At 47.7% G+C, this 57,671-nt stretch carries 53 protein-coding genes and 1 pseudogene (1 of these 54 running past the window's edge); 24 read left to right on the top strand and 30 right to left on the bottom strand.

Annotation, left to right across the window (positions count from 1 at the left end; genetic code table 11):
- From ACO0KV_RS10185 to ACO0KV_RS10210, 6 genes and pseudogenes are all read left to right on the top strand, one after another.
- A pseudogene (locus ACO0KV_RS10185) lies at positions 1 to 108 on the top strand (IS5/IS1182 family transposase); the annotation flags it as partial.
- 566 nt (positions 109 to 674) lie between these two features.
- A complete protein-coding gene (locus ACO0KV_RS10190; RefSeq protein WP_423042419.1) occupies positions 675 to 1,913 on the top strand; it encodes a hypothetical protein in 1,239 nt (412 codons plus the stop codon).
- Positions 1,914 to 2,031: 118 nt separating this feature from the next.
- Positions 2,032 to 2,568 (top strand): ATP-dependent protease subunit HslV, encoded by a 537-nt coding sequence (gene hslV, locus ACO0KV_RS10195; protein ID WP_423042420.1) that lies wholly within the window; start codon positions 2,032 to 2,034, stop codon positions 2,566 to 2,568.
- Positions 2,569 to 2,704: 136 nt separating this feature from the next.
- Positions 2,705 to 4,042 (top strand): ATP-dependent protease ATPase subunit HslU, encoded by a 1,338-nt coding sequence (gene hslU / locus ACO0KV_RS10200; protein ID WP_423042421.1) that lies wholly within the window; start codon positions 2,705 to 2,707, stop codon positions 4,040 to 4,042.
- Positions 4,043 to 4,104: 62 nt separating this feature from the next.
- A complete protein-coding gene (locus ACO0KV_RS10205) occupies positions 4,105 to 4,614 on the top strand; it encodes a GAF domain-containing protein (protein ID WP_423042422.1) in 510 nt (169 codons plus the stop codon).
- Between the two features lie 62 nt (positions 4,615 to 4,676).
- Positions 4,677 to 4,988, top strand: a complete 312-nt coding sequence (locus tag ACO0KV_RS10210; protein ID WP_423042423.1) for a hypothetical protein — start codon at positions 4,677 to 4,679, stop codon at positions 4,986 to 4,988.
- Between the two features lie 34 nt (positions 4,989 to 5,022).
- Here the strand turns inward: ACO0KV_RS10210 and ACO0KV_RS10215 are convergent, their stop codons facing one another.
- From ACO0KV_RS10215 to ACO0KV_RS10235, 5 genes are all read right to left on the bottom strand, one after another.
- On the bottom strand, positions 5,023 to 6,021 hold the full coding sequence (locus tag ACO0KV_RS10215; RefSeq protein ID WP_423042424.1) for an NAD(P)H-dependent glycerol-3-phosphate dehydrogenase: 999 nt from the start codon (positions 6,019 to 6,021) through the stop codon (positions 5,023 to 5,025).
- A 103-nt stretch (positions 6,022 to 6,124) separates the two neighbouring features.
- Positions 6,125 to 6,574, bottom strand: coding sequence for an SH3 domain-containing protein (locus ACO0KV_RS10220; RefSeq protein ID WP_423042425.1), 450 nt, complete (start codon positions 6,572 to 6,574; stop codon positions 6,125 to 6,127).
- Positions 6,575 to 6,640: 66 nt separating this feature from the next.
- Complete coding sequence (gene secB, locus ACO0KV_RS10225) at positions 6,641 to 7,129, bottom strand: protein-export chaperone SecB (protein ID WP_423042426.1); 489 nt, start codon at positions 7,127 to 7,129, stop codon at positions 6,641 to 6,643.
- Positions 7,130 to 7,537: 408 nt separating this feature from the next.
- Complete coding sequence (gene grxC / locus ACO0KV_RS10230; RefSeq protein ID WP_423042427.1) at positions 7,538 to 7,804, bottom strand: glutaredoxin 3; 267 nt, start codon at positions 7,802 to 7,804, stop codon at positions 7,538 to 7,540.
- Positions 7,805 to 7,818: 14 nt separating this feature from the next.
- On the bottom strand, positions 7,819 to 8,220 hold the full coding sequence (locus ACO0KV_RS10235) for a rhodanese-like domain-containing protein (RefSeq protein ID WP_423042428.1): 402 nt from the start codon (positions 8,218 to 8,220) through the stop codon (positions 7,819 to 7,821).
- 148 nt (positions 8,221 to 8,368) lie between these two features.
- Between ACO0KV_RS10235 and gpmA the strand changes: the two genes are divergently transcribed.
- The 6 genes from gpmA to ACO0KV_RS10265 all read left to right on the top strand — a co-directional run bounded on the left by gpmA (position 8,369) and on the right by ACO0KV_RS10265 (position 14,448).
- Entirely contained in the window at positions 8,369 to 9,115 is a 747-nt protein-coding gene (gene gpmA, locus ACO0KV_RS10240) for a 2,3-diphosphoglycerate-dependent phosphoglycerate mutase (protein WP_423042429.1), read from the top strand.
- 6 nt (positions 9,116 to 9,121) lie between these two features.
- Entirely contained in the window at positions 9,122 to 10,558 is a 1,437-nt protein-coding gene (locus ACO0KV_RS10245; RefSeq protein WP_423042430.1) for a peptidoglycan DD-metalloendopeptidase family protein, read from the top strand.
- Between the two features lie 14 nt (positions 10,559 to 10,572).
- Complete coding sequence (locus tag ACO0KV_RS10250) at positions 10,573 to 12,081, top strand: S41 family peptidase (RefSeq protein ID WP_423042431.1); 1,509 nt, start codon at positions 10,573 to 10,575, stop codon at positions 12,079 to 12,081.
- 157 nt (positions 12,082 to 12,238) lie between these two features.
- Positions 12,239 to 13,003, top strand: coding sequence for a HesA/MoeB/ThiF family protein (locus ACO0KV_RS10255; protein WP_423042432.1), 765 nt, complete (start codon positions 12,239 to 12,241; stop codon positions 13,001 to 13,003).
- A 12-nt stretch (positions 13,004 to 13,015) separates the two neighbouring features.
- A complete protein-coding gene (locus ACO0KV_RS10260; protein ID WP_423042433.1) occupies positions 13,016 to 13,663 on the top strand; it encodes a glutathione S-transferase family protein in 648 nt (215 codons plus the stop codon).
- A gap of 14 nt (positions 13,664 to 13,677) precedes the next feature.
- Positions 13,678 to 14,448: a spermidine synthase gene (locus ACO0KV_RS10265; RefSeq protein ID WP_423042493.1), complete on the top strand. Its 771-nt coding sequence runs from the start codon at positions 13,678 to 13,680 to the stop codon at positions 14,446 to 14,448.
- A gap of 91 nt (positions 14,449 to 14,539) precedes the next feature.
- On the opposite strand, the gene ACO0KV_RS10270 is transcribed toward ACO0KV_RS10265, so the two are convergent.
- From ACO0KV_RS10270 to ACO0KV_RS10280, 3 genes are all read right to left on the bottom strand, one after another.
- On the bottom strand, positions 14,540 to 15,088 hold the full coding sequence (locus tag ACO0KV_RS10270) for a DUF2726 domain-containing protein (protein WP_423042434.1): 549 nt from the start codon (positions 15,086 to 15,088) through the stop codon (positions 14,540 to 14,542).
- Between the two features lie 476 nt (positions 15,089 to 15,564).
- The gene (locus ACO0KV_RS10275; RefSeq protein ID WP_423042435.1) at positions 15,565 to 16,269 is read right to left on the bottom strand and encodes an alpha/beta fold hydrolase; all 705 of its coding nucleotides are present in this window, start codon (positions 16,267 to 16,269) and stop codon (positions 15,565 to 15,567) included.
- A 59-nt stretch (positions 16,270 to 16,328) separates the two neighbouring features.
- Positions 16,329 to 17,018: a DUF1045 domain-containing protein gene (locus ACO0KV_RS10280; RefSeq protein WP_423042436.1), complete on the bottom strand. Its 690-nt coding sequence runs from the start codon at positions 17,016 to 17,018 to the stop codon at positions 16,329 to 16,331.
- Positions 17,019 to 17,367: 349 nt separating this feature from the next.
- Between ACO0KV_RS10280 and ACO0KV_RS10285 the strand changes: the two genes are divergently transcribed.
- Positions 17,368 to 18,522, top strand: coding sequence for an alpha-D-ribose 1-methylphosphonate 5-triphosphate diphosphatase (locus ACO0KV_RS10285; RefSeq protein WP_423042437.1), 1,155 nt, complete (start codon positions 17,368 to 17,370; stop codon positions 18,520 to 18,522).
- Positions 18,523 to 18,594: 72 nt separating this feature from the next.
- Here ACO0KV_RS10285 and ACO0KV_RS10290 read toward each other — a convergent pair whose 3' ends face one another.
- Positions 18,595 to 19,431, bottom strand: a complete 837-nt coding sequence (locus ACO0KV_RS10290; RefSeq protein ID WP_423042438.1) for an SIR2 family NAD-dependent protein deacylase — start codon at positions 19,429 to 19,431, stop codon at positions 18,595 to 18,597.
- A 404-nt stretch (positions 19,432 to 19,835) separates the two neighbouring features.
- Here ACO0KV_RS10290 and ACO0KV_RS10295 point away from each other — a divergent pair, with 404 nt between their 5' ends.
- Positions 19,836 to 21,050, top strand: coding sequence for an ABC transporter substrate-binding protein (locus ACO0KV_RS10295; RefSeq protein WP_423042439.1), 1,215 nt, complete (start codon positions 19,836 to 19,838; stop codon positions 21,048 to 21,050).
- Between the two features lie 17 nt (positions 21,051 to 21,067).
- On the opposite strand, the gene ACO0KV_RS10300 is transcribed toward ACO0KV_RS10295, so the two are convergent.
- The 3 genes from ACO0KV_RS10300 to queC all read right to left on the bottom strand — a co-directional run bounded on the left by ACO0KV_RS10300 (position 21,068) and on the right by queC (position 24,170).
- Complete coding sequence (locus ACO0KV_RS10300) at positions 21,068 to 22,495, bottom strand: protein kinase domain-containing protein (RefSeq protein ID WP_423042440.1); 1,428 nt, start codon at positions 22,493 to 22,495, stop codon at positions 21,068 to 21,070.
- A gap of 1 nt (position 22,496) precedes the next feature.
- Positions 22,497 to 23,240 (bottom strand): metallophosphoesterase family protein, encoded by a 744-nt coding sequence (locus tag ACO0KV_RS10305; RefSeq protein WP_423042441.1) that lies wholly within the window; start codon positions 23,238 to 23,240, stop codon positions 22,497 to 22,499.
- A 216-nt stretch (positions 23,241 to 23,456) separates the two neighbouring features.
- On the bottom strand, positions 23,457 to 24,170 hold the full coding sequence (gene queC, locus ACO0KV_RS10310) for a 7-cyano-7-deazaguanine synthase QueC (protein ID WP_423042442.1): 714 nt from the start codon (positions 24,168 to 24,170) through the stop codon (positions 23,457 to 23,459).
- Between the two features lie 109 nt (positions 24,171 to 24,279).
- Between queC and ACO0KV_RS10315 the strand changes: the two genes are divergently transcribed.
- Positions 24,280 to 25,587 (top strand): lipopolysaccharide biosynthesis protein, encoded by a 1,308-nt coding sequence (locus ACO0KV_RS10315; RefSeq protein WP_423042443.1) that lies wholly within the window; start codon positions 24,280 to 24,282, stop codon positions 25,585 to 25,587.
- On the opposite strand, the gene ACO0KV_RS10320 is transcribed toward ACO0KV_RS10315, so the two are convergent.
- The 9 genes from ACO0KV_RS10320 to ACO0KV_RS10360 all read right to left on the bottom strand — a co-directional run bounded on the left by ACO0KV_RS10320 (position 25,535) and on the right by ACO0KV_RS10360 (position 36,127).
- Positions 25,535 to 27,367 carry a serine aminopeptidase domain-containing protein gene (locus ACO0KV_RS10320; RefSeq protein ID WP_423042444.1) on the bottom strand — a complete coding sequence of 611 codons (1,833 nt, stop codon included), beginning with the start codon at positions 27,365 to 27,367 and terminating at the stop codon, positions 25,535 to 25,537. The genes ACO0KV_RS10315 and ACO0KV_RS10320 overlap by 53 nt on opposite strands.
- A 13-nt stretch (positions 27,368 to 27,380) precedes the next feature.
- Positions 27,381 to 29,924 carry a glycosyl hydrolase 2 galactose-binding domain-containing protein gene (locus ACO0KV_RS10325; protein WP_423042445.1) on the bottom strand — a complete coding sequence of 848 codons (2,544 nt, stop codon included), beginning with the start codon at positions 29,922 to 29,924 and terminating at the stop codon, positions 27,381 to 27,383.
- A 3-nt stretch (positions 29,925 to 29,927) separates the two neighbouring features.
- On the bottom strand, positions 29,928 to 30,917 hold the full coding sequence (locus ACO0KV_RS10330) for a DUF1839 family protein (RefSeq protein ID WP_423042446.1): 990 nt from the start codon (positions 30,915 to 30,917) through the stop codon (positions 29,928 to 29,930).
- Positions 30,914 to 31,825, bottom strand: a complete 912-nt coding sequence (locus ACO0KV_RS10335) for an amino acid--[acyl-carrier-protein] ligase (protein WP_423042447.1) — start codon at positions 31,823 to 31,825, stop codon at positions 30,914 to 30,916. The genes ACO0KV_RS10330 and ACO0KV_RS10335 overlap by 4 nt, the downstream gene beginning before the upstream one ends.
- 20 nt (positions 31,826 to 31,845) lie before the next feature.
- Positions 31,846 to 33,030 carry an acyl-CoA dehydrogenase family protein gene (locus tag ACO0KV_RS10340; protein WP_423042448.1) on the bottom strand — a complete coding sequence of 395 codons (1,185 nt, stop codon included), beginning with the start codon at positions 33,028 to 33,030 and terminating at the stop codon, positions 31,846 to 31,848.
- Position 33,031: 1 nt separating this feature from the next.
- On the bottom strand, positions 33,032 to 33,271 hold the full coding sequence (locus ACO0KV_RS10345) for an acyl carrier protein (protein ID WP_423042449.1): 240 nt from the start codon (positions 33,269 to 33,271) through the stop codon (positions 33,032 to 33,034).
- A 54-nt stretch (positions 33,272 to 33,325) separates the two neighbouring features.
- Positions 33,326 to 33,856, bottom strand: a complete 531-nt coding sequence (gene acpS, locus ACO0KV_RS10350; RefSeq protein WP_423042450.1) for a holo-ACP synthase — start codon at positions 33,854 to 33,856, stop codon at positions 33,326 to 33,328.
- 395 nt (positions 33,857 to 34,251) lie between these two features.
- Positions 34,252 to 35,010, bottom strand: coding sequence for a DUF3108 domain-containing protein (locus ACO0KV_RS10355; RefSeq protein WP_423042451.1), 759 nt, complete (start codon positions 35,008 to 35,010; stop codon positions 34,252 to 34,254).
- Position 35,011: 1 nt separating this feature from the next.
- Positions 35,012 to 36,127, bottom strand: coding sequence for a DUF3108 domain-containing protein (locus ACO0KV_RS10360; RefSeq protein WP_423042452.1), 1,116 nt, complete (start codon positions 36,125 to 36,127; stop codon positions 35,012 to 35,014).
- Positions 36,128 to 36,430: 303 nt separating this feature from the next.
- On the opposite strand from ACO0KV_RS10360, the gene ACO0KV_RS10365 reads away from it, so the two are divergent.
- Entirely contained in the window at positions 36,431 to 37,660 is a 1,230-nt protein-coding gene (locus tag ACO0KV_RS10365) for a branched-chain amino acid ABC transporter substrate-binding protein (RefSeq protein WP_423042494.1), read from the top strand.
- A 91-nt stretch (positions 37,661 to 37,751) separates the two neighbouring features.
- On the top strand, positions 37,752 to 38,612 hold the full coding sequence (locus tag ACO0KV_RS10370; RefSeq protein ID WP_423042453.1) for a PhaM family polyhydroxyalkanoate granule multifunctional regulatory protein: 861 nt from the start codon (positions 37,752 to 37,754) through the stop codon (positions 38,610 to 38,612).
- 65 nt (positions 38,613 to 38,677) lie between these two features.
- Here the strand turns inward: ACO0KV_RS10370 and ACO0KV_RS10375 are convergent, their stop codons facing one another.
- Positions 38,678 to 39,583, bottom strand: coding sequence for a LysR family transcriptional regulator (locus ACO0KV_RS10375; protein WP_423042454.1), 906 nt, complete (start codon positions 39,581 to 39,583; stop codon positions 38,678 to 38,680).
- Positions 39,584 to 39,740: 157 nt separating this feature from the next.
- Between ACO0KV_RS10375 and ACO0KV_RS10380 the strand changes: the two genes are divergently transcribed.
- Both ACO0KV_RS10380 and ACO0KV_RS10385 read left to right on the top strand, forming a co-directional pair.
- Complete coding sequence (locus ACO0KV_RS10380) at positions 39,741 to 40,793, top strand: YeiH family protein (protein ID WP_423042455.1); 1,053 nt, start codon at positions 39,741 to 39,743, stop codon at positions 40,791 to 40,793.
- 52 nt (positions 40,794 to 40,845) lie between these two features.
- Complete coding sequence (locus ACO0KV_RS10385) at positions 40,846 to 41,094, top strand: DUF3297 family protein (protein ID WP_423042456.1); 249 nt, start codon at positions 40,846 to 40,848, stop codon at positions 41,092 to 41,094.
- 73 nt (positions 41,095 to 41,167) lie between these two features.
- Here ACO0KV_RS10385 and ACO0KV_RS10390 read toward each other — a convergent pair whose 3' ends face one another.
- Complete coding sequence (locus tag ACO0KV_RS10390; protein WP_423042457.1) at positions 41,168 to 41,734, bottom strand: PadR family transcriptional regulator; 567 nt, start codon at positions 41,732 to 41,734, stop codon at positions 41,168 to 41,170.
- Between the two features lie 177 nt (positions 41,735 to 41,911).
- On the opposite strand from ACO0KV_RS10390, the gene ACO0KV_RS10395 reads away from it, so the two are divergent.
- On the top strand, positions 41,912 to 43,927 hold the full coding sequence (locus ACO0KV_RS10395; RefSeq protein WP_423042458.1) for an FAD-dependent oxidoreductase: 2,016 nt from the start codon (positions 41,912 to 41,914) through the stop codon (positions 43,925 to 43,927).
- A 30-nt stretch (positions 43,928 to 43,957) separates the two neighbouring features.
- On the opposite strand, the gene ACO0KV_RS10400 is transcribed toward ACO0KV_RS10395, so the two are convergent.
- The 7 genes from ACO0KV_RS10400 to ACO0KV_RS10430 form a co-directional block, all read right to left on the bottom strand.
- On the bottom strand, positions 43,958 to 44,653 hold the full coding sequence (locus ACO0KV_RS10400; protein WP_423042459.1) for a response regulator: 696 nt from the start codon (positions 44,651 to 44,653) through the stop codon (positions 43,958 to 43,960).
- Positions 44,654 to 44,660: 7 nt separating this feature from the next.
- Entirely contained in the window at positions 44,661 to 46,112 is a 1,452-nt protein-coding gene (locus tag ACO0KV_RS10405; RefSeq protein WP_423042460.1) for an ATP-binding protein, read from the bottom strand.
- A gap of 207 nt (positions 46,113 to 46,319) precedes the next feature.
- On the bottom strand, positions 46,320 to 49,502 hold the full coding sequence (locus ACO0KV_RS10410; protein ID WP_423042461.1) for an efflux RND transporter permease subunit: 3,183 nt from the start codon (positions 49,500 to 49,502) through the stop codon (positions 46,320 to 46,322).
- Positions 49,499 to 50,782 (bottom strand): efflux RND transporter periplasmic adaptor subunit, encoded by a 1,284-nt coding sequence (locus ACO0KV_RS10415; protein WP_423042462.1) that lies wholly within the window; start codon positions 50,780 to 50,782, stop codon positions 49,499 to 49,501. Before ACO0KV_RS10415 ends, ACO0KV_RS10410 begins: the two co-directional genes overlap by 4 nt.
- Positions 50,779 to 52,083 (bottom strand): TolC family protein, encoded by a 1,305-nt coding sequence (locus ACO0KV_RS10420; RefSeq protein ID WP_423042463.1) that lies wholly within the window; start codon positions 52,081 to 52,083, stop codon positions 50,779 to 50,781. The genes ACO0KV_RS10415 and ACO0KV_RS10420 overlap by 4 nt, the downstream gene beginning before the upstream one ends.
- Positions 52,084 to 52,158: 75 nt before the next feature.
- A complete protein-coding gene (locus ACO0KV_RS10425; protein ID WP_423042464.1) occupies positions 52,159 to 52,542 on the bottom strand; it encodes a hypothetical protein in 384 nt (127 codons plus the stop codon).
- Between the two features lie 241 nt (positions 52,543 to 52,783).
- On the bottom strand, positions 52,784 to 53,338 hold the full coding sequence (locus tag ACO0KV_RS10430) for a thymidine kinase (RefSeq protein ID WP_423042465.1): 555 nt from the start codon (positions 53,336 to 53,338) through the stop codon (positions 52,784 to 52,786).
- A 541-nt stretch (positions 53,339 to 53,879) separates the two neighbouring features.
- Here ACO0KV_RS10430 and ACO0KV_RS10435 point away from each other — a divergent pair.
- From ACO0KV_RS10435 to ACO0KV_RS10450, 4 genes are all read left to right on the top strand, one after another.
- Complete coding sequence (locus ACO0KV_RS10435; protein ID WP_423042466.1) at positions 53,880 to 54,332, top strand: Hsp20 family protein; 453 nt, start codon at positions 53,880 to 53,882, stop codon at positions 54,330 to 54,332.
- Positions 54,333 to 54,936: 604 nt separating this feature from the next.
- Positions 54,937 to 55,305, top strand: coding sequence for a response regulator (locus ACO0KV_RS10440; RefSeq protein ID WP_423042467.1), 369 nt, complete (start codon positions 54,937 to 54,939; stop codon positions 55,303 to 55,305).
- A 13-nt stretch (positions 55,306 to 55,318) separates the two neighbouring features.
- Entirely contained in the window at positions 55,319 to 55,600 is a 282-nt protein-coding gene (locus ACO0KV_RS10445; protein WP_423042468.1) for an STAS domain-containing protein, read from the top strand.
- A 127-nt stretch (positions 55,601 to 55,727) separates the two neighbouring features.
- Positions 55,728 to 57,671: the 5' portion of a chemotaxis protein CheW gene (locus tag ACO0KV_RS10450; RefSeq protein WP_423042469.1), read on the top strand. Its footprint extends 300 nt past the window's final position; the window shows 1,944 of its 2,244 coding nt (coding positions 1-1,944); the start codon lies at positions 55,728 to 55,730; its stop codon lies off the right edge, out of view.

Consider the following 57,671-nt stretch of genomic DNA (forward strand, 5'->3'; position numbering starts at 1 on the left):
TTTGCTCACATCAAACAATTTAGGCGGGTTGCAACGCGATACGACAAACTCGCTGAACGATTTGCTTCATTTGTGGCAATTGCAGCTTCGATGCTTTGGTTAAAATAAATGTCAACACGCCCTAGTAGGAGAGTAGAAAATTGTTGGAAAAAGGTACGAAAACTGGCAAGAAATTGCATCTATCTTTGACAGTGTGTTACCAATTGTAAAATGCAACTTATTCAAAAGTTGCAATGAGTAGTCTTAAAAAAGGCATTCTTCGGTTTTTTTTCCGAAATCAATATAAAGCAATGTGAATTCTCCAAAAAACAATATTTTTTAGTGCTACGCAGTAATTTTTTGCGTGGAAACTAAAAAAAAAAGTTAAAGCTTGTTTCGGTGTCTTACAAATGCTGGTTGATTCAGAATATACTTAATGCATATCACTTTATTGCTGTTATAGCAGCGTCAATTACTTCGGGATTACAGTGGGGATTTTTTCTCTTTTTGGAAAAAAAAGCGGCAGAAAAGAAGATCACTCCGCTGAGAAGTCTTCTGACAAGAAAACTCGCTCAAAATCTACCAATACAGTTATCACTGGCTTCCACGAAAGCGAAATTTTTACTAATTCCATCATTGCGCAACGCCACATTGCACGTGCCACTGAGCGGAAAATTGATGCTATAGAATTTGAAATGTCTCGCGACATTGTCAAGACTCGACCTCCTGTCTTGTCGAAAATGGATGCGCCCAAGCGAGCAGACGTTTCTCGTGGTCAGACCAAATACGACCTTGCACAGCATACACAACCACTCGATCGTCGATCCGCAGTTGGCGTTGATTTTCAAACAACGCTACCAATGAGTATGCCGACCGATTATCTGCTGGGTCATTATTCTGAGATGTCGGGATCGGCGGTTGCGTACAGTGAATCTGTCCCTGTACTAGAAGAAGCGGCTATTCTGTTCGCCAGCGGTCAGACCGAAGTGGCAGAACAAATGCTCAGCGGTGCAATCCACCACCAAAAATTAAGCACTGCCGAGGAAATTGCTTGGCAAATGTTGTTTGATCTTTACCGGATCACGCAGAATCAGCACATGTTTGAGAGTCTCTCTCTGGACTACGCGAATAAATTTGAAACCTCGCCGCCACTGTGGCCTGAGACCACTATTTTTGCAAATACCGATACCCGATCCGACACCGACAGCGGGACACCAAGCATCGTATTTCCTGCGAAGCTCGACGCTGGTATCGTGAAAGCATTAGAAAAAATGCACTTATTGAGTGCTAAAAGTCAGTCTCTAAAGCTGGACTTTAGCCGGATTGAGGTTGTCAATCCGATTGGTTGTGGCTTATTGCTGCGCTCACTGAAGAATCTGAAAAAGACAGGCCATGATCTATTGCTTGTAGGTGCGCAAGAACTGGCTGAAAAAATTCGTAGCATTCTTCAGGTAGGCCGCCGTGATGAAACCGAGGCGCCTTGGCTACTGTTACTAGAAGTGCTGCAACTACTTCATTCTGAACGTGCCTTTGAAGAGGCAAGTATGGACTACTGCATTACTTTTGAAGTCTCACCGCCTTCTTTTGAAGCACCTAAAGTCAACGTAACGAGCTCATTTCCTGAGATACACATACCAGAAGATGACGAGTTTCAGGATCGTTTTATGATGCCTGCGTTTATTGAAGGTAAGGTTGAACCACTGATTAAGCAGATTGTTGCCAAAGCAGAAGTATTAAATCCTCTGGTACTCGATTGTTCTAAGTTAGAGCGGGTGGAGTTCAGTGCCTCAGCAGAACTTCTGAATGGTCTCGCACCTATCGCGGGCAAACGTGGTATGACGATAGAATTTCGTGACGTCAACTACTTGGTCATGATGCTATTCAATGCCATGGGCTTAAAAAATATCGCCAGCATTACACTGCGCAAACACTAATCTTGTAATTTTTCAGAAACGCCCCATTTTCTTTGAAGTCCGCTTGCGTTGACAGCACAAGCCCCTTGCATTTGTTTCCATAAAACAAGTGCAGGTTTCAAACATGCATGAGGTAACTATGGAACAATTTCACGGCACGACAATTCTGACTGTACGGCGCGGCAATGTTGTCGCTCTCGGTGGCGACGGTCAGGTCACTCTTGGCAATATCGTCATGAAAGGTACGGCGCGTAAAGTACGCAAGTTGTATCACAACAAAGTCTTAGCCGGTTTTGCTGGTGGTACGGCAGATGCCTTCACCCTTATCGAACGCTTTGAGTCCAAATTAGAAAAACACCAGGGACATCTCATGCGGGCCTCCGTTGAGTTAGCCAAAGACTGGCGCACGGATCGTATGCTGCGTCGACTTGAGGCGATGTTGCTAGTGGCTGATAAGGACACGACCTTAGTCATTACTGGTAACGGCGATGTCCTCGAACCAAACCAAGGTATTGGTGCGATCGGTTCTGGTGGTACTTTTGCACAATCTGCAGCGATTGCTCTCTTTGAAAATACCGAGTTGTCACCCGTTGAAATTGTTAAAAAATCACTGACTATCGCTGGTGAGTTGTGTATTTACACCAACTTATCTCATACGATTGAGACGCTGGAATAAGTTCACACCACGTATCGTGATTTCATGCGATGCAGACTAGGCATCTATCATCATTTGGATGCCAAAATTGATAATGAGAACTCTCTGTTCACCACGAAAGACCGGTGCATCGAACAGGGAAAAGATAGGAATAAGTATGAATATGACTCCACAAGAGATCGTTTCTGAACTCGACAAACACGTTGTCGGTCAGGCTAAAGCTAAACGCGCAGTGGCCATTGCATTGCGTAATCGTTGGCGTCGTCAGCAGGTGCAGGAGCCGTTGCGCCATGAAATCACCCCAAAAAATATCCTCATGATTGGCCCGACTGGTGTTGGTAAAACAGAAATCGCCCGTCGCCTCGCAAAGTTAGCCGACGCGCCATTTATTAAGATCGAAGCAACGAAGTTTACCGAAGTAGGCTATGTTGGTCGCGACGTCGATACCATCATTCGCGATTTGGTCGATATCGGCATCAAACAAACCCGTGAAGCGGCCACCCGTAAAGTTCGTGCCCGCGCCGAAGATGCCGCAGAAGATCGTATCCTCGATATTTTGTTGCCACCACCACGTGATTTCGGCATTCACCCAGAGAACACCGAAACGACGCCGCCCGATAACACCACTCGCCAGACTTTCCGCAAACGCCTGCGTGAAGGCGCCATGGATGACAAAGAAATCGACATTGAAGTTGCTGAGCCAGTGACGCAAATGGAAATCATGGCACCTCCGGGCATGGAGGAAATGACGGAACAAATAAAAACCATGTTCTCTGGTATGGGCAATGGTAAGAAAAAGGCGCGTAAGCTCAAGATCAAAGAGGCCTTGAAATTATTGACCGAAGAAGAAGCCGGTAAACTGGTCAACGAAGAAGATCTGAAGCAAGAAGCGATTCGTAATGTTGAGCAAAACGGTATCGTGTTCCTGGATGAAATCGACAAGATCGCGTCCCGTTCTGAAGCCGGTGGAGCTGAAGTTTCACGTGCTGGTGTGCAGCGTGACTTGTTGCCATTGGTTGAAGGTACGACCGTCAACACCAAATATGGCATGATTAAAACGGATCATATTTTGTTTATCGCGTCCGGTGCGTTTCATTTTGCAAAACCATCAGATCTAATTCCTGAATTGCAAGGCCGTTTCCCGATCCGTGTGGAGCTCGAATCTTTATCTGTTGCCGACTTTGAACGTATTCTGACTGGAACCGATGCATGTCTGACACGCCAATATCAGGCGTTACTGGCAACCGAAGGCGTAACAATTGACTTTACTCCAGAAGGCGTCGAGCGACTCGCTGGCATTGCGTATTCCGTCAACGAGACCACTGAAAATATCGGTGCGCGTCGTTTGTATACCGTGATGGAGAAATTGCTCGAGGAGATTTCTTTCGATGCCCATCAAAATAGCGGAAAAACGCTGATGATTGACGCCGCCTATGTAGATCAGCGCTTGCAGGCGTTGTCTGTGAATGAAGATCTGTCACGTTACGTGCTGTAAAATTGGGCTGTACGGCACGAATGATGCCGTACATATTGATAGTCACAACGACAGGAAAGACCATGTTTGAAACCGCCGCAGCAAGCGATAAGCCTGATTACGTACTTTTGGCACGTCAGGTAACGAGCATTTTAGAAGGTGAACGTAATCTGAGCGCGAATGCTGCTCAGTTCTCGGCCTTGGTATATCACAGCATCAGTGACTTAAATTGGGCAGGTTTTTATTTGTGTACACCTGCGAAAAATCCGACACCAGCGTTCCCGCACGATCTGCTGGTCGGACCATTCCAAGGCAAAGTTGCCTGTGCACGGATTCCATTTAATCGTGGTGTTTGTGGCGCCTCAGCTGCACAACAAAAAACGATTCTTGTGGAAGACGTCCATGCGTTTCCTGGCCATATCGCCTGTGATTCAGCCTCGAACTCTGAAATCGTTATCCCGGTGATGAAAGACGGCGTCTTGTTTGGGGTGTTTGATATTGACAGTCCACGCCTGAATCGCTTCACCGCAGAGGATCAACAAGGCTTGGAAAACATGCTTTCCGCCTTTGTAGATGCCACTGATTTTACTTAAGCGATTGCTTGACTGCATAAGATCGCTCATACATGGGCTTGTGCAGAGGATGCATCATCCAAATGCCAGCGCAGATGCTGGCATTTTTTCTCGTCGCCAGACTAGCGCATTGCGAGTTCGTCATCTACACTGGTGAGCATATATCCTTGAAGGAGATTGCTATGTCTGGTTGTCGTCGCCGTAAAGCACAACGCAAACACATTCAGCCTTTGCGACGGCGTGATCTTGTTACGCGTTTTCTGGTCGACATCGGCATCAACTATGAATCCGTGCTCGGACAAGCAGGCGCGATGAATTTTCTCCGACAACAGCAAGTTTCTGAAAGCGTTATTCAGCGCGTCTTCGTGACGCCGCAATACCGCCGCTACGGCTAAAGCAGGCTCTCAAGATAAACAACGGCTGACTACGTCAAAGTACTTCTTGCTTTGCATCCCGCGAGAGCAGACGCTCGATCATATCTGTTGCTGATATGCCATCAAATAGAACACCCGCAACGGCGTTCGTAATCGGCATATCGATCCCTAAGGTTGCCGCCAGTGTTCTTACTGCTTGCGCACAACGCACCCCTTCGGCGACGTGCCCCAGTTCTTGTACGATGATTTCCAGTGTTTTGCCTTGGGCTAATGCGAGACCGACTTTGCGATTGCGTGATAAGTCGCCGGTGCAAGTCAAAATCAAATCTCCTACCCCAGTGAGTCCCATAAGCGTTTCTGCTTTGCCGTCGAGAGCGACGCCAAGTCGGCTGATTTCAGCGAGACCGCGCGTCATCAGGGCAGCTCGCGCATTGAAGCCCAGTCCCAAACCATCGGCAACGCCTGTCGCAATGGCGAGAATATTTTTTACTGCACCACCTACTTCGACGCCCACTAGATCATCGCTGGAATACACGCGCATTGCATTGACATGTAATGCCTGCACGACTAATTGGCATAAGTCGTGTGAATGAGAAGCGATTGTCAGCGCGCAGGGGAGGCCTTTTGCGACTTCTTGCGCAAACGAGGGACCCAGTAATGCGCCTGTATTGACATTATCGCCAAGAATTTCTCTGGCGATCTGGTGTGGTAATAACTGCGTTTTCTCTTCAAAACCTTTACACAGCCAGATCACATTTCTCGGATGGAAGGCCTGGCACGCTAACAGCGTTGGACGTAAGCCGGAGACCGAGGTGGCAATGACTAATAAATCTGTTTCACCAGATGCATGACGTATTGCTCGCTCAAAATCGGCGCTAATGTGTAAATTCTCCGGTAGAGGATGACCGGGTAGATAGGCCGTATTTTCACGCGCGGACTGCATGTGCTGCATGGCTGCGGCATTGCGCCCCCATAACAGGACATTATTTTTTGCCGTTAAAGCAATGGCAACTGCTGTACCCCAGGCGCCGGCGCCCAATACGCTGATGTTCATGGTCCTATCCGATATTCAAATTGAACGGTATTTGGTGTCAAATAAAAAGGACAGCATGCTGTCCTTTTTATTGTTCTGTGAGCAACCAAGGGGACACGAGGAATCATAGCCCCCATACCTCATTGATCTTCACAAATCCTACTTGTCCATCACGATGTTTGACTTTTACCCAGCCGTTCGCGGCCGGTTCTGCCATTTCTAGCAAGACGCTTTTATCCGCGGTAAAGAGCAGCGCTGAGGAGTCATCGGCGTTTTCACGGATGCGGGCGTTAGCAACCCGTACCATCAAGTTACGGCGGGTAATCAAATCTTTCGACTCCACCCAGCTTAACTCACCGGACATATCTCTGACTTTGCTCCACGCACCGGAAGTAAACACGACTTCCAGCGGCATGCCGCGCGGTGCGACGTAGAGTTTGCCACCTTTTTGTGATGGGGCATCGTACATCACCACAGGAGATGCACCGACTGAGCGAAATTCGATTGCCTGCGCCGCAACACTGACCATTAAAGTCAGTAAACAGACACTGCAAGTTGTCATCAAACGAAGCATGGACTGCTTTCACAACCAAACTGGCCTACACTCATCATCAAGTCAGACCAGATTGGTATAGAGAAATTATTGGATAGTTGTCGGCGCTTCTGTATTGCCGCCTTCTGCCAATTTTGTTTGTTCAGCAGCCATTTGCAAACGCTGCGCATAGAACGCTTCAAAATTGATTTCAGACAAGTGAATTGGTGGGAAGCCTGCACGTGTGATCGCATCCGCAACGTTGGAACGCAGATATGGGTACACAATGTTAGGGCAACCGATACCCAGCAATGGGTCGAGCTGATCTGCAGGGATATTGCGTGCTTCGAAAATACCCGCTTGTTTGCCTTCAACCAGAAACGCTACTTTGTCACCGATTTTTGCCGTAACAGTCACAGTCACTGTGGATTCGAAAATGCCATCAGCCAGCTTTTCAGAGCCGACATCAACGGATACTTCGATGGCAGGCGCCTGTTGTTCCAGAAAAATAGCTGGAGAATTTGGCTGTTCAAGCGACAAATCTTTCAGATAAACGCGTTGAATTTGGAATACGGGCTGCAGATTTTCGTCAGACATGTGAGACTTTCTAAAATGCTAAAAGATTAAATAATGAGGACTTACACAAGACCGCCCCAGCAGCGATATGGCTTCTCGTCGTATTCTTGTAACGCCTTCGTTGCTATCATATCGCTTTGCCGGGACAATGTTAAACAAGCCCTGACATTGAACAGCGAGACTGACAGATAAGGCCATTTATGACCATTTCAAGATCGCGCCAGTATATTGTAGCAAGTAGACCCTAGAAACAGCAATTTACCGAACAAGTCCGAATAAAATCCGGAAAAAAATCCAATAAAAACGAAAAAAGGTGAAAAAAGGCGAAAAAAGGCGAAAAAAAACGCCAGCCCTGAGAACGCGACCACCTGTCGATGAATTGTTAAGGTGGTCAGTATCGAGTGCTGACGTTTTTTATCTCGCCTGGCTTCAAGCCTCGGGATGCAATAATACGTCGAGTTTGCCGGCACGGTCGAGTGCGGACAAGTCATCAAAACCACCGACGTGGGTGTCACCGATATAAATCTGCGGCACGGTACGACGTCCAGTTTTTGTCATCATTGCTTCGCGAACGGCTGGATCGAGGTCAACTCTGACTTTTTCGATTTCTTCCACGCCTTTGGATTTCAGCAAACGTTCTGCCATCACGCAATATGGGCAAACCGCGGTGCTGTACATCAGGACTTGAGCAGTCATGTTCTTACTCCTACTTATTTAATAATGGGCATGCCTTGGGATTTCCAGGCATCAGTACCACCTTCCAGGCTAAATACCTGGGCAAAACCGGCTTTACTCAACAATGCTGTCGCATTGCCTGAGCGCACACCTTTCGCACAAACGGTAATAACTACCGCATTTTTGGATTTTTCAATTTCTTTTAGACGATTATTTAATTCTGCCAACGGAATATTTTTTGCATTTGGCAAATGACCCTCGGCAAATTCTCCGACATCGCGTACGTCCAGTACCAGGGTTTTTCCTTGGTTCATATACTGGGTTGCCTGGAATTGCGACACTTTGGCACCACGACGTTGCAGCATCGGGAACAGCAAAGCACCACCAGAAATCAGGGCAATACCGATCAGAAAAATATTATCAAGAATGAATTTCACAGTTTTCCAGTAGTAAAAATGGTTATCAGAAGCTCGTCATTATAAAATAGATGCTGATGACGCATATTATTTAACGCATGAATGCAAAATTGTTAGTATGCACGCCCTATTTATTTAAGACTACCAACCACTACCTTACTATTCCATCATGTATAAAATTGTTTTAATGCGCCACGGCGAATCCACCTGGAATCTTGATAACCGTTTCACTGGATGGACTGATGTCGATCTGACCGCCAAGGGCGTTGCTGAAGCTGCACAAGCGGGCAAACTACTCAAAGAAGCAGGTTTTAGCTTTGATGTTGCCTATACATCCGTTCTCAAGCGCGCGATTCGTACGCTGTGGGGTACGCTCGATGCGATGGATATGATGTGGTTGCCAGTGGTCCATGACTGGCGTCTGAACGAACGCCACTACGGTGCGTTACAAGGTCTCAATAAGGCAGAAACTGCCGCTAAATATGGGGACGAGCAAGTGCTAGTGTGGCGTCGCAGCTATGATACGCCACCGAATCCGCTGGCTGAAGATGACGACCGTACCTCGTTTAATGATCCACGTTACGCTGGTCTGGACCGTGCACAGATTCCTTTGACAGAATGCCTCAAAGATACCGTCGCTCGCGTGATGCCAGCATGGGATGACAGCATCGCGCCAGCTATTCGTGCCGGTAAACGTATTCTGATTTCTGCACATGGCAATAGTTTGCGTGCGCTCATTAAAATGCTCGATGGCATCAGCGATGACGATATCGTGAACCTTAATATCCCGAATGGTCAGCCACTGGTCTATGAACTTGACGCTGATCTCAAGCCAATCAAGCATTATTATTTGGGTGATCAGGCAGCGATTGATGCAGCACTCAAAGCCGTTGCCAGCCAAGGTAAGTCTAAATAAGCCTGAATGCTAAAACCGACCCGTTTATTGATTTCTGCCACGCTGTGCCTGTCTTTTGGCGGCACAGCCTGTCTCAGCTTGGGCGCGAGTAATGCCCGGACGCAACAAAAAGCCCAAGCAGAGACCGCGCGTGCAGATTTACAACAAAAATTAAAAGCACTGAAGACCGATATCAATAAAACCGAAAGTGCCAAAGATCATGCCAGTGATGTACTCGCAGAATCTGAACAAGCTATTTCGGAAGCCGATCGTTCTTTACGTGACCTGCAGCAGGAACAGATCCAGACAGAAGAAAAGCTGCAACAACTGCTGAAACAGCAACTTGACCTCAAAGCGCAGGTTGAAAAGCAAAAGACCCAGTTATCCCGTTTTTTACGCAGTCAATACATGCGTGGTGATAGCGATCGTATCAAATTGTTGCTATCTGGTGATGATCCCAACCGTATTAATCGCGATTTGCAATACATGGGTTATGTGTCACAAACACAGGCAAAAATGATCGATAGCCTGCGCAGCACATTACAAGCGGTAGAAAAAAATACCCGCGATGCACAAGATGCGAAAGAGGATCTGGATGACATTGCGGAAGAACAAAAGCAACGTAAAGAAACATTAGAAAAAGAAAAGAAAAAGCATGCAGCGATAGTCAGCCAATTATCTGACAAACTCTATGCACAAAAAAAACAGGCAGATAATCTGCAAAAAGATGAACAAAGGCTGAGTAATCTGGTCTTACGTCTGAACCAGTTGATTGAAGAGCAGGTAAAAGCGGATAAAGAACGTGCTGAGCGCGAAGAAAAACAGCGTCAGGAACGGATCGCGGCAGCACAAAAAGAAAAAGCAAGACAGGCAGCACAAACAGCATTAGACAAAAAGGCAGGCAAAAAACCAGCACCGGCGCCGCTAGTGACGGGTAAAAATGCAAATAACGCCGGCAACACTAGCAACACGAGCATTACAAGCAACGCCAGTAACACAAGTAACCCAAATGCCATTGATGCAGACGAACCTCCCAAGAAGACCAGGGTGGAGGCGATGCCGTCAGGTGAATTTGAGCGCATGAAGGGGCAGATGCATTTGCCTGTCAAAGGTGACATTCTCGCGCGTTTTGGCAATAAACGTGGAGATGGTCCAAGCTGGAAGGGGCTGTTTATTAAAGCATCTGAAGGAACTGAGATCAAAGCCATTGCGCCGGGTAAAGTCGTCTTTGCTGACTGGTATAAAGGTTACGGTAATATGATTATTGTTGACCACGGTGACCAGTATTGGAGCTTGTACAGTAATAATCAGGCCGTATTGCGGCATGTGGGTGACACGGTCAAGATGGGCGATGTGATTGCCAGCGTGGGAAACAGCGGCGGCAATGAGCAATCAGGTTTATACTTTGAAATCCGCCATCAAGGACGGGTATTTGATCCGCTTAACTGGATCGTCGTTAAATAGGCTTTAGGTGAAACATGGGCAGCAAATTTAAGAATTTCAGTTTAATCGGCCTGGGCATGGTCGCTGGCGTGGCAGCATCCATGCAATTTTCAGCAATGGCACAAAAGAGCGCTGGCAGCCCGCTTCCGGTTGAAGAGCTGCGACAGTTGGCTGATGTCTTTGGTCTGATTAAATCCGACTATGTAGAGCCTGTTGACGACAATAAGTTGTTATCAGAAGCCATCGCTGGCATGGTCAGTTCACTCGATCCGCATTCTGCCTATCTCGATAAAAAAGCCTTTAAAGAACTTAAAGAAGGTACACAGGGTAAGTTTGTTGGACTGGGGATCGAAGTGGGAATGGAAGATGGTTATGTGAAGATCATCTCCCCGATCGAAGATTCTCCTGCTTACCGCGCTGGTCTTAAACCTGGTGATTTAATTACGCGTCTGGATTCAGCACCAGTCAAGGGCTTGACCCTCGATGAAGCGGTGAAAAAAATGCGTGGTGAGCCCAACACCAAGATCACGTTGACAATCGCCCGTAAGAACGAAGATAAACCGATCGTTGTCACCATTACACGTGAGTTAATTAAACAACAAAGCGTGAAAGCAAAAATGGTTGAGCCTGGTTATGCGTGGTTGCGCATTTCTCAATTCCAGGAACCAACCGTTGAAGACATGGCGAAGAAAATCCAGATGCTGTATGCCCAAGACCCATCCATTAAAGGTCTGGTGCTGGATTTACGTAATGATCCAGGTGGCGTATTGCCAGGTGCCGTTGGCGTTGCTGCTGCATTTTTACCAAAAGATGTGCCAGTGGTCTCAACCAATGGTCAGATTCCTGACTCAAAAGCGACTTTTTACGCGAAACGCGAATTCTACACAGCGCGCACTTCTGGAGATCCTTTAGCTAAATTACCTGAGGCGATCAAAAATGTGCCAATGGTCGTGCTGGTGAATACAGGTTCGGCTTCTGCTTCAGAAATCGTGGCAGGTGCGTTGCAAGACTACAAGCGTGCAACGATTATCGGTACACAAAGTTTTGGTAAGGGTTCCGTGCAGACGATTCGTCAAATTTCTGCCGATACCGCCGTTAAATTGACAACGGCACGCTATTACACGCCAAATGGTCGTTCTATTCAGGCTAAAGGCATTGTGCCGGACTTTAATGTCGAAGAAACTGCAGAAGGCGACGGCTTTAATAGTTTGCGTACCCGTGAAGCCGATTTGCAAAAGCATCTGAGTAACGACAAAGAGGCTGAGGCAACACGTCCGAAAGTCGATGAGCTAGAAGAAGAGCAACGTCTGATTGCGTTGGCGAAGAAGAGTAAGCCATTGGAATACGGTAGCAAAGATGATTACCAGTTAGCACAAGCGCTGAATCACCTCAAAGGCTTGCCAGTCAAAGTCACTGAGCCAAAAGACGTCAAAGAGAACAAAGACGGTAAGGACAGTGAAAAATCAGATAAGCCAACGAAAGCAGACAAAGCAGATAAGCCAGATGCCGCTGATAAAGACAGTAAGTCTGATAAGAAAAAATAAGTCGTTTCAATCAGTCAAAGGCCGCCCTACAGCGGCCTTTTTACTATCTACTATTATCGAGTGTGTTTAGTTGTTGTTCGTATTTTGGTCCGTATTTTGGTCTATACAATGACATTTCGTTTTCACTATATTACTTCTTAGAGCATTTCTCAGTCAGATGAACGACAATCAACTTTTGCGTTATTCACGCCATATCCTGCTGGAACAGATCGGTATTGAAGGGCAAGAAAAAATTAATGCCGCCCGCGTGCTGATTATCGGTGCTGGTGGTCTGGGGTCGCCAGCAGCGCTCTATCTTGCCAGCGCTGGGGTCGGACAGATCACCTTGGTCGATAATGATACGGTCGACTTAACCAATTTACAGCGACAAATTTTGCATACGACAGAACGTGTCGGTATGCCGAAAGTGGAGTCAGGCAAGCTCAGTCTGCAACACATCAACCCAGAGATTCAGGTCACCGCGCTACAAGAGCGTACCGAAGGCGCAAGACTGGAAGAGCTGGTGCAAGGGGCGGACGTTGTTCTTGATTGTTGTGATAATTTCGTCACGCGCCATGCGGTCAATGCAGCCTGCGTTAAGTATGCGGTACCGCTGGTTTCTGGTGCTGCGATTGGTTTTGACGGACAAATCAGCGTCTTCGACCGGCGACATCCAGACGCGCCTTGCTATGCCTGTGTGTTTCCTCCACAGCAGCAATTTGAAGAAGTTCTCTGTTCAAGCATGGGCGTATTTGCACCGCTGGTGGGTATCATTGGCACCATGCAGGCAGCAGAAGCGCTCAAGGTCGTGATGCAAATTGGTCGTGTACTCGCAGGACGACTGCTGATGCTCGATGCCATGAATATGGAGTGGACGCGAATTGGCATTAATAAAAATCCGGCGTGTCCGGTTTGTGGTCATCATTCTCATTTAACACTGTAAGGAAGAATCGCTATGTACACACTGTATTACTGTCCCAGCACTGCCAGCATGGTGGTGCATCAGGCGTTGTTAGAGATTGGTGCCGAACATGAATTAAAGTTGGTCGATTTTGAATCTAAGCAGCAGAAGGACCCAGCATATCTGGCATTGAATCCAAAAGGTGTCGTGCCGACGTTGATTGTCGATGGGCAGCCGTACGTCGAGTCCGCTGCGCTGCTGATGTTATTGGCAGAGCGTCATCCAGAGGCAGGATTGACGCCGCCATTGGGCAGTGTGGAACATGATCGCTGGCGTCAGTGGATTGTCTATCTGAGCAATGATCTGCAATCGACGTATCGTTTCTGGTTTTATCCTCAGGATCTAGGCTCGGAGGAGCATCCTGAGCCAGTACGTCGCGCTTTACAGCATAAAATTGAACACATCTTCGCCCAGATCGATGCACATTTGAGTCAGAACGGCCCCTATCTACTGGGTGAACAATTTTCAGCTGCTGATTTATTGTTATGTATGTTGATGCGCTGGTCGCGCAATATGCCGAAGCCGGCGACCGAATGGCCTGCGTTGAACCACTTGGTAAAATTGATCACATCGCGTCCTAGCTGGAAAAAAATGCACGCTATCGAAGAACTGAGCACCTGGCCAGAAGTGAAAATGGCGTGAAGCAAGCCATTGATATGTACCGCGCCCAACAGCGGGCGCAGACGCATCCTGAGGTGAGTATTTCAGAGTTTATTGGGGTGCGTAACCTGCACTTGTCATCGGATGCTATTCAGGGATCGATGAGACTGGCGATGCCGGACCAGATCGAGCTCGAATACGTGCAGCAAATGATGATGTGGTTATTGTTTAAAAAAGACCCTCGCCACATTGCGCAGTTAGGGCTAGGCGCGGCGGCACTAACAAAATTTTGTTACCGCCAGTTTCCGACAGCCAACATCACTGCAATTGAACTCAATCCTCACGTGATCAATGCCTGTCATCAGCATTTCAAATTACCTGATAACGATGAACGTTTGCAAGTAATCGAGATGGATGCGATGGATTTTGTCACGGATCATCGTCATCACCGCAGCCTTGATGTCTTGCAGGTCGATTTGTATGACGCTGCTGCCGAAGCGCCTGCGCTTGGTAGTCCGGCGTTTTATCAGGCATGTGCAGACTGCTTGACCGACGACGGCATGCTGACGGTCAATCTGTTTGGCAACCCTGATAATTACGAAGCCAACTGCACCGCTAACCTAGAAGCGCTCGAAGCCGCCTTTGATGCCGTGGTGTGGTTGCCGATGGTCCATGATGCAAATACGGTCGCCATTGCTTTTAAACAGTCTCCATCGGTGGATTTTGATGCACTCTACGAACGTGCAACAGAAATCCGCGTGACAACTAAACTACCTGCCGCAAAGTGGGTGAATGGATTGAAGGCATGGATGCAGGGAGCAGACTAGGAGGCGGTTGGCGATGAACCGTATTTACAAATTGTTGATGATGTCGCCTAACAGATGACTTCTTACCACTTAGTTGCAAGTCGGTGACTACTTAGCTTTCGCGGGACAGCAATTGATCAACATGCTGATCATGGACATGTTTTGGCGGCAGATTGTTAGTAATCCTCGGTTCACTGAAGGCTGCCTGAATGGCGAACTCGTCAGGCAATAATTTGACGTGCCAGCGTATTAAGCGTAATTCGGCATCGTTGCATATTTTATTTTTTGTGACGGCGGCTTGTTGTTGATGGGGGTGCGCAGGGCTAGAGTCGTCGAGCTCAATAGCCGCGATCACGCTGAAGTTTTTATCGCATACGACGAAGTCATAGCTGAGATTGTGAAGACGTTTATGCCAGTGTTGAAAATGATAGTTAGGCATCACGCTGAGGATGCGTGATGCACTCACTTGTGCCAGGACGATATGCCCTGGAAGTGCCTTGATTAATCGAAAATAAAGCACTTGCTCAGCTGCGCCCATCGGACGTTTAACGTAAAACGGCCATTTTTGTTCACTAACGACCATGCGCTGAGTTTTTTTTAACAGATAACTGATCACGAGTGTTAGCACAAATGCGAGCAGTATCAACGCCAGAATTTTCAAGGTAAGTCTCGCAAAAGTTAAACTATTAACAATAGAATATATAGTGCGATATAAATACAAAAAAGGCAATTAAAATTTAATGTGGTATTGCTTTCAATCATGATAGTGATGAGAGGCAATCTATTTCTTATTGATAAGAAGAGGAATAATTGTCGTTAATTAAGACTTTCTTTTAATTATTATTTTTTGCAACTTTATTTAAAAGTATCTAAATATAGGTGAAAATTTAATAAATTTAATAAATTTACTTAATTTTTATTTCAGATTATTTCAAATAAAAAAAGGTTTAAAGAGTTCCGAGTGTTTAAATTTTTCATTAGAGAAATTTATGACGCCATCCTAATAGATTAAGTGGTCTTATTATTAAATTGATACTGTTGTTTTTATTTGTATTTTTTCTGAAGAAAAAATCAGACGGTTTGATGTGCTTGCTTCTGTGTAATGAATTCCAGATGGCGAGGAAGTTGGCGCGATGATTAGGCGCGTATAAATTTTTGCAAAATCGCTATTACATCATCCGGCTTTTCCAGTGGTGACATATGTCCGCAGTCTTCGAGGATGTGGTAGGTGGGGTCAAGTAATTCGGTGACAATATTGTCGGATTCAGCCAGAGCTCGCATCTGATCCTGGCGACTCGCCACAACCAGCGTCGGACAAAGGATGTGCTTGAAATCGGCGTAACCGTCCTCTCGGATAATGCTTAGTTGCCGCACGAAGACGTCTTTCCCTAGAGTGAGTGACATATTTTGTAAAAATGTCAGTAGTGCCATGTTGTTACTCTGGTCAGGATGCAGGGCGCGCTTGAGTGCAGTGAAGGTTTGACCTTTATACGGAAACGTCTGCAGCATTTTAATCTGTTGCTGGTTGCGGATAATTTCCTCTGGCGTGGTTGCCCGTGCTGATGTATTGAGCAGAATCAGCTTGCTGATTCGGTTTGCTGCCAGCACAGCAATGCGACGGGCGACGTAACCACCTAAAGAAAAACCAATCAGCACACATAACTCTGGCAAATGATTGATGATTCGTAATGCCATTGCATCAATATTCTCTCCTTCGTTTAAGTCTGCAAGATGCACTTGCCCTAGTTCTTGTAAGTCAGGCATGATCGTTTGCCATAGCGTTGCATCACACATAAATCCAGGGATCAGCACGATGTGCAACGGCCTCGGGGATGGAGTCATTTCCTTACTCTTTCAATCAAATCAGACATTGAAAACAGGTAAAGACGCGGATCCTAACGTCAGTCAGCGTTGAACGCGTAGTGACGTAGCAGTTGAAAATCGTCGCCAGAAGCTGCTTCATAAAACAAAGCGATGCTGTGTATGATCAGCGGTTCGCCAATATCGAAGTGTTGCCGCGCACCCCTTTCAATGGCTTCTGCTGCGTCGGTGTTATTGAGCGCGTCCGTCAACGTCATGTGAAACCGGTATTCTTCAGCAGTATAAGGGTAGCCCCAGTGTTGCAATAAGCGGAGTTGACGAGCGCTCAGTTGTTGTTGCTGGCGGCGCGCCAATTCCTCAGGTCTGAGTGGCGCGCGCAGATAGTCAAAATGGCTCACACATTGCATGGCGAGTTGATGAATAGCGCTGTTCTTGTCGCCCGGTCTGAGTGCCAGAAAGTTGCCGATCCATTCAACTTGCGGTGATGGGATCTCGATGGGCTTTTGTCGTCGACAAAAAGCCGCCAGCGATTGTTCTAATTCACCCAAGCCATGCCTCTCTGCCAAGCGAAACGGTGCTTTTAAGGTCGCATGGAAGCCATAGCGCCGCGCATCGGTTGTCAGTCGTTGTAAAACCTTGGGTATCACATTAGGTAGTCGGATTTGTTCGAGAGAACGCTGGGATGTCGGATCGCGTCCCAACCATTGGCATCCAGCCTGCCACCATTTACTTTGTTGTTTTGGTGCGAAATAAAGTGCGTAACGGCTCATATTTCTGGAAAAAAGTTACCGACGTGAAAGGTCGGAGAGGGTAAGGGGCTGCCTAATAAAACTTCTCTTGGTTCAGGCGTAGAAAATCCCAAGCTGAAAGCTATATAAATAATTGTTTTACTTCATTTAATTTAACAGCCAATACGCAGTACAAAAGAGTGAATTCATCGCGCTTTCTTAAATAAGATTTTGTTGAGACGGATAGACATTTAAAAATATTAATGAATGACATAAAGACGATAGTTATTTATTTTGCAAATATTTGTAACTTTCGATTAAGGTATTCGGAGTTTTTACACGAAGCATGGTAATCTGATGCTTGATTCAGTTTCCACAGGGCAATTTTTTCATGAGTTTTGATCAACGTACCGAATTTTCTATCCGTAATGCACGTGTAGTCACCGCTGATCAGGTCTTTACTGGTGGAATCTGCGTGCATCAGGGAGAGTTCAAGGACGTGACTTCAGCCGGCCATGGGTTGTCTGGTGACGACTGGGGTGGGGATTATCTCTTACCCGGGTTGGTCGAAGTACATACAGACAACGTCGAGAAACACCTCCTGCCACGCCCTAAGGTGTGCTGGCCTGTACCCTCGGCGATTTTGGCGCATGACGCACAGGTCGTGAGTTCGGGGATTACGACGGTATTGGATGCGATTGCTGTTGGTGACTTAGAACCGGATAGCCTACGAACGCAGACGCTCCATGCGTGCGTCAAGGGGTTTGACGATGCGAGAGAGGCTGGACTATTACGTGCAGACCATTATTTGCATTTACGGTTAGAGTTGGCAGAAGAAAAACTATTGCCTCTTTTTACGCCGTTAGCACGCCATCCGCGCTTAAAGTTGTTATCACTCATGGATCACACGCCTGGCCAGCGGCAATGGATGGACTTAGCTGCTTACCGTTCACACGTTTCCGGTAGACATAGTTGGTCTGAGCAGAAAATTGATCAGATGCTTGCGATTTTCGGCGATCGACAACAACGTTACGTGAACCAGAATCGAGAAAAAGTATTGTCATTATGTCGTGAGCAGATGCCCTATATTCCACTTGCGACCCATGACGATACCCTCCCAGAACACGTGGCTGAAGGTGTACGCGACGGCATGAGTATGTCCGAATTTCCGACCACATTGGTGGCCGCTCAGGCGGCGCATGACCATGGCCTCGCGATTGTGATGGGGGCGCCGAATTCTGTACGTGGTAAATCCCACTCTGGTAATGTCGCTGCGGCAGAGTTAGCGCAGCACGGTTTGCTTGATATTTTATCTTCGGATTACGTTCCTGCAAGTCTGTTGCATGGCGCTTTCTTATTACAGGAAAATAACTACACACTACCCCAAGCGATCGCAACGGTAAGTCGTAATCCTGCCCACCGCATTGGCATGACAGACAGGGGGGAAATTGCCGTCGGGCTGCGTGCTGATTTCCTACGGATCCGTTTGTTTCAGGGGATTCCGGTGGTGCTGGGTGTATGGAAGCAAGGTCGTCAGATTGCCTGAATAAACTGCGACTCTGTGATAGCGATACCGAGACCCGTTATCAACAAAAACAACTATCGGCGCAACGAATACTCAACCCCCTTTTAGCATCACGTCCATCGCTGTCAGCGCCTCCACGGCGCCGGCTGCCAGTCCAACGTCAAGCACGTTAGCGACTCCGGATTCGCGTAAGTTAATCCTGATGAGCCTGCCGCCATGCCGCTGCAGCACTCTCTGACTGAAATGGCGCACTGTTGGAATTGCGGTTCCAGCGCCGATTTCTATCACCAGTGGACGACGGACGGTATCTAACCAACGTTGCTGACGCTCCATTTGCCGTTGCTGGTGATGTTCCAGCCAGCTCCAATCGTCAAACATGAGAATATGGGGGCGTGCCAAGCCGCCGCAGTGGGGACAAATCGGTAATGCATTCTCTAGGTGGCAATTGATCGTATCGACCTGTGGATGAAACGCCTGCGCAGGCCAGATCGTTTCGCTACACGGCAACATACATTGCATCTGATGAATTGAACCATGGCATTCATTGATCTGTTGCGCTGAAAACCCTGCGCGTTGAAATTGACCATCGACGTTACTCGTGAAAATACTATAACCACCAGCCGTCGATGTCGCCCATTTCAACAGGATCTGAAAACCTGCATGCGGAATGGTATGTCGGTATAAATTCAGACGATGACCATAAAAGCCCCACGCCTCCGTCGGGTGCCGCCGGAATGCTGAAGGACTAGCTATTTCATGAAACGCGATTTTTTGTGCGCCAAGTGAAGGATAGGCTTTCCAAAAACCGTCCGTGCCCCGAAAATCTGGCAGGCCAGAATCTACCCCCATACCAGCACCGGCCGCAATAATCAGTCCATCGCATTGTTCTAGTAAATGAATGGCAGACTGGAGTTGTTTTTTAGAAAACATAATGTGTCTGTTTGTGTCTATTTACAACACTTTGCCATTAATATTGAGACGATACAACAGCGAGAGGATGCGGAGTTCTCTCACCGATCGAAAATCAGCGTATTACCGAGGACAGGCGCTGATCTACACCATTTTTGTTGCTATAAAAAAACAGCTAATTTTGCAACGAATTCAATCAAGTTGGTGTGGGTCGCTGAGGATTACAGGTTGAAAACATTTTGTTCCTCGGTTACGGTCTGTCTCGTGTAAAAATGGTGAGAATAATACGATGCCCGCTAGCGGTATTGATTATTTCTTTCCTGCGGGTTGTCGTTTTTCGTTGCTTTGCTTTGCCTAGACTACTCACGGTAGTCCGATAGATACTCATTGTTTTGAAATTTTTGCTCGAAAGTTCAGGAGAAGAGATGCGCATTCAATCTAAAGTTATTGCGATAGTCACTAGTACTTTATTTTGCATGATGACTGCAAGCCACTGTTTGGCACAGGATGCACCAATCCGAATTGGCATTATTGGCCCATTTAGTTCGAAGTCTTCTTCGGATATGGGCGAAAGTATTCGTGGTGGCGCGCGCGTGTTTGAGAACGATCTGAACCAGATTGGTGGGGTATTAGGACGAAAGATAGAGCTGGTGGAGCGTGATGACCAGGCAAAACCTGAAGTAGGTGTTGCCATGGCAAAAGAATTGATCGAAAAAGAAAAGGTCGTTGCCGTTATCGGTTTCGCTAATACCGGTGTGGTGCTGCAGGCAGCCAATGTCTTTCAGAATGCCAAAATCCCTCTGATCGTTACTGCAGCGACAGGCGCTAAAATAACGAAGCAGTTTATGCCGCCAGCCGTGCCGAACAGTTATGTCTTCCGCGTTGCTGCCAGTGATAATCTGCAGCCAGTTTCTATGCTCAATGAAGTTATCGATAAACGCAAAATCACGCAGATTGCGATTTTGCATGATGACACGCCCTATGGTGAATTTGGCAGTGAAAGTCTGATCGCAGAAATGAAACGCCGTAGTCTGACACCGGTCGCGGTAGAGAGCTTTAAAATTGGTGATCTGGATATGACACGCCAGATAGCACACGCCAAACAGATGGGCGCACAAATTATTGTGTCGTATTGCCTCGCACATGAGGGCGCTGCCCTTGCCAATAGTATGGGCAAAATCAGAGCGGGTATTCCCTTGGTTGGCTCATGGACCTTATCGCATTATGGCTTTCTAGACCAAGCTGGAACAAACGCTGAAGGTGTGCGGATGCCCGTGACGTTTATCGAGAATGAATCGACTCGCAGTGATAGTTTTGTGCTGTCTTATCTACGCCTCAATAACGTTAAACGTATCCCTTCTGCTGTCGCTGCCGCACAAACGTATGACGCGTTGCGCATACTTAGCCTAGCCATCATGCAGGCCAATAGCACAACATCGGAGCAGATCAAAAATGCTCTAGAAGATATGAAATATGAAGCGACTTCCACGGTCGTGACACGGTACAAAAAACCGTTTTCCAAAACAGATCATGAAGCCATTACCCAGAATATGTTATTCATGGGAGAAGTTCGGCACGGTAGGGTCACTTACGCCTACAAAGAAGACGCCAGCAGTGGATTGATTGTCAGAACCAAATAAGTGGCAGTTGAAGTTGCTTATTTTTCATTATGTTTGACGACGGTTACTGTGCAAGCAGCTTCTGCTACGACTTGCGCTGAGACGCTACCGAGATAGCGTCTCAAGGCAGAGGTGCCCCGAGAACCAATAATGATGTGATCGACATCGTTGTTGTGCGCATAATCAATAATCGCCATCGCTGGGTCCGGCGACTCTAGCACATGGAAGGTGATTTTATCCGTACTCAGATTGAGCGGGCGCGCCCAGTGCTTGAGTTCGACTAATTGCTTAACGTGAATATTCTCACCCTGCTGAATCAGACTCTCATCCATTCCCAGACGGCTAGTTTTGCGGATAGTCAGACAAGCGAGACGGGCGCCGGGTTCTGTCTGTAACATACGGCGGGTGATTTGTCGCAAGCTTTCAGCCAGCGCGACAGAACTGTGCGTCAGATCCAGTGCGACAACAATAATCGGTGCTTTTGAGAGCTGCTCAGAAACACTATGCTGCAATAGTAGATCTGCCCCCACGGCTTTAAAGCGGCGTTTGACGACCGCCAGATACCCATCCTGATGATCTTTGCTGGCGCGGTTAGTGAGTGTGAGCTGATTTGGATGCTGCAATAAAAATGCTAATTGTGCGGCCGTATCAAACCGCGCTTTCGGATCGACTTCAAGACAACGCAGAATAATTTCCTGCAGCCATTCAGGGACGTCTGGCCGATGATTGCGTGGTGGAATCGGATCGCGGTAAAGGCGTTTCTTTAATCCTGACACCGAGGTGGGATGACCAAACGGTCGTTCGCCTGTGACAAGGTGGTACAGCAGTACGCCCAACGAGAACAAATCACTGCGTGGCTCGTTGCGCACGCCCATGACTTGTTCAGGTGAGATATACGGCCCCGTGCCCATCGGCAGGCGGAACTCTTCGTCTAACAGATCAGGTAGCCGGTCATGCCGAGATAAGCCAAAATCAATTAATACCGCTAAACCATTGCGGAACATGATATTGCTAGGTTTGATATCGAGATGAATGACATGCTGGCGGTGCAGATCTTGCAAGGCATTGGCAATTTTGATGCCGACGCTGACGACTTCATCTAAAGGTAGCGGCGCTTGCTCAAATCGGCTCCGCAGGGACTCGCCAGCAATCTGCTCCATAACAATATAGGGCTGCGCATCAAAATCACCTGCCCCAAAATAGCGCGGAACATGCTCACCTTTGAGTTTAGGCATGATCATTTGTTCGACTTCGAAAGCCACAATAGCGGTTGGATCATCGCTACTAAAAAGCAGTGGCACCTTCATGATCAGTGGTGGTACGCCTTGTTCCAATCCTGGCTTATTGACATGACGTTGGCGTAAATCGGTGACCCGCCATAGCGCCGCCATGCCGCCCGTATGTAATTTTTCCTCCAGACGGTAGCCATCAAATTCCATCCCAATTTGTAGGCTACGCGTACTCATGTCATTCTCCAGTTAAGAGACGATTCGCTAATGCCGCTGGGAGACCCGCAGCGAGAATTTTTTTTGCCGCACTCTCATGGTCGTAAGGAACCCGGAAATATGTCAGTTCTTGGGTTTCTGTATCGAAAGTTGCATAGCAGGCAGCGGGGTTGCCGTCGCGTGGTTGGCCAAGTGAGCCAGGAATCACCAGCCAGCGGCGCTGTTTGCTCAGAGGAATACTATTTTCGGGGGTCGGTAAAAATTCACCGGTCTTTCCGGTCAGGGTCATGTGGTACAAGGTTGGCATATGCACATGGCCGCAGAACGTAATGGCGGCTTTGCACGCGTGCATGCTACGCATGGCTTCCATCACACCGTCGATATATTCCCATTTATCTGGCGCCCAAGCGTTGGCGTGCACTAGCAACATATCCTGCAACTCGATGCGATAAGGCAGAGCGGCGACAAAAGCGATTTGTTCTGGACTTAGTTGGGCACGTGTCCATTCGACGACCTGCTTGGCCACTGGATTCATACCACTTCGGTTCTCCTGCAAAATGGCAACATCATGATTGCCCATCAAGGCCCAGTTACCTTTGGCGACATAGTCCATCACTGTTTGCAATACCCAACCCGGATCAGCACCGTAACCGACGATGTCCCCCAGAAAAGCATAGTGCGTTACTTTTTGTTCTTCGGCATGGGCCAAACATGTGGAAAGCGCTTCGCGGTTCGCATGAAGGTCGGTCATCAAAGCTATCAGCATAATATCGTTACAGTCACATCATTAAAATCAAGTGAGGCAAGCCGAGGAGGTACGACAGACCGTGCCTGGCATGGCCCATATACAGCGCATCAGCGCCTATATACTAGAAATGCAATGCACAGACCTCGCGCACCACCCCCTTGGTGGATGGTAAGAGCTTATTCTAACGCTATCCTTACAAGTTGATCTCGTCGGAGGAAATCGGCTTGTAATGCCTTAGCCGCGACTTTTGTATTGCTGATAACCACGGGCGCGTAATTCACAAGCGGGGCAGGTGCCGCAACCATGTCCCCAATCATTCAATGCACCCCGCTCACCGAGATAGCAAGTATGGGTGTCGGTGCGAATCAGATCGACCATCGCAGTGCCGCCAAGTTGCTCTGCTAATTCCCAGGTTTGCGCTTTATCGATCCACATGAGGGGTGTTTCTAGCTTCAGGCGTGTTGCCATGCCCAAATTGAGCGTGACTTGTAACGCTTTCATGGTGTCATCGCGGCAATCAGGATAGCCAGAAAAATCTGTCTCGCACATGCCCCCCACTAACACATTAAGTCCGCGACGATAGGCGAGCGTGGCAGCGACCATCATGAACATCAGGTTGCGTCCAGGTACAAACGTATTCGGCAGGCCATTTTCTTGCATCTCAATGGCAATGTCTTGTGTCATCGCGGTTTTTGATAATTGTGAAATGAGTGACAAATCGATCATATGATCTTCGCCTAGCCGCGCTTCCCATTCTGGTGAAAACGCGCGCATATTTTTTAGCAGATCTGGTCTGACAGTGAGTTCAATTGCGTGACGTTGGCCATAGTCAAAACCAATTGTTTCAACATGGGAATAGTTGGATAACGCCCATGCCAGACAGGTCGTTGAGTCTTGTCCGCCACTAAACAGAACAAGGGCACGGTCATTATTTAAAGTTGGTGTCATATATAACGCAAAGTAAATGTGGAGCCAAAATTGTAAAATACGGAAACTCTTTTTACATCTGGCTACAGTGATGGTAAGGTTCGCCTGATACGAATGTTAACGCAACCCCATGAATTTTTCTAAAAAATTTCTTTCCACTTCTTTTATTTCAGTGATTGATCAAGGCATGCTGAGCGCATTGAACTTGCTCATCGGCATGCTGCTTTGGCGTTTAATCGAAAAAAGTGAATACGGGCTGTACAGTCTTTTGTATGCCGTTGGACTGTTGGTTGGATTGGTCATTGATTCGTGGATCGCGGGTCCGCTCTCAACGGTCGCCAATGTCGTCCACGAAAGTGCGCAAAAAATTCTGTTGCGGCGATATTGGTATCGGCAAGTCTTTTGTACGTTGTGGATGGGTGCCGGTACTTTTCTGGCAGTGGAGTTTATTCCGGTCTTTAGCTCCCATATCAACATTACTGGATTTACTGGGGTGGTTTTTGCTTGTTATGTTATCGGCAATGGGTTACGCGAGTATGGCCGGACAGTCGGTTTTATCCAGTCCGATCTACGTACCGTCTTCCGGCAGGACATCGTCTATGTATTGGCCGTTATCGCTGGGTTGGGGATTTTAATTACCGATCAGCACGTCGATGTGATTTTTGTCTTTGCAATACTGGCTGGCGCCTCATTTTTGTCCGCTTTATTTAGTATTGAACGATTGCGTGAGCGTACGGCGACGACAGAAGCAGAGATTGATAACGAAGATATGGCACTGATCGCGCAGCATCAGTCCACCATTGCCGGACACGGCCGCTGGGCAGTTGTGGGAGTGATTGTAGGATGGCTGACAAACTACAGTTATTTGTATCTGGCCGAGCTGTGGATGAATAGTGAAGCTGTCGCTGATCTCAATGCATCCCGCACCTTGTTGATGCCGATTCCGTTGATTGTCGCGGCATGGTCAAGAGTTGCCAAACCCGAGGCGGGGCGCCTGATTGCCTCTCAGCAATGGGATCGTCTCAAAAAATTCACCTTTCTCTCTATTGCGGGCATCGAATTCATTGTTATCGCCTATGTCGGGCTTTTGTTGGTGACTTTTCCTTATATCGAGATTCATTGGATCGGCAGTCAGACCAAGTACCATGGTCTGAACCCCCTTATGATGATGTGGGGCGCTTATTTTGCCGTGAATGCAGTCCGTTGGATTGGTACGACATGGCTGATGAGCGGCGGCGCGTTTCGATCCATGTTTTATCTGGGATCAGTCACTTTTTTGCTGGTGATCGGAATCACGTCTTACACGATTCCGCATTGGGGCACATCCGGCGCCATTTTTGCCCTTATTTTTGTTGAGCTATTTGAAACGATTGTGGTCTGGAAATTTATTTTTCCACGGTTGCAGAACCCACTTCAAACCGTTCAGAAAAGTGTGTAGTAATGAGCTTAATCACGTGTTGTTGCGCCCATCGTGGGGTGAACGTGTGATCGGAGCCCTTAAAGATCTCTAAGCAGATTCTTGGGCTCTTACCCAAAAGTACACCATGTCTGCCAAAATTTTCAGTCATCAGATCAACGCTGCTATCACCGGCATCCATTATCATTAAAATCTCGGTACCTCTGGCTTCCATCTGCCTGAACTGTCGTGCTATTTTCCCGAGAAAATGATGACTTTCTACAAATTTTGTCACGAATGCCTGCGACATTATATGTAGTCGTTTTTGTACCCGTTTCGACAGCTTGACAAAAATCTTTCTAAACTCAATCTGTCCGCGCAAGAGCCGTTTCCATGTGTGGAGACTGCGGATCGCTTTGACATAAAAATGCGTTGATTTAATCGATTGTTTTTTACGTATATCGAGACTATCACCTTCGTTCCAGTGATAGACCAATTGATTCATTAAAATTAAGCCTTTGATGTCGGGTTCAGCCAGTGCCGTCAGATAGCAGAAATAGGCGCCGGAACATAAGCCACCTGCAATGAAATTCTCTGTATCGTAGTGATTCCTTAAAAACTGCATCGCCGATTGCATGTCAGGTAGGCCACTCGTTCCATACACATCGTTTTCTTTGCCGTCTGCATTGGCTTTGCTGTAGCCGATGCCCGACTTATCGAATCTGAGCACAATGAATCCGGATGCTGCCATCGAGCGTGCCAGATTGACGTACAACTGATGCGTTCCTACGCGGTGGTTTGCGCCGATATTGGTCAGCAAAACTGCCGTGCGTTGGGCAGGATTGTGTTGTTCTGGACGACTGACAACGCCAACGAGCCCCTCAAATGTCACCAATTCTTCGATCACAGTGTGTTCGTTGAACTGCATACGGGTGCTGGTTCTGACGGTGTTTGCAATGCTGGGCTGTGTAGGATGAATGTCGAACTGCGAGGTGAGCCAAGCGACGACATCGAGCAATAACTCATTGGGTACTTTTGTTGCATAGGCGTCAGCAGGCATCATGGTGGCGTAGCCAGGGCTGGTGCTCAGGTGCACGTGTGCATTGGTTTGTCCCCAGTGGGCAACAAGTTTTTCTTCTTGTCCGATCACGTCGTCGCGGGCGATGATTAACACGGGAATTTCCGGTACCGGCATCTTTAACATGTCTAATTTTGCGATACTGCTGCGTGTTACTGCGCTAAATTCGTAGCCAGTTAATTCATCCTCTGTGACTTGCGATGTCAGTTCTTGATTGAGCGCTGGTGTATCCGCTTGCAGCGCGCTCATGTTCCGCAGTAGTTGCAATTCTCGGCAATACGCCCGTCCTGATACCGCTGGCGCAAACATGATTAAGGCCGCGGCCTCAACTTCATTGACAACACTGGCTGCGAGCAATGCACCTAAGCGTAAACCAAACAAACTAATGTGTTGTACTCCAGCGATATCTCGTAGTTGACGAGAGGCAGCCAAGATATTGGCTTGCCAGAGTGCCACCCGGTCGCCCTCGGCATTGGCTGAATCACCACTATTGTTGTAATCAAAAAAAAGTACATCAAAGCCCGCCCTTGCGAGCGCTATGGCCAGATGCTTATAGGACAGATAAGACACCATGTATTCATGTCCAAACGGCGGACAAAGAACGACGCCGCACTGCCTGCTACCACCAAGATCGCACTGGCGTGCCGGGTGGTACCAGCCAAGTAGCGGTGCCAGCTCATCCCCAAACCATAAAGCCTGAGGGGTCAATAAGATATCTTTACTAGGATGAAATTGAGCGACCACGTTAACCTGTCGATTATTCTAATAGTGAGGGATTAATATTCAACGGGCACTTAATACTGCTTTGCATATTCAATGCCATGACACTGACCTTCGGTACGGTGTCGGTCGTAACGGCATGGAGACGCACGTGCTTTAGTACTCCGGGACTGAGATGGAAGTAATTGTCGTCCGGTGAAAAACCCGGGGCTGAAATACAGATCGCCTGTGCCAGACGTACAGTCTGCAGAGACAAGATCAGTTCACCCTTCTCATCCTGTATTATCGTTCCACTGATGCCCAGATCACGTTCAACGGGCAGGTCGTGACCGCTTGTGAAATGGTAATCACTGTCAAGCGGTGTATCGACGCCCCGTTGATAAAGATGTACTGCGGCTTGATGATGGCCTGCTGGTCCAAAGCGGTATGCATAGCTGGTGTCGAGAAAGTAAGGCAACACTGCATCGGCACGTATCATGTGGCTGCTATGGGCAGAAACCGTGACTTCTTGACGGGCGCGGGCAATACAAACTTCTCCATGCTTGTAGAGACGCAACTCAATTTCACCACTGAAGTCGTGAGCAGTATCGTTGATGATATGTAGTGCTAAGCCGTTTAATCCTTCGTCCGTAAAGAACACCGACAGCGGTGCCATCGCCCGTTTTAAAAAATAATAAGCCGCCTTGGGTTGACCAAGTGCATCGATCACACCCCATCCTGCGCCTGCCCACAAATCGCGCCAGAACCAAATTAATGCGCCGTGACAGCTTGATCCATGTCGGCGCCATTCATGGATTGTGTGCGCCATCACTTCACCGGTTGTTGTCCGTGCGAGCGCCTGATAGCGTTCGCGTTCGGCATAACGTAAGCGCATCGGGTCAACACGATATAGGCTTGCCATATAGTGATCACGGATATCTTCAAAATCCCAGCCGGTGCCGTGGTCACGCGGCACACGACGTTTCCAGTCAGGATGCGGACCAGGTACAACGCCATTGGCTAATAGACCGTCAATCAAATTTTCTTCGGGCATATTGGAGAAGCCCAGGCATTCCGAGGTAAACCGGACACCACTGCGACGGGCATCGTCTAAAGGACGTAAATACGCCCCAACCCCAAAATAATGGGCGACGCCTGCATCAACCTGGAACGGCATCACGCCACCGGAGGGGCTCGAGGGCCAGTAAAGTGCATCGGATCGCAGTTCATGACAAAGCTGCGGCAGCGTTTCTGCAAAAAAGGTATTGCACCAGCGCTCTTGCGGTTGTCCTAACATCGCCGCCTGTTGCTCGATTTCACTGTTACCACACAGGACAGCGATACACGGCGACATCTGTGTTCGCTGTAAAAACTGTTCTGCTTCGTTTTGTATATTGAGTGCAAACTGCAGATCACTGACCGGATAATCCATATTAGCAAACATAAAATCTTGCCACACCAGAATACCGAGTTGATCACATAAACGATAAAACGCCGCGTTTTCGTAGACCATCGTTCCGACGACACGTAGCATATTCATCCCCGCATCGCGTGCTAATGTGAGCATTGCTTTTTGTGTCGCTTCGTCTGCATTCAACGATAAGAAGTCGGCAGGTGTCCAGCATGCACCGCGACAAAAGACCGATACGCCGTTGACATGCAAATGGAAGTCATCGTTGGACTGCACCACATGAATCTGCCGGAAACCGAGTTCCCCTAAAGAAAAAAACTGTGATGGCTGCTCACTCGGATGATGACTGATCACTTCGACAAAGGTCGTGTATAAATGGGGTTTGCCATGGGTGTGCGGCCACCACCACTGGGCATCCGTCAAGACCAGTTCGCCGCTGGCCACCAGCTTGCCCTCGGTATTTTTTTCTATCCATAGTTCCTGCGTTCGATCACCGACATGCAGCCTGATTTGCTGGATGTGGGGATGAGCATCAAAGACGAAGGTCGCCTTTACAATGCCATCTGTACCCATCAATTTACTTTGTAAATGATGGTGATGCAGGCGGAGCTTGCGCCGTTGTTCAATCGTGATGTCACGGTAAGGACCGACCGCAGGTACTGGTGGCGACCAGCCTGGCATACGACCAATCAGACTGGTTCGTAGCCAGCGTAATTGCTGCTGTTCGACTAATTTTGTTTTCCAGCGTGGTCGTGGGCGACGTTCTGCTAGTAAGGTATTGAGCGCAACGAAGCGCAAACTGAGCACACCCTTGCCACGTAACTGGTGCCTCTGTACGTCCAGACTGTGCCGCACAAACATATTGTCGTAGCGTACCAACAAGGTGTCGTTCCAGAACACATCGACGATACCAGCTAGGCCGTCGAAATGGATGAAGGCGCAATCCTCGCTGATGTCTGTCTCACAACTGAACCAGATATCGCGTGCGTCAAACTGGCATTCATCGTAGTGAAATTGCCCGACGTCGCGTAGCGCAGATGCGGCCGTGCAAGGCACCTGTGCTGGCCATTCTGGTGTCTGCTGTTGTTTTAGCTCAGATGGAACCGAACATGATGATGGCGACGTGATGTACATGCGCCAGTCGGCAATGAGTATGTGCGTTTCGTGACTGTCAGGAGTACGACTCAACATAGGTCAGGTCACCTTATGCAGGCAACGATCAAGTGCGACCATCCCCTGATCCCAATGGTTTGCCAACTGCGTCGTTAATGGTGCCAGATCGACGGTTCTTTTTCCCATTACTGCACGTGCTGTTTTCAGCAATAAGGTTTTGGTGGTTTCTGAAATGAGATCAAATTCTTGTGCTGCACTACTGAAGTCGCCCTGACCTTGTTGTTCCAGCCAGCGCAGGTATTGTGCACCCAGACTAAACCCAGCACCAAGCTGGCGCAAGGTGGCAAACGCATATGCATGATAAGCAGCCAGACCTTCCTCTTTCAGCGCTTCAACGTCGCGTAAAAATACCGGTTCAAAGGCACGTATCGGATTGTTCTCAGGGTGACGCGCCAGGTGTTTATGCAACAGTCCCAGTGAGATGGTAGCTAACGCGGTTTCGTCTCGATGTTGCACGCGGTCAAGCCGGACAAATTCAGCAAACAAGGGCATGAAAGTCGGGTCATACGGTTTGCCAACCCGGAAGGTTTCAATAAAATCTTCGCCCTGCAACGAGTGGTAACTGCTGTTATGAAAATACCCCATGCGTTGTGCGTCCAGATCGATTTCCTGGATCGCAATTGTCGTTTTGACATGGTTGGTGCGGTAATCTGTGCCGGATGTATCAGGCAAGTAGAACGCGTCACTTTCGGTCAGTACCAGACGGCCACGCTTTAATTGTTCGCAGGCATTCGGCAATAATCCGCGCCAAACATTTAGTTCTTGCACATCGATGCCATACAACGCAAACAGATCTTCATGCGGTGGCTTGTAAAACGTCCACTGATCGCCATCAAAGTCATTGGCGAATACCATCGCTAGGCAAGCCAATGGGTTGAGTCCTTGCGCATGCAAGACTTCCACCCAGACGTCGATATAGCAATTGGTCTCAGCCCACGCCCGCTCCGCGCCGTGGAGCGCGTGAGGTTGATAGGCCGTGTAATCAATTTTTGGTAAAGCGCACAGAGTCATAAACCAAGAATGTCACGGGTTGTGGTTGGCCACGTGGCAATATCCATGCCGTGGGTTTTAAATAAGGCCATTACGATACGTTCCAGACCAAAACCGAGACATGCCGTGTGTGCCACGTCACCTTCGGCCGTTTTAATGTCGAACAGCTTACCAAAATGGTCCTGATGATAATTAAAGGAACAAACGGCAGTAGGCTTTTCTTGTGAGATCACTGGCACCACGACTTCGAATTTCAGTTGTTGTTCGCGCTGATTCGCCGCTAACATACGTCCGCCACGACCAAAGAAGGGGTCGGATGCGACTTCAGAATGCGCTGGCAGTTCCAGTGAGCGCAGAATGTTGATACCACGTTGTAGCCATGTATCACGCCAAGCGACGACCATATCAGGCGTACCGACACGGACGAATTCACGGACGCGGAAAGACTGCATGCGTGTAGGTTCTGGTGATGGTTCGTTGCGGAACACCCAGTTTTGCATGTCGACTAGCTTGCCTTCGGCTGGCAAGGTGCCATTGAAACTTGGATAGACCGGATAGCACGCGGCCGGTGTCAGGCATACGCCTGTCATCGTTTGTAGATGCGTCCATGGACGACCTTCGTGTACATTGTCGATCAGTTCTTTATGCTGCGCTTCGTTGCCGGTAAAACTAAAAATAGTCCCCGCTAATTGCGGGAAAGAATCGAGATACTCACTGCGCTCTAACACCTTACGATCAAGGCAAGGTGGGAATGACATCTTGGTGGCGTTATCCTCAGCTGCGACGCGTGATACATAGTCATCAAACTGACGTAGTACTTTTTCAAATACCGGACCACGACCAAAAATACCCTGCACGCCGACTGGAATTATATGACCAGCTTCGACCAGATCATTGGTCAGAATTTCAGGAGAAAAATCGATAGACATGGGCTTCCTTGTTGTTATGTTTAGTCGTCTTTGAGAACAAGTAATAGATTGGCGTTGGTCGCCAGAATACGGTCATTACCTACCATCAGCATGGAAGACAACGCGTCACGCAAATGTCTGCTCATGCTAAATTTAGTATCGTTTTTGTAGGCCAGGATGCCGCAGATCGATAAGGCTTTGATAACGATCTGTGGTAAGGCTTGTGTTGCATCTACTTTCAAGTTGTTCATTTTGAGTGAGTAAGCGATCGATGACAAGACGCCATTGGCGGCATTATCTTCAGCAGACAGTTGTTCGTACTCAGTCAGACATGCTTGTACTGACGTCCGTAAGCTTTGCAACATACTGACTAACTCGGCGAGGCGTAGTGCCGTCGGTGGTACCGTGCCAGGATGAGCGCGTGCTTGACCACGCACAAAAGCGCGTGCTTTATTGACCGCTGCTGATGCACAACCCGTCCAGCAGCCACCCCATAAAAGATGCGATACGGGTACCACGGTTTGTGCTGACATAGCACCAAATGGCACTTCCATAATCTGCGCGACGTCGCCGCTGGCAGTCATGAGGAACGGTGGACTGCACGTACCACGCATGCCCATCGTGTTCCATTGACCTTTTTGTTCCAGCGTGTAATCTGCCTTGCGTACCAGAATCAATGATTGGTCGCTATTTGCCGCATCCGGATGACGGCGTGCTGTCACTAACAAATCATCTGCCTGTGCACCATAAGAAATTGTGGTCGCATCTTTCATTAATGAAAAAAGTGAACCGTTGATGTCGACTGCACACTGACTACGTCGCATTTCACCACCCACACCAACCTCAGATGTGACGGAGGCAATCAGATACTGATGTTCAACCAGATCCTTCAGATATTGACGGTACCAAGGGTGGTCTAAGGCGTGTTCGACGATGGTAATGACCTGAATCTGGTGCATGGCATAGACCATGGCTGTGGATGCGCACTGGCGTGCCAGTACATCACAGATGTCGACTAACTCACTCAGGCTGGCTCCGGCGCCACCAAGTTCAGCCGGGACATACGCACTTAATAATTTTGCTTGTTTCAGGGCGTTGACTGCCTCGATCGGAAAACGTGATTCTTGGTCAACCGCATCGGCATGCGGCGCCGCAAAGTCGCGTGCGACTGAGCGCGCAGAAGTAAGTAGAGTAGAGGCGGTTGAACTGGCGGTTTCGGTTTTCATGTTAGGAAGTCAATTCTTCGATGGCAGCGTTGATGGCGTTAATACTTTCAAACACGCTGCGTTTAAGCATCCGGTCAGGAAATTCGAGATCAAAAGTATCTTCCAGTGCCAGCATGACGTTGACACTGGCGTGCGAGGTCATACCCGCTTCGTATAAATCGGCATCATCTGCGATCGTATCGATATCAGCGGAAAATTTACCGTGTTCTTTTAATACCTGACGGATTTGTTCTTTGCTCATAAAAGTCTCTCGATTACTTAATTAAAATGGAATGAGTTTTGCAAAAATCATGGATCATCGTTGATCAACATGGATGATAGTTACTTCATTGCTTGATGAACGTGTGTTCCTGTGTGTCTTATCCATGACCCTTACATTGACGTTGGCGATCACAGTTGCTATCGCATATTCATGTTCGTGACTGAGACTCAGGATGCATTCTCCTAGCCTTGCCGTACGGGCTAAGGCCTGCGCTTCGCGATGCAATCGTAAGCCCGGGAGGCCATTTGCGTTACGGGTTACTTCAATCGAATTCCAGGGAAGTGCGGTATCTTTATTTAAACCTAATATTTTCATCGTGGCTTCTTTTGCCGCCACTCTGGCTGCCAGCTTTTGATAATTCAGTTGCTGTCCTTGGCGACAATCCTGTAATTCTTGCAGAGAAAACATGCGTTGTAGATAACGATCGCCAAATTGCACCACTGATTGTTCAATTTCGGGTATCCAAACTAAGTCAGTGCCCAAGCGCGTTATTTTTTCTTGGTAAGTTGCCTTGAGGTAACGATGACGCACTCGAAAATGAGGAAACGCTTGGACGTAAGCCATGTTTAATAAAATTTAGCGACACTTAAGCGTACTAGAATAGCCTATAGCCAACTTTTTTAAGTAAAAAATGGTAAATTTTTCTGCTATTTTGCCAATATTTTTCGAAAGTAATGTACGGAAACGAAAAATTTTGCCTCGAAGAAATTTTATTTTGCAACTTTGATGAAAATCATAGCGCGTTCTCCGCACAGCTTATTGATCTGCTCCAATGTTGCACAAAAAAATTGTGACTTGGAAGGGCGTGCCATGTCAAAGAAGTATTCGCACTCAATGAGAAAGTTGGGCGGTGTTGAGCCCCGTATCAAGGACATGGAAAAGGGATCAGGCCTGCGCATCAAATCAATATTGCGCATGCCTTTATTTGAGTAACACAGTCAGAAAGGATGACTGTGTATTTACAGCTTTTTCACACTGTCGAGCATTTGATCAATAAATTCGCCGTTAGCGTCGCTGAACTTTAATCTGACCGGGTACCATTCAAGATCCGGCGCGAGCCAGATATCAAGTGCTTGGCCTTTCGAGTCTGGTGGGGGGGCTTTGCTGATATGAACGGCATTTTGTTCGCCCATTGCTGTGGTGATTTTTTCGTTAGCGATGACTTTGAAACTCCATGGCTCCGCATCACGGCGACCCGCGACAAACATCTTCCACTCGGAACCTGGCCTAAATTTATCGCCGGCAGCACGCGCTTGTGCAACGAGTTGCCAGGTGGCGCTGGTGCGATCTTGTTCGCCACCTTTGATGACGTAAGACTCCTGCGATTCGGTAAAACGGATGGTTTTGCTGTCACGATCAAATGTCGTCGTGGTCGCTTGCTTACCGAGGCGTTTTTCGATCGATTTTTCAGGCGCGAGACCAAATTCATCGATACCACCAATGCTGCTGGCATCGAGAATTTTGCCAAATAAATTGGCATGTGTTTCGGTCAGAATCTGATAGGTGTGGTTCGCTGGCAACCATTTGACGTTCGCTGATCCGCCTAGCGAAATACCGCTTTGTTTAGCTTTAATGCTGTATTGCAATTCAGCTGCAGGAGGAAGCTGAAAGGCGACTTTATTGATGTTGTCAGCACTCAATGCAGATGTTGTCTTTAGCGCGCCAAGCAAAAAGAGCGTGCTACAAAGCGTGATTGAAGGGAGGGAGCGAAAGCGCATGTTAGTGTTCCAGAGAGGGAGTGAACTGAATCTGTGTCACTGTTTGAGTGGTGACTGCGCCATTTGGTTCCGTATTGCGGATTTGCAATGGATACCAATGATACGCGGGTGCAAACCAGAGTTCTAATGTCGAATTGTAAAAGCCCGGACGAGGAGGTCGTGTTACGTGCCAGGTCTGCACTTTTCCTAATGGCGTGGTGATTTCTTCCTGTCCCTGAACCACAAATTGAAATTTTTCTGCCTCGCGATTTTCTGCAACTTGTATTGTCATCTTTTTGCCTGAGACAAATTGTTCGGGAGCAGCGACGCCGATACCTGCGAGTTGCATAAAGATACTTGCTTTGTCTTGCGTGCCGGCACTCATTTCTACCTGATTTGCGTTTGCCGAAAAACTGATCATCTTCGTATCATAATGAAAATGTGTCGCTGTCTCGCTGCGGCCGCGACGGCTTTCAGTCATGCGTAGCGGTGCAATGCCATGTTGTCCTAGGTTGCCTTCACTTTGCAATTGATACAGGCGCAATGTCGTGAGTAATAGATCAAGTGACGCGTCAATATGCATTTCATAGCTGCTGTCTTTTATCGTCCATTGGATTCTACCCATGCCGTAGACAGGATTTAGATTTTTCGCAACGTAGACCAGTTTCATCTCCATTGTGCCAGAGGGTGGTGGCACAATGTGCAGATTGGATAGGTCGATGACCTCTTCTTGTTTTGTCTGATTTTCAGCTACTTGTGTGGTCTTAACAGCAGATGTCGTCGATGTTACAACAAATTCTTCGGATACCTTTGTTGATATCGCTGCGGGCTGTGAGGTATCAGAGGGGGATACAAGTGTTGCTGTAGAAACTGCGCTGTCACTTGGGGCATGCTGTTGTTCCACAATCTGTTCATTTTTCGGAGCGTGCGCTTTGGCATGCTTAACGGTGTCAGCGGGTTCGTTGGTCGTTAGGACTGGCGTGAGTTTTTGCAACGTAGCGGTATTGGCTACATTCAACAATTGCACCGTGACTTCTTTTTGTTCTGAACTATGCGGTGGAGGTAATGTCGTTATCTCCGAAAGTCCGTCCCAAAGTAACCAATGACAGAGCAGGGCAAGACCTGCAAATGTCATCATTCTGAGTGGAATTCGTGACTGCAACTGAGAAGTGGAAAACAATGTCATACAGCCTGGGTTGATGTTCTTGATCTGTGTCCTGCGTCGCGCTCTGGCTTGTTAATGATACGGGTAAAATAGATGACCGTTGCAGACGGTTGCGATGCGCCTTGATATTGATGTGGGTCAGGGGTTCGATTCATCTTTCATGTCATTCTGATTTCCTCTTTGAAAAATAATACCATGCGTTTTTCTTTCTCTTCATTTTCGATAAAACGCGTCTGTTGTATCGTCATTTGTGTTGTTCCATTGTTGACCGTGCCAATGCAAGACGCCTTCGCCAAGGAAGCAGCGGAAGTCTCCGCATTTTTGCCACCGGTTCGTATCGCCATGATCGACGGATTAAGCGGCACATTTACCAATGCCGGTCAGGCTGTGCAACGGAATATTCAGTTCGCAATCGACAACATCAACGCCCAAGGTGGCGTATTGTTGCCCGATGGACCGCATCGTCTTTCTCTCATCATGTTTGATAATAAGCAAGGCGTTGAAGAGTCCTTAAATGCCTTAAAGCAGGCGACTGATCAGCACATTCCGTTTATTGTGCAAGGGAATAGTTCTGCTGTGGCATTGGCATTGGTTGATGCCATCAATAAACACAATCAACGTTCGCCGGACCATCGCGTGTTATTTCTGAATTATTCGGCGGTTGATCCTGCGCTCACCAATGAAAAATGTAGTTTTTGGCATTTCAGATTTGATGCCAATGCGGATATGCGTATGCAGGTTCTGACTGACGTCATCAAAAATGATTCGCGTGCGAAAAATGTCTATTTGATTGGACAAGATTATAGTTTTGGGCGTGGCGTCAATAAGAGTGCTCGCACTATGCTGAGCAGCAAGCGGCCAGATATGCACATTGTTGGCGAAGACCTGCACCCCATTGGCAAAATCAAAGATTTTGCGCCGTACGCCGCTAAAATCAAAGCCAGTGGCGCTGATACGGTAATGACGGGTAATTGGGGGAATGACCTGACCTTGCTGATTAAAGCCGTTAAAGAAGCGGGGATGAATCTGAAGTTTTATACGTTTTATGCCAATGCGCTTGGCGCTCCCGCGGCGATTGGTGACGCCGGTGTCGGGCGCGTGCGCGCCGTGGCAGAATGGCATCCGAATGTTGGCGGCAAGGACAGTGATGCTTTTTATCAGACGTTCAGGTCACGTTATCCAAATCCTCAGGACGATTACTTGTTCATGCGGATGCACGTCATGATGGACATGCTGCGCCGAGCGATAGAGAAAGCACATTCAACCGAGGCGGCACCTGTTGCCAGAGCCTTGGAAGGGGCTAGTTTTAATAACGGCTTTCATCAGGCACAAATGCGGGCACAAGATCATCAATTGCTGCAGCCCTTGTATGTGTCGGTGATGCAAAAGAAAGGTGAAATGGGTACCCGTTTCGATAACGAAGGCAGCGGTTACGGTTTTAGAACCGAGGCTTTTTTTGATTCTCGATTGACGGCATTGCCCAGCTCATGCAAGATGAGTAAGTAATGTAATGAAACTAACAAAACTGCACAAGAACACCGCAAAAGAATAGCCCCAAAAATAATCGTAAGGCCACCCAATATTGAGGAGTATTTTGATGAGCAATCCGTTTTCTGGTAATGATGCATCCGGCACAAATTCGATGGGTGATCCACTGGGATTTATTAAGAATCTGTGGGGTAGTATGAACATTCCGGGGATGGTTGCACCGCCGATGTCGGTCGATGAACTCGATAAAAAAATCAAAGATCTGAAGACCGTCGAATCCTGGTTGAACGTCAACATGAACATGCTGCGCGGCACGATACAGGCACTAGAAGTTCAACGAGCGACGCTTGCAGCACTGCAGTCACTCGGAGAAACCTTTGCCCAGCATGCGCAGCAGGCAACGACACCCCCTGTTAAGCCAGCGGAGCCACGACAGCAAAGCAATAATGCAGACTGGCCGATGCCATCTGGTGGTCAGAAGATTCCTGAGCCAGCGGTTGACGATGAGGAAGACGATGAGGTAGCTATGCCGCCAGAGCACAATGAGCCTGCCGCAAGCGCCAATCAGGAACCCGTAAAAACGCCACAAGCGGCGGCCGCTACGGATAACAACGCACCATTTTCGACGCCAACCGCGTGGTGGGGATTGTTACAGGATCAATTTAAACAGGCGGTCAGCAAAGCGCTTGAAAGCGAACCAGTATTTCCGAATGGTATCGTGACACCGGCGATACCGACGAAGCCTGGCGTAGCGAAAACGTCTGTTGCTGAGGTGAAGAGTAAGCCGAGGACAGCAGCCAACGCGACAACTAAACCGACAACCAAACCGACAACCAAACCGACAACCAAAGCAGCCAGCAAAACGACGACTAAAGGGGTGGTAAAGGCGGAAGCGAAATTAGAAGCGAAGCCAGCAGCGCGTAAAACAACGCAGTCAGCGACGACAAAAAAGGCGACTGCGAAGACTTAAAAAAATGAAAAAGGGGATAGTCGCAGATCGTTTTTTTTGCTTTTGCTACTATCCTCATCTCCTGCTCACGTCGATTCCACCCCCTTACTCTCCTCCATCAACCTCATTCGACACAGCTCCCGAAACCGTCGCAGTCCACCAGAGAGGATTTTTTCCTGGTGATAGACCAGATAAAATCGCCGGCTCAGTTGCGCCCATGGAGTATGAATGGGGGCGAATTCACCGCTCAGTAATTTGTCATGGATCGCGCGTTCAGAGACGCAGGCAATGCCCAAACTGGTACTGACCGCACGCATAATTGCTTCGGCACTCCCCAATTCTAATACGCTATTAAGTACGCCTAGATGTGGCGCAAATGCGGCTTCTGTGACTTCACGCGAACCTGAGCCCGGTTCGCGCAGTATCCATGCGGCCTGTTTTAATTGCGATAGTTCAGGTGTCGTATTCGCCAATGGGTGAGAGGTATGGCAAAACAATTGCATCTGATCATGTAACCAGGGTTCCGCGACGAGGCGGCTGTCGTGGCATGGGGCTTCAATTAGGCCAAAGTCCGCGCGAAAGCTCAACAAGGCTTCGGTTACATCCTGCGAATTTCCGATCGCGATCTCCAGACGGCTGTCGGGCTCTTGCCTGAGAAACTGCGCTGCCAAGCCAGGTAGAACGTCGTTACCGATGGTCATACTTGCATACAGGCGCAAACGGATGGGAACGCCCGTTTTAAAGCTTTGCTCGATATCGTTCGCTCCCTCCAACAAGGCTTCTGCCTTCGGTAACAGATAACGCCCGTTTTCATTGAGTTGCAGACGCTTACCGATACGATTAAAGAGCGGCTCGCCCAGTTGGTTTTCAAGGTCGCTGAGTGCGCTACTGGCCGCTGATTGTGATAAGGCTAATTGATTGGCGGCGGCTGTACCGCTCCCAGAGCGCGCAATGGCGACAAAGACTTCGAGTTGGCGCAGGGTGATATGCATAGAACAGCGATCGGTTGAATGGGAGGCAAGACGCTAGTTAATCGGAAAAATCGATATTGATTATAAAAATAATCTGTTTTACCTATTTAAGCAAGGAAACTACACTGGCGTCACTTAAACGTTTTCCGCATAAGCTTATAACAAATAGGCAATCATCATGAATAAGCCCAATCAACACGCCGTTGTAGTAACTGGCATCGGATTAACAGCTAGCATCGCGGCTATTGCTGTGAGCGTGAGTCATACGCAGTTTGCTCAACAGAGCCACGCCTCCGCGTTGACGCTGGCGTTACTCATAGGGATGATGGTCGGCAATACCGTTTATCCGAAGATCGCGGCGCAGACGTGCGAAGGTGTTTTGTTCTCCAAGAAAACTCTGCTGCAGCTTGGGATCGTGTTGTATGGCTTCCGAATTACCTTTCAGCAAATCAGCCAGGTAGGGTGGGCAGGGATGCTGATTGATGCGGTGGTGCTGTGTTCGACATTTTTTCTAGCCTATCAAATCGGTACCCGTGTACTAAAACTTGATAGCAAAACTTCTATATTAATTGGTGCAGGTAGCGCTATTTGTGGTTCTTCTGCGATTCTGGCGACTGAGTCAGTCGTCAAAGCGGACGCGGCCAAAGTGGCCGTTGCTGTATCAACAGTGGTGATATTTGGGACGCTGGCGATGTTTATCTATCCTTTACTGTTTCAGCTCAATCATCAGCTTGGCTGGTTAGTCGATGCACAAAGTTTTGGCATGTACACCGGTTCAACCATGCATGATGTCGGTCAGGTGGTCGCCGCTGGTATGCAGATGGACGACAATACCGCTGCCTCCGCTGTCATTACCAAGATGTTGCGGGTCATGATGCTTGCCCCATTTCTGGTCTGTTTATCGCTCTGGTGGGATAGCAAAAAACATCAGGGACAGGCTGATCAGCAATGTCATGCAAAAACGCGTATCACCATTCCGTGGTTCGCGCTGTTATTCATTGCTCTCGCCGGTATCAATTCTCTGCACGTCCTGCCGATCGCAGTCAGCGAATTCTGTCTCCGTCTCGATACCTGGGTCCTCGCCATGGCAACTGCCGCTTTAGGTCTGGCAACGCATGCGAAAGCCATTCGTCAAGCAGGCGTCAAACCGCTCCTATTAGCTGCCATGATGTTTGCGTATCTGATTGTTGGTGGTGCGCTGATTAATCATCTGATTCGGGCGATGTATTAGGTCAAGGGTGGGGAAGTTGTCCTTGGTTTGATTCTGGTAGATAATTGCGGCTATGAACGATATCTCTCAACTCCCCCCATTACCGGACCGCTTGTCGATTGATCCAAGCAGCCCTTTTTTTAACCGTGACGTGTTCCAGCACGATGTTGGTATCAAATTCAACGACAAAGAACGTATGGATGTCGATGAATATTGCATCAGCGAAGGATGGATCAAAGTGTCCGCTGGCAAAACCCTCGATCGCAAGGGGAAGCCGATGTTGATTAAATTGAAAGGCAAGGTCGACGCGTTCTACCGCTAATCTGGCATCGACTTACTAAGTTACAACGATAATGTGAACAAGGGCTCGCCTGGTCAATACCAGCGAGCCCTTTTTATGGCTGTATGTCTGCGTCATCCAAGGAGGTATTCTCATCGTCCCGTAGCATCGCAATAGCTTCTTTGGTCCATTGCACGCGGCTTTCTTCAAAGGCAATACCGGCCTTCAGAATCAGATAATGCACCTGTGATTCACGGGAGAGCGTTACGGCGCTGAAGTCGCGTTGCTCAATCTCTCGATAGGTTTGCAGTTCTTGCTCGTGCAATCGCAGGCGGCGTTCAAATTCGTCAGCCAGTCCCAGCGGTCCCACAGCGGCATCCGCTCGCAGTTTGACCATCATGTCGTCGCGTAGGCGTATCGGCTCACTTTGCTCACTTGCCCAGCGCTGCAACTCGTGCCGACCTGCGGCTAAGACGGCAAATTCGCGTTTGCCTGCGCGCCCCCCTTCAACCTCCATTGAATGTACCCAGCCTTGCTCTTCCATGCGGGCCAGTTCGCGATAAATTTGCTGATGCGTTGCATGCCAGAAATAGCCGATAGATTTATCGAAGCGGCGCGCCAGTTCGTAGCCCGAACAGGGTTTTTCGACCAGAGAAGTTAATAAAGCGTGCTGTAAAGACATAAAAAGGCAGAGTTAGAGTGCATGCTCGATGTGGTTTAACGTCAATTTTATATGCAACTGGTTGCATAAACAACGTTCTTTCGCTATTCTTTTCTTTATTATTTCTACATACACCACCTACCCAACACCGCTCACAACGCTGTTGGGTATCTCCCACTTAACGAAGAAGGAAACGCCATGTCTTTTTATCCTCACCTGACAAAGCCATTAGATCTGGGATTCACGACTTTACCGAATCGCCTGTTGATGGGTTCTATGCACGTTGGTCTTGAAGAAGTGGACAATGGCTTTGAACGGATGGCGGCGTTTTACTCTGAACGCGCGCGTGGTGGCGTAGCACTGATGGTGACTGGCGGTATTGCGCCTAACGAACGTGCACGTCCTATGCACGGCGGAGCCATGTTGACCACTGAAGCAGAAGCAGAACACCATAAAATTGTGACGAGCGCAGTCCATGCAGCGGGCGGTAAGATTGCGATGCAAATTCTTCACTTTGGCCGTTATTCGTACCAGCCAAGTCTGGTTGCGCCAAGTGCACTCAAAGCACCAATCAATCCTTTCACGCCGCATGCTTTAACGACAGAAGAAGTCGAAGAAACCATTGGTGACTTTGTACGCTGCGCAGGTCTGGCACAGTTCGCGGGATACGACGGTGTAGAAGTGATGGGCTCAGAAGGTTATCTGATCAACGAGTTTATTGCTGCGCGCACTAACCAGCGTGATGACGAATGGGGTGGCGCGTATGAAAACCGCATGCGTTTTCCAGTCGAAATCGTGCGTCGCATTCGTGAAAAGGTCGGCACGAACTTTATTATTATCTATCGCTTATCCATGCTCGATTTGGTGGAAGGTGGCTCTACATTAGAAGAAGTCATCCAGTTAGCAAAAGCGATTGAAGCCGCAGGTGCCACCATCATTAATACCGGTATCGGCTGGCACGAAGCACGTATTCCGACCATCGCGACCAAAGTTCCTCGTGCTGCTTTTGCGTGGGTCACGCAAAAACTCAAAGGCCATGTGACTATTCCATTGGTGGCGACAAATCGTATTAATACCCCAGAAGTGGCTGAGCAATTATTGGCAGACAATTTCTGTGACATGGTGTCGATGGCGCGTCCATTGCTGGCAGACCCACTGTTCTTGCGCAAAGCAGAACAAGGAAAAGCTGATGAAATCAATACCTGTATCGGCTGTAATCAGGCCTGTCTCGACCACACCTTTGGCGGCAAACTGACTTCGTGTCTGGTCAATCCACGTGCGTGCCACGAAACAGAGATCATCGATGCACCAGTTACCGCACCGAAGAAAATCGCCGTAGTCGGCGCGGGTCCTGCTGGCCTCAGTTTTGCGACAACAGCCGCAAAACGTGGTCACTTGGTGACCTTGTTTGATGCCGCATCAGAAATCGGTGGCCAATTTAATATCGCCAAGCAGGTGCCAGGTAAAGAAGAATTCTATGAAACCCTACGCTACTTCGCAAAACAGATCGAATTAACTGGCGTTCAGTTGCGTCTGAACACGTTTGTCACACCTGACGAGTTGGCTGATTTTGATGAAGTCGTGTTAGCGACCGGTATCACTCCACGCACACCTGAGATTGAAGGCGTTACGCATCCAAAAGTGCTCAGTTATATCGAGGTGATCAAAGAAAAAGCACCTGTCGGAAAAACTGTCGCGATTATCGGCGCAGGCGGCATTGGCTTTGACGTTGCAGAATATCTGAGCCATGCGGGGCAGAGTGCTAGTCTGGATCCTACAAAATTCTTTGCGGAGTGGGGCGTCGATACCAACTACAAACACGTAGGTGGTCTGACAGAAGCACATATTAAAAAATCACTACGCAATATTTATCTGTTACAGCGTAAGACTTCTAAGGTCGGTGATGGTCTCGGCAAAACAACGGGTTGGATTCACCGTACTGGTCTTAAGAACCATGGTGTGCATATGTTTGCTGGCGTGACTTATGACAAAATCGACGATGCTGGTTTGCATGTGACGGTCGATGGTCAACAAAAAACACTGCCTGTCGATAATGTGATTTTATGCGCTGGTCAGGTACCACGCCGAGATTTACAAGCAGCACTTGAAGCGGCAGGTAAAAACGTCCACTTAATCGGTGGAGCAGATGTTGCCGCAGAGCTCGATGCCAAACGTGCGATTAACCAAGGTACGCGTCTCGGCGCAACAATTTAAGACCACTAGTCTTAAGGCTATCGCTTGTGTTTACCGATGTGAGGACGGTAACTCGAAGCGGTAGCCTACACCGTAGACTGAGTGCAGACACTCGGGTTCGGGGAGCTTGCTTTGAATCTTTTTGCGGATGTTTTTAATATGAGAATCTATCGTTCTATCATTGATATCGCGTTGGTCTTCATGGGCGATGTCGAGCAAATGCTGGCGTGAGAATACGCGGTTGGGATGACTGATCATTTCAGCCAATAAGCGGTACTCGACAGGTGTTAATGGTAATGTACTTCCCTCAAACAATACACGCTGTCCGGCGGGATCAACTGAAAAGCCAGAAGCGGAGGGTGTTTTCCCGCTATGGCGACGCAGATGGATTTTCGCTCGCGCAACGACCTCGCGTGGACTGAATGGCTTGCAAACATAATCGTCAGCGCCCACTTCCAGACCAAGCAGACGGTCAACTTCTTCTACTCTGGCGGTTAGCATAATGATAGGAATCTGGCTGAATTTTCGGATTGACTGACAAACTGTGATGCCATCCATGTGAGGGAGCATCAAATCGAGTAATACCAGATCTGGTGGGTTATGTTGTACAGAAGCGAGTCCGGATCTTCCATCATGTTGTTGCTCGACCAGATAGCCACTAGCTGCAAAGTAATCTTGCAGCAATGCTGCAATTTTTAAATCATCTTCAATAATCAAAATGCGCTGAGGTAAGGTGTCGTTTATCATTGTCTTATTACTTAATCAGAGGCAAGCGAATCAGTACTTTGAGACCGCCGAGCAGTGACGGCATTGCATCAATATCCCCATCATGGGCACTCAATAATGCTTTGCAAATCGATAGTCCGAGACCGCTTCCGCCGTGGGCTCTGCTACGTGCCAGATCAACTCGGTATAACCGATCAAAAAGCAAGGTATGTGCATGTGCGGGGACTCCAGGAGCGCTGTCTTCAATGCTGATATCGACAAAGTTCCTGCTAGTCGTCATGGAGCACAGAAGCGTGCCTGGGTTATCGGTGTAACGGATGCTGTTTTCCAGCAAATTACTGATCACTTGGGTAAGCCGTCCGGCATCAGCGCGGACAAAGGCTGACTCAGGAGGGAAGTCGGTCTGAATCGTTAGTCCTGCTTTTTGTAAGCGTAGAGTGTACCGTTGCAAGACCGATCTCAACAGGCTGGTGATATCAATTCTTGCAAACTCGTAGCGTAAATCACCGGCATCGGCGAGGGTCAATTGACGTACATCATCGACGAGCTTGTTCAAATGGATCACCTCTGCGTGCAGCGACGCCATGGCTTCTGGCGTCGATTTTCTGACACCATCGATCAGTGCTTCAATCTCTCCCAGAATCACGGTCAGTGGCGTTCTGAGTTCGTGTGAAATATCTGCAAGCATTTGTCGTCGCTGTAGTTGGTTCTGTTGTAGCGACTTCGCCATGCTGTTGATATCTTTGGACAATTCTCCCAGTTCATCTTGATTAAGCACTTCAGCCCTGGCCTGAAACTGACCTTTTGCAATGCGTTTTGCGACTTTATGTAAAGACTTTAATGGTCGCAGCAAGTGTCGCGCCAAGTAGATCGATAAGATCAGCGCAATCAAGACGAGGCCAATCGCTAACCAGATTGTTTGTTGAATCTGGATCCGCACAAAATCGAGGCCGCTGGTATTGGAAATATTCTGTAATGGCGCAAGTCGGAGACTTCCTACAACCTGTTTATCGACAATAATATTTTGCCGGTTGTCATCGGGTGCATCAGCGGTATCTGGCGATCCAATGAGTATCTTGCCGTGGGCATCGATGAGCGCTAGTCGTTGTGCAAAGCCCATCGGATCAGTATGTATACGTTGTGGCAGTGTGCTTGGTCTAGTTAGTTGTGACTGGTCTCCTGCAGCGATTGATAATGGATTATTTACGTTGTTATTATTGGATGGGCGCTGATGTAACTGCTCAAGTAATTCTTGTAAGCCTTCGCGGTCATGATAAAAACGATCAAAATTACCAACACGTCGGTAGTCTTCTGCTAGCAACTGACTTAATTTTTTCAAATCCTGTTGTTCAACTTCGCCAAGGTAGGAAATGAATCCGCGTTTTAGGTTCTGACTAGTGATCCATGCCATCGTGCCAATGCTGAGCATCACCACGGTTGTGATGGTAACGGCGATCTTTTTAGCAATGGTCAGGCGCATAGCGTCGCTTGGTATGTTTTGTCAAAAATAACGATTCGCAATCAGGTTTGTGGTCTGCTGCTCGGACATATAGTAGCCCTTAATGATGGAGCAATAAAGGAGTTGCCGATGTTGCAAGTAGGATCGTTGAGGTTGAGCGCAACTTGACGGGGCATAGAGAATTCGCTCATGCCCCGTCATTCTTACAAATGCGTCTTTGAGGACGGATCAACGATCATTCGTTTTAGGTGTCTCAATGATCGAAGACGACATCGTCTCTTTTATTGAATGCAACTGCCTACGGCGCAGCAGTAAAAAAACTACCGGCACCACAAACATCGACAAGAGTGGTGCAGTAATCATGCCGCCGACTAACGGTGCTGCAATACGCTGCATCACTTCAGAACCAGTACCTGAGCCTAGCATAATCGGTATGAGGCCAGCGAGAATAACGGCGACCGTCATGGCTTTAGGTCGTACACGTAAAACTGCACCCTCGCGAATTGCATCCATGAGGTCGGCTTCGCTCTGCCTTCCAAGCATATTTCGTGCGTCCCATGCATGTTTCAGATAGAGGAGCATGATCACCCCAAATTCAGCCGAAACACCAGCTAATGCAATAAAGCCCACGCCACTCGCAATCGAAAAATGATACCCCAACAACCATAAGAACCATATTCCACCTGCCAACGCAAATGGCATTGTGGCCATTATCAGCATCGCTTCGTCAAACTTCTTAAACGTCAAGTACAGCAAAATAAAGATGATAAGCAATGTCATCGGCACGACGATGTTCAGTTTTGCTGTTGCCCGTTCTAGATATTCAAATTGTCCCGCCCACGAAACGGTATACCCGGCGGGTAACTTTATTTCCTTCATGACCGCTTGTTGCATGTCATGCACGGCTGAACTCAGATCGCGTCCCCGTATATCAACATAAACCCATCCTGACAGCCGAGCATTTTCACTTTTAAGCATGGGCGGGCCGTCTGCGACGCTGATCGTGGACACATCCCCCAGAGTGATCTGGGCACCACTTTCTGTTAAGACCGGTAATTGTCGCAATTTTTCAACGGAATCGCGCTCTTCACGCGGATACCTGATATTGATCGGAAATCGTTGCAATCCTTCGATCGTTTCACCGATATTTTCACCGCCAACCGCTGTCGAAATAATACTTTGTACATCGGCAATATTCATGCCGTAGCGTGCTGCCTCATTGCGGTTGATATGAACATTGATATAACGACCGCCATTGAGCCTTTCGGCGAACGCAGATGAGACGCCAGACACTTTTTTCACAACTTGTGCAATGGCCGTGCTGATCCGATCAATTTCCTGTAAATTTGCTCCAGCCACTTTGATACCAACCGGGCTTTTAATACCGGTAGCCAGCATATCAATGCGATTTCTGATTGGCGGTACCCAGACATTGGATAAGCCAGGTACCTGAACAATATTGTCCAATTCTGCGATTAATTGATCGGTTGTCATGCCTGCACGCCACTGATCACGGGGTTTTAACTGAACGGTGGTTTCAAACATTTCCATTGGTGCCGGGTCGGTGGCTGACTCAGCTCGACCTGCTTTACCAAATACGGATTGTACTTCCGGCACAGTTTTGATTAATCGATCTGTCTGTTGCAATAATTGGGTCACCTTACCAGTTGAGATTCCTGGTAGCGCTGAAGGCATGTATAACAGATCACCTTCATCGAGCGGCGGCATAAATTCTCCACCCAAACGAGTGATCGGCCATAGAGTCACCATCACAATCAGTAATGCGAAGTAAAGCGTTGTCTTCGGAAAACGCAACACCCATTCCAATGCAGGGCGATACAATGCAATAAACAATCGGTTAATAGGATTTTTGTGTTCATCTGGAATCCGCCCCCGAATCAGATACCCCATGAGCACGGGTATTAATGTCACTGCTAATAGTGCTGACGCTGCCATTGCATAGGTTTTAGTGAACGCCAGCGGAGAGAATAGTTTTCCTTCTTGTGACTGAAGGGTAAATATTGGGATGAACGACAGCACAATAATTAACAACGAAAAAAATAATGCGGGACCAACTTCTGCTGCTGCATCCGCGATGACTTGCCAATGATCTCGGCCACTCAACTGTTCATTGGGATGTTCATGGTTCCATTTTTCAATATGCTTGTGGGCGTTTTCGATCATGACCACCGCCGCATCGACCATGGCACCAATCGCAATGGCGATTCCCCCCAGAGACATAATATTGGCATTAACGCCTTGGTAATACATAACAATATAGGCTGCAAGTATGCCTATTGGCAGTGATACGATCGCAACCAGTGCGGACCGGAAATGAAACAAAAACAACACACAGACCAACGCGACGACAATAAATTCTTCGATGAGTTTATGTTCAAGATTCGTGGCGGCACGGAGAATGAGGTGAGAGCGGTCATAGGTTGGCACGATTTCAACACCGGGAGGTAAGCTCGATTTCAGTTTGTCCAGCTTCGCTTTGACTTCAGAGATCGTTTCCAGAGCGTTTTTTCCAGACCGCATAATGATGACCCCACCAGCAACTTCCCCTTCTCCGTTCAGATCAGCGATGCCACGTCGTATTTCTGGACCAATCTGAATATGTGCGACATCACCTAATCGCACTGAGACCCCGGAGATTGTCGTGATCAGTGGTATTTTTCTGAAGTCATCCAATGACTGTAGATAGCCGGAAGCGCGGACCATATATTCCGCCTCGCCCATCTCAAGCACTGACCCACCCGTTTCTTGATTTGCTTTTTGGACTGCATCAATAATTTTGCTTTGTGGAATGTTATAAGCGCGTAATTTATTGGGATCGAGCACGATTTGATATTGACGTACCATGCCACCAATCGTCGCGACTTCTGCAACGTTAGCCACCGTTTTTAATTCAAACTTCAGAAACCAGTCCTGATAGGCGCGTAACTGCGATAGATCCATTTTCCCGGTGCGATCGACCAGCGCATATTCATAAATCCAGCCAACGCCTGACGCGTCTGGCCCCAGGGCTGATTTCGCTTGTGCTGGTAATCGGGACTGCACCTGATTTAAATATTCCAGCACACGAGAACGTGCCCAATACGGATCGATACCGTCTTCAAACAAAATATAGACAAACGAGTCACCGAAGAACGAATAGCCGCGCACGGTTTTAGCACCAGGCACTGATAGCATGGTGGTTGTCAATGGATACGTAACTTGATTCTCAACAATCTGTGGAGCCTGCCCCGGATAGGTGGTGCGAATAATGACTTGGACATCGGATAGGTCTGGAATGGCGTCGAGCGGAGTATGTTGTACAGCCCAGATTCCCCACACTGCAACAATGACGGTAGCTAGGAGCACAAAAAAACGGTTGGTCATCGACCAGCGAATCAGTTTGGCAATCATTTCATGGCTCCCTGACCTGTCACTTTTGGCGGCGTGTCTGACATGCGACTTGCTGTTCCTTTGAGATTGGCTTCAGAATCAATCAGGAATTGACCTGAGACGACCACCTTCTGGCCTGCCTCCAAGCCTTTTGTTACTTCGGTGAGTCCGTTTGCTTCGTTGCCAGTCTCAATCTCGACAGGCTCATAGTTCCCTTGTGTCTTTTCAACCATAATGACGCTGCGGGTGCCTGTTTGAATCACGGCTTCCGAAGGTACCAGTAGCGACTCCTTGTTGGATCGGGTTGATAAAAATTGAATGGTCGCAAACATCCCAGGGACTAACTCACCGTGTAGATTGGTCAGCTCAATACGAGCTTTGAGGGTACGTGTGGTTGGGTTGACTTCAGGAAGTACCGCATTGACGCGGCCTTTAAATACGACGCCAGACAAAGCGCTGACACGGGCTTCTACTGCATCTCCCGGGCGTACCTGAGAGGCAACATGTTCTGGTACTTCAGCGTTGACCCAAACGCTGCTCACACCGTTAATGCGAAATAGTGCTGCGCCTGGATTGATGGTCATTCCTTCGCGCGCAGTCAGCTCCGTAACAATACCGCTCACTGGTGTGGTGATGGAAAGTCGCGTCTGCACTTTTCCACTTTTTGTTACTTGATTGATCTGTTCATCACTCATCCCCACGAGACGCATGCGTTCACGTGCGGCATCTGCCATGCCTTCCAAATGATTTCCATTCATTTTGAGGACAGTCAGATATTCTTCTTGCGCAGCAATCCAGTCTGGCACGTAGACGTCCACCAACTTTTGTCCTTTTTTGACAGGATCCAGCGGTGCACGAACATAAACGTGTTCGATAAAGCCGTTACTACGTGATTGCACTTGTGCAACGTCACGTTCGTTATAAGCAATGTTGCCAACCGCGGTCAGATGTGTTGCTAATGTTCCTTGAGCGACAACAGCCGTTCGAACACCGAGATTTTGCTCAACACGGGAGTCAATAGTGACACCATTTCCCTTGCTGGCATTGGTATTGTCATTGGCATAGACAGGAACCAACTCCATATCCATAAACGGCGATTTTCCTGGTTTATCAAATCGTTGATTTGGCACCATGGGGTCGTGCCAATAAAGAGGCTTTTTTTCTGATGCTGTACTTAGTGTGGTGTCGGAAACCTTCATAGCATCCAGCGCCTTTGGTGCGCCCTGATTGAATCCCAGTCGATAGGAGGCATAACCGACGGTAACAAGACTAATAATGATGATGAATGATCTGATTTTCATGGAAGTTCCTTAGTCAACACCGCGGTCGATGTGGTTGGCGTTAAAAAATGAAGCTGCGCCCATAACCGTGCCGTTTCGTTTTGGAGCTGAAGTAATTGAAGATTCACGTCGATTTCCTCGCGGCGTGCCGCCAATAAGTCTAAGAGACTGGCTTTTCCGCCACGATATGCGGCCAGTACAGCCTCAATACGTGCAGTGGCAAGCGGCAGTAATTCGAGTTTGAATCGCTGGACTCGATGACGATCATTTTGCCATTCGCTGAGCATGGCCCGTGTTTCCGCCACATGTTGTCGCAATAGTTCGTCGCGCTCAGCGGTTGCTTGTTCTACGGCCGCTTGTTTTGCGTATAACTCAGGGTTCTGACGATTCTTTTGATCCCACTGAATGGGCAACGACAACTCTAATGAGATCATGTTCGAATATGCTGCGCCGCGCTGCTGATAGGCTAGCCCGATACTCCAATCGGTACTTTTATTAGCTTGCGCTAATTTGGCATCTGCCTCAGCCAGATTAATTTGTTGGTTTAACACGGCAATCTGCGGATGATGCTCGAGCTCAGCATCGAGCATGGACGGATTAAGTCGGACGGTTTCCATGTCAGGCAGATCTTCTGGCTCCACATCGGCAGAGTTACCAATCCAACGCGCTAAGTTGGCTTTTGCACTGACTGACTTTTGTTGAATTTCACTGGCTTTGTCTTCCATGACTACTAATGCGCTGCGGGCCGACAATAGGTCGGACTGACTCGTGCGACCGGTACGATAGGCGCTCTGGGCCGCTTGAAGCTCAAGTCGGTTCTGATGAAGCTGTTCTTTGATCATGGCGACCATTTTCTCAGCATAAAATCGATTTAACCAGGCAATCGCGGTATCGCGTTGGATCGCAGCGATTGTTACACTTTTTTCTGCGCGTACTTTATCTGCCGTCCGTTCATAGAGCTGGGCACGGGCATGACGCTTATCCGTACTCGTCAACTCTTGCGTGATGCCAATTCTACGCATTGTCATAAAATCATTCGTCAAACTTAAGCGATCTATGCCGCTGACTGGCAAATTATCAACGCCAAATTTTAGGATCGGATCCGGCAACTGACCAGCAGCAATTGCCATTTCCTGGGACGAGTAGGCAGACAAATCTTGGGCCGCAAGTTGTCGAGAGCGGCTAACTGCGATGGTTTGTGCTTGAGTCAACGTCAGCGCTAAATCAGCAGAAAGAGCCGGTGTACTTGAGCACAATACGAGCGCCGATATACAACTACTTATCCCACGAATATGAAAACGTGGTTTAAAAATGGAAGCCATAAATTCTCCAGAATGCAGGAACTAACAACGCGCGCAATCACTGCGCGACGACAACGTTCTAAGATACTGAAAATATTAAATGCGGAAACAGCAATGAAGAATAGAGGTGGGTGGTGCGGTAGAGCGAATGAGTGAAGTCGAATTAAGTGGGATTGTTGATGAAAATGCCGCAACATCAACAACTTGCAAAGCCAACATGAGTACCGCAGGAACGAATGGCTGCACCTGTGGTAAATCTGGCTTATCCGCAGTTTGTTTCACTAACTCACCCGTCGCATGGAGATGGCAAAGCGTAGATTGGTCGGCGTCCATGCCATCACAATTTGCCATCGCGCTGACCGATGCCTGGCTTGTTATCATCATCGGACAAGCATACGCGCCCACAGCAAGCTGCATAAACAGCATGCTGAACAGTGCGATACACGCGACGTTGACCCGAAGTGATTTAAGCGTTTTCATGAGTAATGTTGATTTTACCTCATTTATTTGCTTCGTTTGGGTTTATAGAATAACAAAGGAAATCGATCGTCGATGAACAACGGTCGTTCTGTCCACGAACGAATACCGTGATTTGTTGCTGATTGACGATAGGATCGTTTCGGAGCGTAGTCGGTGTGATCTGTTTATGTTTGTAAGAAGTGCGAAAAGAACAGCGTACTTAAAACTATTGCTATTAAATTAATTAACCGACATGATGTATTTAATTATAAAAACACTTCGCACAGACTTGGCGGTATCTGTTATTGCCGCCAACGAGAACTTGGTCACCTTCGCTCACGCGTAGACCTTTTTCATCAGTGCGGATATTCATCGTGGCTTTCTTGCCGCACTGACAGATTGTTTTTATTTCTTCGAGGCTATCTGCCAAGGCCAAGAGTGTCGCAGAACCTGGAAAAGGTTCGCCTCTAAAATCTGAACGAATGCCGAAGCACATGACGGGTGTTTTTTGAGTGTGAACCCATTTATGAAGTTGATGGACTTGGGGCGCTGAGAGGAATTGTGCCTCATCAACCAAAACGCATGCAACGTTGACGTCTTGGAGTAGTTCGTCAAAGTCGGTTTCAGCACTGTAAGTCGTGGCTTCGGCTTTTAGTCCAATGCGTGAAGCAATGACACCATATCCATCGCGCCCATCAAGTGCTGACGTAAGAAGCAGAACATCCATTCCGTTTTCTTTGTAGTTGTGGGCAACCTGAAGCAAATAGGTACTCTTACCTGCGTTCATTGCTGAATACCTAAAGTGAAGACTTGGCATCGAACTATCTTTCTTAAATTAAATTATAGGTTCATTCAAAAACTGCTTATCTCTACCATGTTTGCAGAGTCGAGTAACGCATCAAGGTTAACAATTTGTTCTATGCAAAACGGCTTTGACCTAAGTCTCTTTAAATAAGATCAGAGATTAGGCTGATTTCAATCAACGATGAGAGAAGTTTGTCTAGTCAGTATGGAGTAATCAATGCTGAATGTCTGAAATAAAGCGCCGCTACAAAAGATTTTTGTTTTTATTTTGAAGAGCACATATTGTAACTGCACCCTCTAATTTCAAGTCTGATTAATGGTGAAAATAAGTATATTTTTTGAAAGTAAAAATGTAAGAAAAAAAACTAAAAAACGAAATAAAAACGCCTTGAAATCAAAAAAAACCACCTTATCTTGTTCTCATCAGATGCTCATGAGAGGTCTGTAAAACAGCGTTCATCATTCAGTTTGTTTACCGCTTAGTTTATTTTAAATTTGTTTTTAATTTTGTTTTCAGTTTGATTTATATCGCTTATTTTTAAAAGGATATCACCATGCGTAATTTTGATTTTGCCCCTTTATATCGTTCAGCTATTGGCTTTGATCGTCTGGCACAGTTGTTTGATGATGCACAACGCAACGATACCGCGACTAGCTATCCACCATACAATATTGAATTAATTGCTGAAGATAAATACAGCATCACGATGGCGATCGCCGGATTTGATCGTAGTGAAATCGACATCGAAAGCGAACGTGATACATTAAAAGTTGTCGGTCGCAAACAAAAGGATGAAACCGCTAAAAATTATCTGCATCGTGGTATTGCCTCACGTGATTTTGAACACCGTTTCCGTTTAGCTGATCATGTAAAAGTCATTGGTGCAAGTATGAATAACGGCTTGCTCAAGATCGAATTGGTACGAGAAGTTCCTGAAGCCTACAAACCACGACGTATCTTGATTGATGGTGATAACCTGCAATTGGTTCAGACGCAGGCAGCCTGACCTGATTAAAAAAGACATGGCATCTCCCCGGCCATGTCTTTTCTTTTTTTATAATTAACCTGATAGATACCGAGTTACTTTGACCTGCCTGTTGGAATGGCATCCACATCGCCTGCGTTACATTTTATAAGACGTAATCACGGCATCACACCCCAGTTTCTGTCGATTTACGCTCCCTCGCTTCACCATTCTTATTTTCGTATTGCTGCAAAAAAGTTGCCTGACATTCGTGTTGAATTAGGTTACCTTCTTGTTGTGCGTATTTGCAATACGACAAAAATGGTTCTTTTTTTATCTTTAAATAAATATTTCTAGAAAAAAATATTCTTATGGTCGCAATCTCGTTACTATATTGAAATGTATTATTTAATAGTCTATTTTTGTCTGTTTTTTTTCTAAAAATTAAATGTAAGTTGATATTTTCAACGAGAACTTTGTGAAATACTGTTAACTGTGTTTTCTCTGAGTTATTATGGAATTTGTGTTGATGCAATAGATTGGGATGCAATCGTGGTCAATACTGAACACAAACACAAATTTTATTCTGTTGTAAATCCTTCAGACAAGAGTAGTTCTTGCATTATTCATCAAGAGAGGGTGTCGTATGTCCAAGACCGTCATGGTGGTAGATGATTCAGCTTCAGTGCGGCAAGTCGTCGGATTGGCCCTCAAAGGTGCGGGGTATACCGTTATTGAGGGGTGTGATGGTGTTGATGCACTGTCGAAACTTAAGGGACAAAAGGTGCATCTGATTATTTCGGACGTCAATATGCCGAATATGGATGGTATTAGCTTCGTACAGGAAGTCAAAAAATTACCCGCCTATAAATTTACGCCAATCATCATGCTGACGACAGAATCGCAAGAGGGAAAGAAATTGCAAGGACAAGCAGCGGGCGCAAGAGCTTGGGTAGTGAAACCCTTCCAGCCGGCGCAAATGTTGGCGGCAGTCTCTAAACTCATTTTGCCTTGAGACGAGGTGCAGAATGAAAACCCAAGCGATTGAAGGCGAGTTAACGATCTACACCGCAGCAATCGAAAAGCAAAGCCTGCTCAATTTTCTTGATACTGATATCGAGCTTGAATTAAACCTGTCACAGGTCACAGAGATGGACACGGCAGGACTACAAGTGCTGATTCTGTTAAAAAATGAAGCACGTCGTCGTGGTAAGACGTTGCGTTATGTCATGCACAGCAAACCTGTATTAGAAATCTTAGAAATGGCTAATGTGACCGCTAGTTTTGGCGACCAGGTCGTCCTGACCTGATTTTATTGTATTAGTCTGCGCATTCGTCGTTTTTAACTTCACACTCTGTACACTGACCCAATAATCAGATGTATCGTAGTGAGTAAAGAAGCACAGCACTCCATAGCCATGTAAAGCGGAGGATTGAATGAGTTTCGATAGTGAAATGAAAGCCGCAATGGAGACGTTTATCGTCGAAAGTCGCGACTTGTTGCAGGATATGGAAGATTTATTGCTCGGCTTGGAGCATAGCGACGACAGTGTCGACGCGATCAATGCGATCTTCCGCGCTGCACACACCATCAAAGGTTCTTCTGGATTGTTTGGACTTGATCATGTGGTGAACTTTACACACGTATTAGAAAGTGTGTTGGACAAAGTTCGCGATGGCGAGATTCCTATTTCATCAAAATTAGTAGCGGTACTGCTGCCATGCCGTGACCACTTGAGTTTATTGATTGATCGTATTGCGGTTGGTGATACGACGGCTCCTCCTGAATTGATTGCGGCGGGTGCAGAACTGCATGTGCAGTTGGGATATTTTCTTGATCACAAGCAAAGCGGAGACGCTAGTCGTGTAGTCCAGCGTGAACATCAGGATGCAACGCAAACCAGTCGCACTGAAGGCAGTATGGTGGATGCAGGGAACTGGTATCTTTCACTTCGCTTCGGACCTGATTGCCTGCGCAATGGTATGGATCCACTGTCTTTCATTGGCTACCTCAATACGCTTGGCGATGTCGTCCATATTGTCACTATCACGAAAGACTTACCCGAAGCCGATTTGATGGATGCAGAGACTTGCTATCTCGGATTTGAGGTCGTACTGCGCAGTAACGCGACCAAAGAGGCTATCGAGAGTGTCTTTGAGTTCGTAAATGAAGATAGTGTGATTCGTATCCTCCCGCCAAACAGCAAAATTGATGAGTACATCGACATCATTCATTCGCTGCCAGACGATGTAGAGCTGCTTGGTGAAATATTGATCAAAAGTGGCGTATTGACAAAAAATGAACTTGAAAGTTGCCTGCAATTACAAAAGGATAAACACGACTATCCTTCGTCAAATTTCAGCTCAGAACAGCTTCCTATCGGAGAAATACTCGTTAAGCAGGAAATGCTGCAAAAGCCGGTTCTCACCGCAGCACTCAATAAACAGCAACAGGTCAAAGACTCCAAAGCACGCGAACGACAAAGTATCCGTGTCGATGCAGATCGGCTGGATAAATTAATTGATCTGGTTGGAGAGTTAGTGATTGCCGGTGCCGGAGCTAATTTACGTGCGAGCAAAGTTGCTGATATGGCGTTGCTGGAGTCGACCAGTGAAGTCATGCGATTAGTCGAAGAAGTTCGTGATAGTGCCTTGCAATTACGTATGGTGCCGATCGGAACAACTTTTAGTCGCTTTCAACGTGTCGTTCGCGATGTCAGTATGGAGCTAGGCAAAGACATCGTTCTGGAAATTGCTGGCGGTGATACTGAGGTGGATAAATCAGTTGTCGAAAAAATCGGTGACCCATTGATGCATCTGGTCCGAAATTCGATGGATCATGGTATTGAGGCATCAGCCGTGCGCTTGGCGCGGGGCAAGCCAGCACAGGGAGTGTTACGTCTTAACGCTTATCACGAATCTGGCAGTATCATCATTGAGGTAAACGATGACGGTGGCGGCTTAAATAAAGACAAAATCATGGCCAAGGCGATCGAACGCGGTCTGATTACGCCAAACACGGTCCTGAGTGATAAAGATATCTATGCACTGATTTTTGAGCCTGGCTTTTCAACTGCCGATCAGGTATCAAACTTGTCCGGTCGTGGCGTTGGCATGGATGTGGTTAAGCGTAATGTCACTTCATTGCGCGGAAGTATTGATATCGATAGTGAAATGGGCGTCGGAGCCACGATCAGGATTAGATTGCCGCTCACGCTGGCCATTATTGATGGATTCTTGGTTGGTGTTGGTTCTTCCTCTTTTGTTGTGCCACTTGATCATGTCATTGAATGTGTTGAGCTACCAAAAGAGAGCGAAGACAATGATTATATGGATCTGCGTGGTGAAGTATTACCTTTTATCCGCCTGAGAAGTTTTTTT

The sequence above is a fragment of the Undibacterium sp. RuRC25W genome (genome assembly GCF_049339825.1).
In the GTDB taxonomy this organism is placed as follows: domain Bacteria; phylum Pseudomonadota; class Gammaproteobacteria; order Burkholderiales; family Burkholderiaceae_D; genus Undibacterium.

Excerpts from the sequence above, each read along its gene's own strand:
- ACO0KV_RS10245 (WP_423042430.1), top strand. The coding sequence starts at position 9,122 with ATGCTAAAACCGACCCGTTTATTGATTTCTGCCACGCTGTGCCTGTCT.
- ACO0KV_RS10415 (WP_423042462.1), bottom strand. The coding sequence starts at position 50,782 with ATGAAAATCAGATCATTCATCATCATTATTAGTCTTGTTACCGTCGGT.
- ACO0KV_RS10325 (WP_423042445.1), bottom strand. The coding sequence starts at position 29,924 with ATGTTGAGTCGTACTCCTGACAGTCACGAAACGCACATACTCATTGCC.
- grxC (WP_423042427.1), bottom strand. The coding sequence starts at position 7,804 with ATGACTGCTCAAGTCCTGATGTACAGCACCGCGGTTTGCCCATATTGC.
- ACO0KV_RS10425 (WP_423042464.1), bottom strand. The coding sequence starts at position 52,542 with ATGAAAACGCTTAAATCACTTCGGGTCAACGTCGCGTGTATCGCACTG.
- ACO0KV_RS10250 (WP_423042431.1), top strand. The coding sequence starts at position 10,573 with ATGGGCAGCAAATTTAAGAATTTCAGTTTAATCGGCCTGGGCATGGTC.
- ACO0KV_RS10265 (WP_423042493.1), top strand. The coding sequence starts at position 13,678 with ATGTACCGCGCCCAACAGCGGGCGCAGACGCATCCTGAGGTGAGTATT.
- ACO0KV_RS10290 (WP_423042438.1), bottom strand. The coding sequence starts at position 19,431 with ATGTTTTCTAAAAAACAACTCCAGTCTGCCATTCATTTACTAGAACAA.
- hslU (WP_423042421.1), top strand. The coding sequence starts at position 2,705 with ATGAATATGACTCCACAAGAGATCGTTTCTGAACTCGACAAACACGTT.
- ACO0KV_RS10395 (WP_423042458.1), top strand. The coding sequence starts at position 41,912 with ATGTCTTTTTATCCTCACCTGACAAAGCCATTAGATCTGGGATTCACG.
- ACO0KV_RS10380 (WP_423042455.1), top strand. The coding sequence starts at position 39,741 with ATGAATAAGCCCAATCAACACGCCGTTGTAGTAACTGGCATCGGATTA.
- ACO0KV_RS10280 (WP_423042436.1), bottom strand. The coding sequence starts at position 17,018 with ATGAGCCGTTACGCACTTTATTTCGCACCAAAACAACAAAGTAAATGG.
- ACO0KV_RS10205 (WP_423042422.1), top strand. The coding sequence starts at position 4,105 with ATGTTTGAAACCGCCGCAGCAAGCGATAAGCCTGATTACGTACTTTTG.
- ACO0KV_RS10420 (WP_423042463.1), bottom strand. The coding sequence starts at position 52,083 with ATGGCTTCCATTTTTAAACCACGTTTTCATATTCGTGGGATAAGTAGT.
- queC (WP_423042442.1), bottom strand. The coding sequence starts at position 24,170 with ATGACACCAACTTTAAATAATGACCGTGCCCTTGTTCTGTTTAGTGGC.
- ACO0KV_RS10385 (WP_423042456.1), top strand. The coding sequence starts at position 40,846 with ATGAACGATATCTCTCAACTCCCCCCATTACCGGACCGCTTGTCGATT.
- ACO0KV_RS10405 (WP_423042460.1), bottom strand. The coding sequence starts at position 46,112 with ATGCGCCTGACCATTGCTAAAAAGATCGCCGTTACCATCACAACCGTG.
- ACO0KV_RS10220 (WP_423042425.1), bottom strand. The coding sequence starts at position 6,574 with ATGCTTCGTTTGATGACAACTTGCAGTGTCTGTTTACTGACTTTAATG.
- gpmA (WP_423042429.1), top strand. The coding sequence starts at position 8,369 with ATGTATAAAATTGTTTTAATGCGCCACGGCGAATCCACCTGGAATCTT.
- ACO0KV_RS10210 (WP_423042423.1), top strand. The coding sequence starts at position 4,677 with ATGCCAGCGCAGATGCTGGCATTTTTTCTCGTCGCCAGACTAGCGCAT.
- ACO0KV_RS10400 (WP_423042459.1), bottom strand. The coding sequence starts at position 44,653 with ATGATAAACGACACCTTACCTCAGCGCATTTTGATTATTGAAGATGAT.
- ACO0KV_RS10370 (WP_423042453.1), top strand. The coding sequence starts at position 37,752 with ATGAGCAATCCGTTTTCTGGTAATGATGCATCCGGCACAAATTCGATG.
- ACO0KV_RS10315 (WP_423042443.1), top strand. The coding sequence starts at position 24,280 with ATGAATTTTTCTAAAAAATTTCTTTCCACTTCTTTTATTTCAGTGATT.
- ACO0KV_RS10305 (WP_423042441.1), bottom strand. The coding sequence starts at position 23,240 with ATGCTGATAGCTTTGATGACCGACCTTCATGCGAACCGCGAAGCGCTT.
- ACO0KV_RS10330 (WP_423042446.1), bottom strand. The coding sequence starts at position 30,917 with ATGACTCTGTGCGCTTTACCAAAAATTGATTACACGGCCTATCAACCT.
- ACO0KV_RS10435 (WP_423042466.1), top strand. The coding sequence starts at position 53,880 with ATGCGTAATTTTGATTTTGCCCCTTTATATCGTTCAGCTATTGGCTTT.
- ACO0KV_RS10430 (WP_423042465.1), bottom strand. The coding sequence starts at position 53,338 with ATGCCAAGTCTTCACTTTAGGTATTCAGCAATGAACGCAGGTAAGAGT.
- ACO0KV_RS10255 (WP_423042432.1), top strand. The coding sequence starts at position 12,239 with ATGAACGACAATCAACTTTTGCGTTATTCACGCCATATCCTGCTGGAA.
- ACO0KV_RS10335 (WP_423042447.1), bottom strand. The coding sequence starts at position 31,825 with ATGTCTATCGATTTTTCTCCTGAAATTCTGACCAATGATCTGGTCGAA.
- ACO0KV_RS10440 (WP_423042467.1), top strand. The coding sequence starts at position 54,937 with ATGTCCAAGACCGTCATGGTGGTAGATGATTCAGCTTCAGTGCGGCAA.
- secB (WP_423042426.1), bottom strand. The coding sequence starts at position 7,129 with ATGTCTGACGAAAATCTGCAGCCCGTATTCCAAATTCAACGCGTTTAT.
- ACO0KV_RS10365 (WP_423042494.1), top strand. The coding sequence starts at position 36,431 with ATGCAAGACGCCTTCGCCAAGGAAGCAGCGGAAGTCTCCGCATTTTTG.
- ACO0KV_RS10345 (WP_423042449.1), bottom strand. The coding sequence starts at position 33,271 with ATGAGCAAAGAACAAATCCGTCAGGTATTAAAAGAACACGGTAAATTT.
- ACO0KV_RS10375 (WP_423042454.1), bottom strand. The coding sequence starts at position 39,583 with ATGCATATCACCCTGCGCCAACTCGAAGTCTTTGTCGCCATTGCGCGC.
- ACO0KV_RS10295 (WP_423042439.1), top strand. The coding sequence starts at position 19,836 with ATGCGCATTCAATCTAAAGTTATTGCGATAGTCACTAGTACTTTATTT.
- hslV (WP_423042420.1), top strand. The coding sequence starts at position 2,032 with ATGGAACAATTTCACGGCACGACAATTCTGACTGTACGGCGCGGCAAT.
- ACO0KV_RS10360 (WP_423042452.1), bottom strand. The coding sequence starts at position 36,127 with ATGATGACATTTGCAGGTCTTGCCCTGCTCTGTCATTGGTTACTTTGG.
- ACO0KV_RS10340 (WP_423042448.1), bottom strand. The coding sequence starts at position 33,030 with ATGAAAACCGAAACCGCCAGTTCAACCGCCTCTACTCTACTTACTTCT.
- ACO0KV_RS10445 (WP_423042468.1), top strand. The coding sequence starts at position 55,319 with ATGAAAACCCAAGCGATTGAAGGCGAGTTAACGATCTACACCGCAGCA.
- ACO0KV_RS10215 (WP_423042424.1), bottom strand. The coding sequence starts at position 6,021 with ATGAACATCAGCGTATTGGGCGCCGGCGCCTGGGGTACAGCAGTTGCC.
- acpS (WP_423042450.1), bottom strand. The coding sequence starts at position 33,856 with ATGGCTTACGTCCAAGCGTTTCCTCATTTTCGAGTGCGTCATCGTTAC.
- ACO0KV_RS10300 (WP_423042440.1), bottom strand. The coding sequence starts at position 22,495 with ATGAGTACGCGTAGCCTACAAATTGGGATGGAATTTGATGGCTACCGT.
- ACO0KV_RS10355 (WP_423042451.1), bottom strand. The coding sequence starts at position 35,010 with ATGCGCTTTCGCTCCCTCCCTTCAATCACGCTTTGTAGCACGCTCTTT.
- ACO0KV_RS10275 (WP_423042435.1), bottom strand. The coding sequence starts at position 16,269 with ATGACTCCATCCCCGAGGCCGTTGCACATCGTGCTGATCCCTGGATTT.
- ACO0KV_RS10285 (WP_423042437.1), top strand. The coding sequence starts at position 17,368 with ATGAGTTTTGATCAACGTACCGAATTTTCTATCCGTAATGCACGTGTA.
- ACO0KV_RS10410 (WP_423042461.1), bottom strand. The coding sequence starts at position 49,502 with ATGATTGCCAAACTGATTCGCTGGTCGATGACCAACCGTTTTTTTGTG.
- ACO0KV_RS10390 (WP_423042457.1), bottom strand. The coding sequence starts at position 41,734 with ATGTCTTTACAGCACGCTTTATTAACTTCTCTGGTCGAAAAACCCTGT.
- ACO0KV_RS10190 (WP_423042419.1), top strand. The coding sequence starts at position 675 with ATGTCTCGCGACATTGTCAAGACTCGACCTCCTGTCTTGTCGAAAATG.
- ACO0KV_RS10260 (WP_423042433.1), top strand. The coding sequence starts at position 13,016 with ATGTACACACTGTATTACTGTCCCAGCACTGCCAGCATGGTGGTGCAT.